This window comes from Pseudomonas sp. P5_B2 (assembly GCF_056400445.1).
Genome location: NZ_JBFULH010000001.1, coordinates 1 through 55,358, shown reverse-complemented (window position 1 = coordinate 55,358; position 55,358 = coordinate 1). Strand labels below are relative to the sequence as shown.

The 55,358-nt window shown below is 59.6% G+C and carries 55 protein-coding genes, 1 other RNA gene and 1 pseudogene (1 of these 57 running past the window's edge); 37 read left to right on the top strand and 20 right to left on the bottom strand.

Going from position 1 to position 55,358, the window contains the following annotated elements:
• Nucleotides 1-307: the 3' portion of a nucleoside diphosphate kinase regulator gene (gene rnk, locus AC1DRJ_RS00285; protein WP_477800269.1), read on the top strand. 104 nt of this gene lie to the left of the window's left edge; only the last 307 of its 411 coding nucleotides appear in the window; its start codon lies beyond the left edge, outside the window; its stop codon occupies nucleotides 305-307.
• Between the two features lie 6 nt (nucleotides 308-313).
• Here the strand turns inward: rnk and AC1DRJ_RS00280 are convergent, their stop codons facing one another.
• The 3 genes from AC1DRJ_RS00280 to AC1DRJ_RS00270 all read right to left on the bottom strand — a co-directional run bounded on the left by AC1DRJ_RS00280 (nucleotide 314) and on the right by AC1DRJ_RS00270 (nucleotide 4,261).
• Nucleotides 314-3,157: a class I adenylate cyclase gene (locus AC1DRJ_RS00280; RefSeq protein ID WP_477800268.1), complete on the bottom strand. Its 2,844-nt coding sequence runs from the start codon at nucleotides 3,155-3,157 to the stop codon at nucleotides 314-316.
• A 191-nt stretch (nucleotides 3,158-3,348) separates the two neighbouring features.
• Nucleotides 3,349-3,594: a TIGR02647 family protein gene (locus tag AC1DRJ_RS00275; protein ID WP_477800267.1), complete on the bottom strand. Its 246-nt coding sequence runs from the start codon at nucleotides 3,592-3,594 to the stop codon at nucleotides 3,349-3,351.
• A gap of 382 nt (nucleotides 3,595-3,976) precedes the next feature.
• Nucleotides 3,977-4,261 (bottom strand): hypothetical protein, encoded by a 285-nt coding sequence (locus AC1DRJ_RS00270; RefSeq protein WP_007894899.1) that lies wholly within the window; start codon nucleotides 4,259-4,261, stop codon nucleotides 3,977-3,979.
• Nucleotides 4,262-4,386: 125 nt separating this feature from the next.
• Here AC1DRJ_RS00270 and AC1DRJ_RS00265 point away from each other — a divergent pair, with 125 nt between their 5' ends.
• Nucleotides 4,387-5,046, top strand: coding sequence for a glutathione S-transferase family protein (locus tag AC1DRJ_RS00265; protein WP_477800266.1), 660 nt, complete (start codon nucleotides 4,387-4,389; stop codon nucleotides 5,044-5,046).
• A gap of 128 nt (nucleotides 5,047-5,174) precedes the next feature.
• Here the strand turns inward: AC1DRJ_RS00265 and argH are convergent, their stop codons facing one another.
• Complete coding sequence (argH, locus tag AC1DRJ_RS00260) at nucleotides 5,175-6,569, bottom strand: argininosuccinate lyase (protein WP_310262298.1); 1,395 nt, start codon at nucleotides 6,567-6,569, stop codon at nucleotides 5,175-5,177.
• Between the two features lie 348 nt (nucleotides 6,570-6,917).
• Between argH and AC1DRJ_RS00255 the strand changes: the two are divergent.
• From AC1DRJ_RS00255 to rsd, 8 genes and pseudogenes are all read left to right on the top strand, one after another.
• A pseudogene (locus AC1DRJ_RS00255) lies at nucleotides 6,918-7,031 on the top strand (sensor histidine kinase); the annotation flags it as partial.
• Nucleotides 7,028-7,774: a LytR/AlgR family response regulator transcription factor gene (locus tag AC1DRJ_RS00250; protein WP_477800265.1), complete on the top strand. Its 747-nt coding sequence runs from the start codon at nucleotides 7,028-7,030 to the stop codon at nucleotides 7,772-7,774. The pseudogene AC1DRJ_RS00255 and the gene AC1DRJ_RS00250, both read left to right, overlap by 4 nt.
• Nucleotides 7,775-7,911: 137 nt before the next feature.
• Entirely contained in the window at nucleotides 7,912-8,853 is a 942-nt protein-coding gene (hemC, locus tag AC1DRJ_RS00245) for a hydroxymethylbilane synthase (protein WP_477800264.1), read from the top strand.
• Entirely contained in the window at nucleotides 8,850-9,617 is a 768-nt protein-coding gene (locus tag AC1DRJ_RS00240) for a uroporphyrinogen-III synthase (RefSeq protein WP_477800263.1), read from the top strand. The genes hemC and AC1DRJ_RS00240 overlap by 4 nt, the downstream gene beginning before the upstream one ends.
• A 16-nt stretch (nucleotides 9,618-9,633) precedes the next feature.
• Nucleotides 9,634-10,788 carry a uroporphyrinogen-III C-methyltransferase gene (locus AC1DRJ_RS00235; protein ID WP_477800262.1) on the top strand — a complete coding sequence of 385 codons (1,155 nt, stop codon included), beginning with the start codon at nucleotides 9,634-9,636 and terminating at the stop codon, nucleotides 10,786-10,788.
• Nucleotides 10,785-12,023 (top strand): heme biosynthesis HemY N-terminal domain-containing protein, encoded by a 1,239-nt coding sequence (locus AC1DRJ_RS00230; protein ID WP_477800261.1) that lies wholly within the window; start codon nucleotides 10,785-10,787, stop codon nucleotides 12,021-12,023. Before AC1DRJ_RS00235 ends, AC1DRJ_RS00230 begins: the two co-directional genes overlap by 4 nt.
• 345 nt (nucleotides 12,024-12,368) lie before the next feature.
• The gene (locus AC1DRJ_RS00225) at nucleotides 12,369-12,920 is read left to right on the top strand and encodes a disulfide bond formation protein B (protein WP_477800260.1); all 552 of its coding nucleotides are present in this window, start codon (nucleotides 12,369-12,371) and stop codon (nucleotides 12,918-12,920) included.
• Nucleotides 12,921-13,097: 177 nt separating this feature from the next.
• Complete coding sequence (gene rsd / locus AC1DRJ_RS00220) at nucleotides 13,098-13,556, top strand: sigma D regulator (RefSeq protein ID WP_477800301.1); 459 nt, start codon at nucleotides 13,098-13,100, stop codon at nucleotides 13,554-13,556.
• A 58-nt stretch (nucleotides 13,557-13,614) separates the two neighbouring features.
• On the opposite strand, the gene AC1DRJ_RS00215 is transcribed toward rsd, so the two are convergent.
• Nucleotides 13,615-14,280 (bottom strand): FKBP-type peptidyl-prolyl cis-trans isomerase, encoded by a 666-nt coding sequence (locus tag AC1DRJ_RS00215; RefSeq protein WP_477800259.1) that lies wholly within the window; start codon nucleotides 14,278-14,280, stop codon nucleotides 13,615-13,617.
• Nucleotides 14,281-14,472: 192 nt separating this feature from the next.
• Here AC1DRJ_RS00215 and AC1DRJ_RS00210 point away from each other — a divergent pair, with 192 nt between their 5' ends.
• Entirely contained in the window at nucleotides 14,473-15,558 is a 1,086-nt protein-coding gene (locus AC1DRJ_RS00210) for an AlgP family protein (protein WP_477800258.1), read from the top strand.
• On the opposite strand, the gene AC1DRJ_RS00205 is transcribed toward AC1DRJ_RS00210, so the two are convergent.
• Nucleotides 15,555-16,019: a TIGR02444 family protein gene (locus tag AC1DRJ_RS00205; protein ID WP_477800257.1), complete on the bottom strand. Its 465-nt coding sequence runs from the start codon at nucleotides 16,017-16,019 to the stop codon at nucleotides 15,555-15,557. The two genes, AC1DRJ_RS00210 and AC1DRJ_RS00205, sit on opposite strands and share 4 nt — an antisense overlap.
• Nucleotides 16,020-16,069: 50 nt before the next feature.
• Here AC1DRJ_RS00205 and AC1DRJ_RS00200 point away from each other — a divergent pair, with 50 nt between their 5' ends.
• From AC1DRJ_RS00200 to AC1DRJ_RS00180, 5 genes are all read left to right on the top strand, one after another.
• Nucleotides 16,070-17,980 carry an ATP-binding cassette domain-containing protein gene (locus AC1DRJ_RS00200; RefSeq protein ID WP_477800256.1) on the top strand — a complete coding sequence of 637 codons (1,911 nt, stop codon included), beginning with the start codon at nucleotides 16,070-16,072 and terminating at the stop codon, nucleotides 17,978-17,980.
• Nucleotides 17,980-18,561: a mechanosensitive ion channel domain-containing protein gene (locus AC1DRJ_RS00195; protein WP_477800255.1), complete on the top strand. Its 582-nt coding sequence runs from the start codon at nucleotides 17,980-17,982 to the stop codon at nucleotides 18,559-18,561. Before AC1DRJ_RS00200 ends, AC1DRJ_RS00195 begins: the two co-directional genes overlap by 1 nt.
• Before the next feature lie 237 nt (nucleotides 18,562-18,798).
• The gene (locus tag AC1DRJ_RS00190; RefSeq protein ID WP_477800254.1) at nucleotides 18,799-19,431 is read left to right on the top strand and encodes a LysE family transporter; all 633 of its coding nucleotides are present in this window, start codon (nucleotides 18,799-18,801) and stop codon (nucleotides 19,429-19,431) included.
• Nucleotides 19,432-19,581: 150 nt separating this feature from the next.
• Nucleotides 19,582-21,480, top strand: coding sequence for an FTR1 family protein (locus AC1DRJ_RS00185; RefSeq protein WP_477800253.1), 1,899 nt, complete (start codon nucleotides 19,582-19,584; stop codon nucleotides 21,478-21,480).
• Nucleotides 21,481-21,587: 107 nt separating this feature from the next.
• Entirely contained in the window at nucleotides 21,588-22,043 is a 456-nt protein-coding gene (locus tag AC1DRJ_RS00180; RefSeq protein WP_477800300.1) for a YaiI/YqxD family protein, read from the top strand.
• A gap of 116 nt (nucleotides 22,044-22,159) precedes the next feature.
• On the opposite strand, the gene elbB is transcribed toward AC1DRJ_RS00180, so the two are convergent.
• Nucleotides 22,160-22,828, bottom strand: a complete 669-nt coding sequence (elbB, locus tag AC1DRJ_RS00175) for an isoprenoid biosynthesis glyoxalase ElbB (protein ID WP_477800252.1) — start codon at nucleotides 22,826-22,828, stop codon at nucleotides 22,160-22,162.
• Between the two features lie 114 nt (nucleotides 22,829-22,942).
• Between elbB and AC1DRJ_RS00170 the strand changes: the two genes are divergently transcribed.
• Nucleotides 22,943-24,178, top strand: coding sequence for a sterol desaturase family protein (locus tag AC1DRJ_RS00170; RefSeq protein ID WP_477800251.1), 1,236 nt, complete (start codon nucleotides 22,943-22,945; stop codon nucleotides 24,176-24,178).
• Here AC1DRJ_RS00170 and AC1DRJ_RS00165 read toward each other — a convergent pair.
• A complete protein-coding gene (locus tag AC1DRJ_RS00165) occupies nucleotides 24,159-24,791 on the bottom strand; it encodes a DedA family protein (RefSeq protein WP_477800250.1) in 633 nt (210 codons plus the stop codon). The genes AC1DRJ_RS00170 and AC1DRJ_RS00165 overlap by 20 nt on opposite strands.
• A gap of 207 nt (nucleotides 24,792-24,998) precedes the next feature.
• On the opposite strand from AC1DRJ_RS00165, the gene hemB reads away from it, so the two are divergent.
• Nucleotides 24,999-26,012, top strand: coding sequence for a porphobilinogen synthase (gene hemB, locus AC1DRJ_RS00160; RefSeq protein WP_477800249.1), 1,014 nt, complete (start codon nucleotides 24,999-25,001; stop codon nucleotides 26,010-26,012).
• 18 nt (nucleotides 26,013-26,030) lie between these two features.
• Complete coding sequence (ppk1, locus tag AC1DRJ_RS00155; protein ID WP_477800248.1) at nucleotides 26,031-28,256, top strand: polyphosphate kinase 1; 2,226 nt, start codon at nucleotides 26,031-26,033, stop codon at nucleotides 28,254-28,256.
• Nucleotides 28,257-28,331: 75 nt separating this feature from the next.
• Here the strand turns inward: ppk1 and ppx are convergent, their stop codons facing one another.
• The 5 genes from ppx to AC1DRJ_RS00130 form a co-directional block, all read right to left on the bottom strand.
• Nucleotides 28,332-29,834, bottom strand: a complete 1,503-nt coding sequence (gene ppx, locus AC1DRJ_RS00150; RefSeq protein WP_477800247.1) for an exopolyphosphatase — start codon at nucleotides 29,832-29,834, stop codon at nucleotides 28,332-28,334.
• Nucleotides 29,835-30,016: 182 nt separating this feature from the next.
• The gene (locus tag AC1DRJ_RS00145; RefSeq protein WP_477800246.1) at nucleotides 30,017-30,748 is read right to left on the bottom strand and encodes an amino acid ABC transporter ATP-binding protein; all 732 of its coding nucleotides are present in this window, start codon (nucleotides 30,746-30,748) and stop codon (nucleotides 30,017-30,019) included.
• Nucleotides 30,735-31,385: an amino acid ABC transporter permease gene (locus AC1DRJ_RS00140; protein WP_477800245.1), complete on the bottom strand. Its 651-nt coding sequence runs from the start codon at nucleotides 31,383-31,385 to the stop codon at nucleotides 30,735-30,737. Before AC1DRJ_RS00140 ends, AC1DRJ_RS00145 begins: the two co-directional genes overlap by 14 nt.
• Nucleotides 31,382-32,050: an amino acid ABC transporter permease gene (locus AC1DRJ_RS00135; protein ID WP_477800244.1), complete on the bottom strand. Its 669-nt coding sequence runs from the start codon at nucleotides 32,048-32,050 to the stop codon at nucleotides 31,382-31,384. Before AC1DRJ_RS00135 ends, AC1DRJ_RS00140 begins: the two co-directional genes overlap by 4 nt.
• Nucleotides 32,051-32,071: 21 nt before the next feature.
• The gene (locus AC1DRJ_RS00130) at nucleotides 32,072-32,857 is read right to left on the bottom strand and encodes a transporter substrate-binding domain-containing protein (protein WP_477800243.1); all 786 of its coding nucleotides are present in this window, start codon (nucleotides 32,855-32,857) and stop codon (nucleotides 32,072-32,074) included.
• 257 nt (nucleotides 32,858-33,114) lie between these two features.
• Here AC1DRJ_RS00130 and AC1DRJ_RS00125 point away from each other — a divergent pair, with 257 nt between their 5' ends.
• The 7 genes from AC1DRJ_RS00125 (at nucleotide 33,115) to AC1DRJ_RS00095 (ending at nucleotide 41,324) form a co-directional block, all read left to right on the top strand.
• Complete coding sequence (locus AC1DRJ_RS00125; protein ID WP_477800242.1) at nucleotides 33,115-33,822, top strand: FadR/GntR family transcriptional regulator; 708 nt, start codon at nucleotides 33,115-33,117, stop codon at nucleotides 33,820-33,822.
• A gap of 120 nt (nucleotides 33,823-33,942) precedes the next feature.
• Nucleotides 33,943-34,272, top strand: a complete 330-nt coding sequence (gene trxA, locus AC1DRJ_RS00120; protein WP_008150340.1) for a thioredoxin TrxA — start codon at nucleotides 33,943-33,945, stop codon at nucleotides 34,270-34,272.
• Nucleotides 34,273-34,519: 247 nt separating this feature from the next.
• Nucleotides 34,520-35,779: a transcription termination factor Rho gene (gene rho / locus AC1DRJ_RS00115; protein ID WP_007942421.1), complete on the top strand. Its 1,260-nt coding sequence runs from the start codon at nucleotides 34,520-34,522 to the stop codon at nucleotides 35,777-35,779.
• Nucleotides 35,780-35,923: 144 nt separating this feature from the next.
• On the top strand, nucleotides 35,924-37,927 hold the full coding sequence (locus tag AC1DRJ_RS00110; protein WP_477800241.1) for an acyltransferase family protein: 2,004 nt from the start codon (nucleotides 35,924-35,926) through the stop codon (nucleotides 37,925-37,927).
• 69 nt (nucleotides 37,928-37,996) lie between these two features.
• Nucleotides 37,997-39,463 carry a 4-hydroxy-3-polyprenylbenzoate decarboxylase gene (ubiD, locus tag AC1DRJ_RS00105; protein ID WP_007942423.1) on the top strand — a complete coding sequence of 489 codons (1,467 nt, stop codon included), beginning with the start codon at nucleotides 37,997-37,999 and terminating at the stop codon, nucleotides 39,461-39,463.
• Nucleotides 39,463-40,431 carry a CDP-6-deoxy-delta-3,4-glucoseen reductase gene (locus tag AC1DRJ_RS00100; protein ID WP_477800240.1) on the top strand — a complete coding sequence of 323 codons (969 nt, stop codon included), beginning with the start codon at nucleotides 39,463-39,465 and terminating at the stop codon, nucleotides 40,429-40,431. Before ubiD ends, AC1DRJ_RS00100 begins: the two co-directional genes overlap by 1 nt.
• Before the next feature lie 221 nt (nucleotides 40,432-40,652).
• Nucleotides 40,653-41,324: a gamma-glutamylcyclotransferase gene (locus tag AC1DRJ_RS00095; RefSeq protein ID WP_477800239.1), complete on the top strand. Its 672-nt coding sequence runs from the start codon at nucleotides 40,653-40,655 to the stop codon at nucleotides 41,322-41,324.
• A gap of 96 nt (nucleotides 41,325-41,420) precedes the next feature.
• Here the strand turns inward: AC1DRJ_RS00095 and AC1DRJ_RS00090 are convergent, their stop codons facing one another.
• Entirely contained in the window at nucleotides 41,421-42,398 is a 978-nt protein-coding gene (locus AC1DRJ_RS00090; protein ID WP_477800238.1) for an NADPH:quinone oxidoreductase family protein, read from the bottom strand.
• 150 nt (nucleotides 42,399-42,548) lie between these two features.
• Between AC1DRJ_RS00090 and AC1DRJ_RS00085 the strand changes: the two genes are divergently transcribed.
• Nucleotides 42,549-42,956 (top strand): flagellar basal body-associated protein FliL, encoded by a 408-nt coding sequence (locus tag AC1DRJ_RS00085; protein WP_477800237.1) that lies wholly within the window; start codon nucleotides 42,549-42,551, stop codon nucleotides 42,954-42,956.
• A 114-nt stretch (nucleotides 42,957-43,070) separates the two neighbouring features.
• Here the strand turns inward: AC1DRJ_RS00085 and AC1DRJ_RS00080 are convergent, their stop codons facing one another.
• Nucleotides 43,071-43,523 (bottom strand): EVE domain-containing protein, encoded by a 453-nt coding sequence (locus AC1DRJ_RS00080; protein WP_477800236.1) that lies wholly within the window; start codon nucleotides 43,521-43,523, stop codon nucleotides 43,071-43,073.
• Nucleotides 43,524-43,721: 198 nt separating this feature from the next.
• On the opposite strand from AC1DRJ_RS00080, the gene AC1DRJ_RS00075 reads away from it, so the two are divergent.
• Nucleotides 43,722-43,874: a hypothetical protein gene (locus AC1DRJ_RS00075; RefSeq protein ID WP_477800235.1), complete on the top strand. Its 153-nt coding sequence runs from the start codon at nucleotides 43,722-43,724 to the stop codon at nucleotides 43,872-43,874.
• 35 nt (nucleotides 43,875-43,909) lie between these two features.
• On the opposite strand, the gene AC1DRJ_RS00070 is transcribed toward AC1DRJ_RS00075, so the two are convergent.
• The 4 genes from AC1DRJ_RS00070 to AC1DRJ_RS00055 form a co-directional block, all read right to left on the bottom strand.
• Nucleotides 43,910-44,515 carry a 5-formyltetrahydrofolate cyclo-ligase gene (locus AC1DRJ_RS00070; RefSeq protein ID WP_477800234.1) on the bottom strand — a complete coding sequence of 202 codons (606 nt, stop codon included), beginning with the start codon at nucleotides 44,513-44,515 and terminating at the stop codon, nucleotides 43,910-43,912.
• A gap of 86 nt (nucleotides 44,516-44,601) precedes the next feature.
• Nucleotides 44,602-44,780, bottom strand: a non-coding RNA gene (ssrS, locus tag AC1DRJ_RS00065) — 6S RNA.
• 30 nt (nucleotides 44,781-44,810) lie between these two features.
• Nucleotides 44,811-45,128 carry a cell division protein ZapA gene (locus AC1DRJ_RS00060; RefSeq protein WP_201190290.1) on the bottom strand — a complete coding sequence of 106 codons (318 nt, stop codon included), beginning with the start codon at nucleotides 45,126-45,128 and terminating at the stop codon, nucleotides 44,811-44,813.
• A complete protein-coding gene (locus AC1DRJ_RS00055) occupies nucleotides 45,125-45,334 on the bottom strand; it encodes a TIGR02449 family protein (protein WP_223517825.1) in 210 nt (69 codons plus the stop codon). The genes AC1DRJ_RS00060 and AC1DRJ_RS00055 overlap by 4 nt, the downstream gene beginning before the upstream one ends.
• 126 nt (nucleotides 45,335-45,460) lie before the next feature.
• On the opposite strand from AC1DRJ_RS00055, the gene AC1DRJ_RS00050 reads away from it, so the two are divergent.
• From AC1DRJ_RS00050 to gcvH, 9 genes are all read left to right on the top strand, one after another.
• Nucleotides 45,461-46,021 carry a YecA/YgfB family protein gene (locus AC1DRJ_RS00050; protein WP_477800233.1) on the top strand — a complete coding sequence of 187 codons (561 nt, stop codon included), beginning with the start codon at nucleotides 45,461-45,463 and terminating at the stop codon, nucleotides 46,019-46,021.
• A 27-nt stretch (nucleotides 46,022-46,048) separates the two neighbouring features.
• A complete protein-coding gene (gene pepP, locus AC1DRJ_RS00045; RefSeq protein WP_477800232.1) occupies nucleotides 46,049-47,383 on the top strand; it encodes a Xaa-Pro aminopeptidase in 1,335 nt (444 codons plus the stop codon).
• Entirely contained in the window at nucleotides 47,380-48,567 is a 1,188-nt protein-coding gene (gene ubiH / locus AC1DRJ_RS00040) for a 2-octaprenyl-6-methoxyphenyl hydroxylase (protein ID WP_477800231.1), read from the top strand. Before pepP ends, ubiH begins: the two co-directional genes overlap by 4 nt.
• Nucleotides 48,560-49,045 (top strand): DUF4442 domain-containing protein, encoded by a 486-nt coding sequence (locus tag AC1DRJ_RS00035; RefSeq protein ID WP_477800230.1) that lies wholly within the window; start codon nucleotides 48,560-48,562, stop codon nucleotides 49,043-49,045. The genes ubiH and AC1DRJ_RS00035 overlap by 8 nt, the downstream gene beginning before the upstream one ends.
• Nucleotides 49,046-49,054: 9 nt before the next feature.
• Entirely contained in the window at nucleotides 49,055-50,272 is a 1,218-nt protein-coding gene (locus AC1DRJ_RS00030; RefSeq protein WP_477800299.1) for a 2-octaprenyl-3-methyl-6-methoxy-1,4-benzoquinol hydroxylase, read from the top strand.
• 267 nt (nucleotides 50,273-50,539) lie between these two features.
• On the top strand, nucleotides 50,540-51,541 hold the full coding sequence (locus tag AC1DRJ_RS00025) for an extracellular solute-binding protein (protein ID WP_477800229.1): 1,002 nt from the start codon (nucleotides 50,540-50,542) through the stop codon (nucleotides 51,539-51,541).
• A 119-nt stretch (nucleotides 51,542-51,660) separates the two neighbouring features.
• Nucleotides 51,661-53,277, top strand: coding sequence for an ABC transporter permease (locus AC1DRJ_RS00020; RefSeq protein ID WP_477800228.1), 1,617 nt, complete (start codon nucleotides 51,661-51,663; stop codon nucleotides 53,275-53,277).
• A 156-nt stretch (nucleotides 53,278-53,433) separates the two neighbouring features.
• A complete protein-coding gene (gcvT, locus tag AC1DRJ_RS00015) occupies nucleotides 53,434-54,516 on the top strand; it encodes a glycine cleavage system aminomethyltransferase GcvT (protein ID WP_477800227.1) in 1,083 nt (360 codons plus the stop codon).
• Between the two features lie 50 nt (nucleotides 54,517-54,566).
• Nucleotides 54,567-54,950, top strand: a complete 384-nt coding sequence (gene gcvH, locus AC1DRJ_RS00010) for a glycine cleavage system protein GcvH (RefSeq protein ID WP_310333424.1) — start codon at nucleotides 54,567-54,569, stop codon at nucleotides 54,948-54,950.
• An 86-nt stretch (nucleotides 54,951-55,036) separates the two neighbouring features.
• Here gcvH and AC1DRJ_RS00005 read toward each other — a convergent pair.
• On the bottom strand, nucleotides 55,037-55,358 hold a 322-nt coding region (locus AC1DRJ_RS00005; RefSeq protein WP_477800226.1), incomplete at its 5' end, for a DegT/DnrJ/EryC1/StrS family aminotransferase.

The following is a 55,358-nucleotide window of genomic DNA, read 5'->3' as shown; positions in this document are numbered from 1 at the left end:
CGAACTGGATCGCGCCGATGCCGTGGTCGGTCACGACGAAGTGCCTGCCGATGTCGTGACCATGAACTCCCGCGTGCATTGCCGTGAAGAAAGCAGTGGCAAGGACTACCACCTGACCCTGGTTTATCCCAAGGATGCCAACGCCGACGAAGGCAAGATTTCCATTCTGGCGCCGGTCGGCAGTGCGCTGCTGGGTCTCAAGGTCGGTCAGCACATCGACTGGCCGGCACCGGGCGGCAAGACCCTCAAGCTGACGTTGCTGGAAGTCGAATCACAGCCCGCCAATGGCGGTCACTTCCCGGAATAACGCCCCTCAGACCTGTTCGAGCGCCTCGTTCAACGAGCGCTCCAGGTCAGCCTTGTAGCGCAGGTATAAATTACTGGAATTCTGACCGTCACCGAGCAGGCCCGAGAGGTCAAGGTCGGTGATGTAGCAGCGATAGCGTTCGGTTTCGCGACGCTGCTCGACGATTTCCTGCGCGACCACGCTGAACAGTTGGTCGCCATGTTCCAACTCTGAAAACTCTCGCTGATTGCAATACAACGTTACCTGCGCCGTGCCCGGCGCGGCTTTGCCAATGATCGCCTGCACGTCGTAGAACGGTTTGTTGACCGGCGTGTGCGGCGCTGGCCGCGCTTCGACTCGGCGCGCTCGCCCTGGGCCGGATGGCAGCAGTTGGTAGTACAACGTGTCCAGGCTCAAGGGCTGCGCGGTGTACATCGGCATCAAGGCATCGCGCCGGTACTGGATCGACTGCAGGAAGCGTTGCAGTGGCACCAACAGACTGTGTTCATCGTGATAGGGCACGCGTTGTTGCCACAGCGCATTGAACTCGTCCAGAACGTACAAATCGGCCTGATCCTCGTTAATTCTGTAGTACACCTGAATGCACTCGGGCTGGCCCATCGGCAGGATCAGCGCGAGGTCGTGATCTTCCAGCGCCATCGGGTCCAGGTGCAGCGGGCTGTACTCTGCCAGTTCCTCTCCCAGGTAATCGATCAGTGCCGGCAAGGTGGCGATGGCGACGTGATGCACCTGTCCCGGCACCAATTCCAGGACGTGATAGTGCTGTTGAACCTGTATCAGGTAGCGGTGATTGAGATTGCTCAGTAGCAGGTTCTGTGCGGTGTCGATCACCTCTTCTACCCGTCGGGCAATAAACTGCGCTCGGTTATGGCAGAAGCAGCGAACCCGCAATTTGGGTTGCAGTAGCCCGCTTGGCAGATTGTTGAGGTAAGCGCGCAGGCAGTCGAGCAAGGCGTGAGGGCCGTCGAAACGACTGACCAGCACTTCGTTCCAACTGTTGAGCGTGACCTGATCCAGCGTCATCACCAGATTCTCGCGGACCCCGGCATAACTCAGGGAATCGGTGCGTTCGGTGGTCATCAGGATGTTCAAGTCGCGATGATGCTTGAGCGGATCGACGCCAACGTTTACCAGAATCAACACCTCGCTCGGTACGCTGGGGCTCAGCAGAGGGGCCTCTGCGACGGTGGAGAGGGGCAGGGCGATAGTCTGTTGCAGGCTGCCGAGCAGGTTGAACAGCTCGAACTCGCTCAGGTCGCTCGTGCCGGGGTGCAGGGCGAGTCGGGTACTGCTGTCGATCACGCCATTACGGTGGCACCAGGTCAGGAGTTCCAGTAGTTGGCGGCTGCGCTTGATCGGCGCGAAATGCTCCCACTCCTGAGCGGTCAGGCTGCCGTTGTACAAACCCCACTGACTTTGCCCAGGCTCTTTCTTGTTGGGTGCCTGCACCAGCGTCAGCGTGTCTTCGGCCAGGTCCGGGGCGATACCCGGGTTGATGAACTCCACCTTGTCGGCCTTGCGTTCAAAAGCTGCGTACAACCGTCGACCCAACACGTTGAGGTCGCGCTTGTTGATCAGGCTGACGGTGTGTTCGGTGCGGGCGAACTGGGTCAGGAAGCGATAGCTGTAGTTCAACTCGTTGACCAGGGCGCGGCGTTCAGCGCTGACCTGACGCACTTTCCACTGGCTACGGCTATCAAGCAGCGCCAGTTGTCGTTGATCCCAGCCCCATTCCTGAGCCAGTCGCTCAAGCAATGAACGTTGCCAGCTCTGTGTGCGGCTGTTGCCGGTGAGTTTGCGATTGACCTTCAGGTACAGCGCGCGACGCACCAATTCCAGCCGTTCCGGTTCGCCCTGAGCCAGGAGGTATTCCTCGATACGGCGGTAGACCGCGACGTACGGATCCAATTCGTCGAGGTCCAGTTGATTGGCGAACACGGCTTGTTTGAAACGCAGGCTCAGGCAATGAACCTTCGGATGTTCGCTGGCGTAGACCTCGGTCAGCAGCAGCTTGAGCACCGACTTGTAGGGCGACTCGATGCCCTTGAACAGCTGCCAGAGCCCGGCGCCGATGAATTCGCCAGGAGGAATGTAGGCCAGATGCCCCAGGTCCAGGCTTTCGTCGGCACGAATGAAGCGTTTTGACAGGAGCGTGTGGGTGTACCGGTCGTAGGCTGATTCTTCGTAGATCGGCACCAGCCACCAGATCGGTGTGCGGCCCGCCAGCCAGATGGCGGTGCGATAGAACTCGTCCAGCAGCAAGTAATGCTGGGTGGTGCCGCAGTCTTCGGAACTCAACAGGGTATCGCGCTCGCCAAGCACAAAGCGTGTCGGGTCGATCAGGAAAAAATGCGCTTCGGCCCCTTGGCTGGCAGCCCAGATTTCCAGCAACTGGCACTTTTTACGCAGCTCCGCGAGTTCGCTTTCGCTGAGGTCCGGCGCATGACAGACCCAGACGTCCATGTCGCTTTGATCGGCTTGAGCCAGCGTGCCGAGGCTGCCCATCAGGAACAGCCCGTGGATCGGTCGCGGCGGATTGCTGCCGTGGCGCGGCTTGTAGGAGAACGAGCGGGTCAGGCGTTGCGCTTCAGCGAGGACATTGGCATCCGGTTCGAAGTTCGACAGCCCGGCCGGCGTGCTGCCGGAAACATACCCCGGAAGTAACGGATGATTAACGTGGAAAAACAGCGGTAGCAGCGTCAGCACCGTTTGCTGGCGGGGCGACAATCCTTCCATGGCCCGGGCCATGCGACCTTCATTGAGCTTTAGAAAGCGTGCACGCAGTTGGCTGAGAACCTTGCGGTCGATTCCCTCGTCCAGATCGGGGCGGATTTCATGGGTGCGGGTCATGTCAGCTCAAACCGGCTCGCGAGGCTCGGAAGTGGGATTGGCGCATGAGGGGCAGTTTAGCGCTTCGGGCCTGCCACTCTTAAGCTGAATTTGTTTTTTGACGTCAGATATTTATCGCGGGTACGGGAGGTCACGGAGTGTGCCCGCGGAAAACCCGGCTGCAGGGATTTCCGTGGGCGATGTGGTGGTCTTCAGGCTGTTTCTTCGACGCTCAGAATGGTCAGCAGCGTCTGCACATTTTGTGCGGCGTCACGCCCAAGGCTGGTCAGGTAACCGCCATCGGGCTGGTCGATAAGTTCTTTTTCAAACAGGCGTCGGGCGGCGGCAATGGCTTTCGGGGCAGCGGTCTGATGAATTTTCAAACCTTCCTGGGAACTGTCCAGGTTAAAGAGTGCGAGGATTTCCAGTTCGGCAACCAACTCAGGGGTAAGCGACATAAGGACTCCAGACTTTCTAGGAATTAGACGATAGCGCCCCTAAGGTGAGCTCACTTTTGCGGCATGTCCAGTGCCTGCATCAGGGTTTTTTTCGCCTCGGGAAGCATTCCCCGGCAGTGGTGCGGCAGCGGGGTGCGTACCAGTGTAGTCAGGGTCTGGGGGAAGGCAGGAATGATGGGTGACAATTTGTGTGGGAGCGGTTTGTTGTGGGGGATGGCAGGGCTTATTTGTGGCGAGGGGGGGCTTGTCGGAACGCCGCATCGCCCCGTTGGGTCGCGAAGCGGCTCTAAAGATCTCACGACTGCTGCGCAGCCGAACGGGGGCAAGTCCCTTGCCACAGACAAGCCCCCTCGCCACAAAGCCCCGCCGACAACGCTGGGGTTTACTTCTTTTCCGGTGGCAGTTCCGGCAGCGCACGCAGTGCGGTTTCGTACCATTCGGTATTGAACGCGCGGTCTTCTTCGAGGATCGCGTCGATTTCTACCGCTAAAACGTGTGCCATCAGATTGAGGATTTCTTCACGCTCGTAACCGACCAGCGTCAGCTTGTTGAAGGTCGCCTTGGCTGCAGGCGGGTTGTCGCTTTCGATCTGGTTTTCGATGGCTTCGATCAAAGTATTCTCGGCGAACTCTTCTTCGTCGATTTCGATATCAGTTGGCTCGCTCATGGCAGGCTCCTCAAGTTAAGGCGGCCAGTTTACCTGCATTCAGCGCTGTGATGCTGCTGGCAAGAAACGCTTGGGCGTTCTATAAAACAGGACTGCCAACCCCCGCACGGCCTGGAGGCTTTGTGATGCTCAAGCTTTATGGATTTTGCGTCAGCAACTACTACAACATGGTGAAACTGGCGCTGCTGGAGAAGGGACTGCCGTTCGAAGAAGTGCTGTTTTACCCTGGCCCGAGCCCGGAAGCGCTGGCCATCAGCCCTCGCGGCAAGGTGCCGGTGCTGGGCGTCGAACAGGGTTTCGTTAATGAAACCGCCATCATTCTTGAGTACATCGAACAAAGCCAGAAAGGCATGCCACTGCTGCCGAGTGATCCTTTCGAGCGCGCCCAAGTGCTGGCGCTGGCCAAGGAAATCGAGCTGTACATCGAGTTGCCGGGGCGCATGTGCTACGGCGAGGCGTTTTTTGGCATGCAGGTGCCAGAGGCGATCAAGGAGAGGACCAAGTCCGAGTTGATGCTGGGGTTCGCCTCGCTGGCGCGGCACGGCAAATTCTCTCCTTATGTCGCGGGCGACAGTCTGAGCATTGCGGATTTGTATTTCCTGTACAGCGTTCCGTTGGCCTGCGCGGTGGGGCAGAAGCTTTATGGCCTGGATTTGTTGGCTGATATGCCGGCGGCCAAGGCACTGCTTGAGCGTCTGGAAAAAAATCCGAACGTGCAGCGGATTGCGGCGGACAAGGAAGCGGCGATGCCAGCGTTTATGGCGATGATCGCGTCCAAGAAGTAGGTTTTGTGGCGTTTTTGATATCGCTTTCGCGAGCAAGCCCGCTCCCACATTTGACTTGGTGAACACATAATTTGTGAACGCTGAAGATCAAGTGTGGGAGCGGGCTTGCTCGCGAAGCTTTTAGCGATTTAGCGGCTAGCGAGCAGCGCCTGGCCGCGAACCACTGCCTGCTTGACCTGCGCCGGCGCAGTGCCGCCGATATGGTCACGGGCATTCACCGAACCTTCCAGGGTCAGCACGGCAAACACGTCTTGATCAATCTGGTCGCTGAATTTGCGCAGTTCTTCCAGGCTCATTTCCGCCAGATCCTTGCCGCTTTCCACGCCGTACTTCACCGCATGACCAACGATTTCGTGGCAGTCACGGAACGGCAGACCGCGGCGTACCAGGTAGTCGGCCAGGTCGGTAGCGGTGGAGAAGCCGCGCAGCGCTGCTTCGCGCATCATGGCGTGCTTGGGTTTGATCGCCGGGATCATGTCGGCAAAGGCCCGCAACGAGTCGCGCAGGGTATCGGCGGCGTCGAACAGCGGCTCTTTGTCTTCCTGGTTGTCCTTGTTGTAGGCCAAAGGCTGGCCCTTCATCAAAGTCAGCAAGCCCATCAAGGCGCCGAAGACGCGACCGGACTTGCCGCGAACCAGTTCCGGCACGTCGGGGTTTTTCTTTTGCGGCATGATCGAGCTGCCGGTGCAGAAACGATCCGGCAGATCGATGAACTGGAACTGTGCGCTGGTCCACAGCACCAGCTCTTCGGAGAAGCGCGACAAGTGCATCATCGCGATGCTTGCCGCAGAGCAGAACTCGATGGCGAAGTCACGATCGGACACGTTATCCAGCGAGTTGCCGCCGACGGCGTCGAAGCCCAGAAGCTGCGCGGTGTACTCGCGGTCGATCGGGTACGTGGTGCCGGCCAGCGCCGCGCTGCCCAGTGGCATGCGGTTGGTGCGCTTGCGGCAGTCGACCAGACGCTCATAGTCGCGGCTCAGCATTTCGAACCAGGCGAGCATGTGGTGCCCGAAGGTCACGGGCTGCGCGGTTTGCAGGTGGGTGAAGCCGGGCATGATGCTGCCGGCTTCGCGCTCGGCCTGCTCAAGCAAACCTTTTTGCAGGCGGGTGATTTCACCCAGGATCAGGTCGATCTCGTCGCGCAGCCACAGGCGGATATCGGTGGCAACCTGGTCGTTACGACTGCGGCCGGTGTGAAGCTTCTTGCCGGTGACGCCGATGCGGTCGGTCAGGCGCGCCTCGATGTTCATGTGCACGTCTTCGAGGTCGATGCGCCAGTCGAACTGGCCGGCCTCGATTTCACCCTGGATGGTGTTCAGGCCATCGATGATGCTGTCGCGCTCGGCATCGGTCAGCACGCCGACCTTGGCCAGCATGGTGGCGTGGGCGATGGAGCCCATGATGTCGTGGCGATACAGGCGCTGGTCGAAAGTGACGGAGGCGGTGAAGCGGGCGACGAAGGCGTCGACGGGTTCACTGAAGCGGCCGCCCCAGGACTGATTGGTCTTGTCAGTGCTCATGAATTCGCTCGTTTCGGCTGGAGAAAAGTGACGTGGAAAGCTGTCGCGGATAATAACAGGGTTGCCATTCGTGTCGCTGACACTGGTCGACAGGTTTTTTTCTTATATCGCGGTCCATACTCAAGGTGAACCTTTGCGAAATTGCGCAACGATATTTTCCAATTGCGCAATATCGTCCCGGCAACCGTCTACAGTTGGACAGTAGTATCCGCGCGTTCTTGGCGCGACAACCGACTATAAGAAGAGAGGGTGTTCATATTGTCTATCGGCAAACCCTACGGGAATCCCTCGCCAACGCGGGCTAGAGCCTCTAATTACGCGGCAGTTGAAAAATTAGCCGACAATTTCGCGGCACTTTTTGGCCCTCGCGCTAGTCTTAGCGTGGATCGCGGTGACGGACGTCACTTCACCTGTCTACGCTATCCTTGTGCGAGACTCACGCAGGAATCCAGCGCAATATGAATGTCCTGATCGTTGATGACGAACCCTTGACCCGCGAGCGCCTGAGCCGAATGGTCGGTGAACTTGAGGGATACAGTGTCCTGGAGCCCAGCGCCACGAACGGCGAAGAGGCGTTGGCGCTGATCGACAGCCACAAACCGGATATCGTGCTGCTCGATATTCGCATGCCAGGCCTTGACGGCCTGCAAGTGGCTGCGCGGTTGTGCGAACGCGAAACTCCGCCCGCTGTGGTGTTTTGTACAGGACCCGATGAATTTGCCGTGGAAGCCTTACAGGCCAGCGCCGTAGGCTATGTGGTGAAACCTGTGCGTACTGAACAACTTCACGAAGCATTAAAGAAAGCCGAGCGACCCAACCGTCTCCAGCTCGCTGCCCTGACACGTCCCGCCGCCGAAAGTGGCAGCGGCCCTCGTAGCCATATCAGCGCGCGAACACGCAAGGGTATCGAGCTGATCCCGTTGGATCAGGTGGTCTACTTCATTGCCGATCATAAATACGTGACCTTGCGCCACGAAGGCGGCGAAGTGTTGCTCGATGAGCCACTCAAGGCCCTTGAAGATGAGTTTGGCGACCGATTCGTGCGAATCCACCGCAACGCCTTGGTTGCCCGAGAACRTATCGAGCGCTTGCAGCGCACGCCTCTGGGGCATTTCCAGTTGTTCCTGAAAGGCTTGAATGGTGACGCTTTGATCGTTAGTCGGCGGCATGTGGCCGGCGTGCGCAAGATGATGCAGCAGCTTTAAGCCGCCATTCACCGGCGAATTTTACACCCGCTTGCAGGAATTCAAGGCCAGGGAGGCCTCGCAGTCTCTGATACAAGTCAAAGTGGATTTGGCTGAGCTGTTATTATCCGCCGTATCTATTCAGTACGGATTGATCCATGTCCACTCGCGAAATCCGCATCGCCACCCGCAAAAGTGCCCTGGCTCTATGGCAGGCCGAATACGTCAAAGCCCGTCTGGAGGAGGACCATCCCGGTCTGCTCGTGACCTTGGTGCCCATGGTCAGTCGCGGCGACAAGCTGTTGGACTCGCCACTGTCGAAAATCGGCGGCAAAGGCCTGTTCGTCAAAGAACTGGAAACCGCGCTGCTGGAGAACGAAGCCGACATCGCTGTGCACTCCATGAAAGACGTGCCGATGGACTTCCCTGAAGGCCTCGGTCTGTTTTGCATCTGCGAGCGCGAAGACCCGCGCGATGCTTTCGTTTCCAACACCTACGCCAGCCTGGATGAGTTGCCACAAGGCAGCATCGTCGGCACCTCCAGCCTGCGCCGTCAGGCCCAACTGCTGACCCGCCGTCCGGACCTGAATATCCGCTTCCTGCGCGGCAACGTAAACACTCGCCTGGCCAAGCTTGATGCCGGTGAATACGACGCTATCATCCTTGCCTCCGCCGGCCTGATTCGCCTGGGCTTCGAAGAGCGTATTACCTCGGCGATCAGCGTTGACGACAGCTTGCCGGCCGGTGGGCAGGGCGCAGTGGGTATCGAGTGCCGCACGGCAGACAGCGAAATTCATGCCTTGTTGGCGCCGCTGCATCATCAGGACACCGCCACTCGCGTGACCGCCGAACGTGCACTTAACAAACATCTGAATGGTGGTTGTCAGGTGCCGATCGCCTGCTACGCAGTGCTGGAAGGCGAGCAGATCTGGTTGCGTGGCCTGGTCGGAGATCCAAGTGGCGGTCTGTTGCTCAGTGCAGAGGCCCGCGCGCCACGCGCCGACGCCGAAACCTTGGGCGTACAAGTGGCCGAGGACCTTTTGAGCCAGGGCGCTGACGATATTCTGAAAGCGGTCTATGGCGAGGCAGGTCACGAGTGACGGGGTGGCGTTTGCTGCTGACGCGCCCTGCGGATGAGTCCGCGGCGCTGAGTGATGTTCTGGCGCAAGCGGGGATTTTCAGCAGCCGCTTGCCGCTTTTGGAAATCGAGCCGATTCCAGTCTCTGACACAATGTGCGCCGCAATTCAGACGTTGGATCGGTTTTGCGCAGTGATCGTGGTCAGTAAGCCCGCGGCCAGAATCGGCGTCGAGCTGGTCAGCCGTTATTGGCCGCAACCCCCTGCGCTGAAGTGGTTCAGTGTGGGCGCCGCCACCGCGCAAATCCTTGAAGACAGCGGGCTGGACGCGTCTTTTCCGGCCGAAGGCGATGACAGTGAAGCCTTGCTTGAGCTTCCCGGTTTGCGCGCGGTGATCACCCAACCGCATGCGCGGGTGCTAATCATGCGTGGGGAGGGCGGGCGCGAGCTCCTGGCTGAGCGTTTGCGCGAGCTTGGTGCTAGTGTCGAGTATCTGGAGTTGTACCGCCGCGGCGTGCCTCACTACCCACCGACGGCCCTGCTTGACCGGATCGAAGCGGAACGCTTGAACGGGCTGGTGGTCAGCAGTGGGCAAGGTTTTGAGCATCTGCATCAACTGGCCGGCGCTGCCTGGCCACAATTGGCGCGGTTGCCGTTGTTTGTTCCAAGCCCCAGGGTCGCCGAGTTGGCACGGGCTGCCGGGGCCCAAACAGTTGTGGATTGTCGCGGCGCCAGTGCCGCGGCTTTGCTGACGGCGTTACGGGAGCTTCCCGAACCCGTTCTCTAATGCAAAGGATGGATACGTGAGCGAAACTGCCTTGCCTAAAGATGACGTCCAGCCAGTGCTCGATGCACAGGTTGAAATTCCGGATGAAACTGCGCCGCCTGCCGCCGTGCAGCGCCGAGGCAATGGGCTGGCAATCGTTGCGCTGTTGCTCGGCGCTGCCGGTGTTGCAGTGGGTGGTTGGGGCGTCTGGCAGGTGCGTCACCTGCAGGCCAATACCCAGCAGCAACTGGCTCAGGTGCAGGCGCTGAACGATCAAGCGCAAAACCTCAAGCTCAATGAGCAGCGCATTAGCGCACGCCTGGAGCAGTTGCCTGCCGTTGATGAGCTGGAAGCGCGCAGCCGCCTGGTGACGCAGTTGCAGGGCGATCAACAACGCCTGAGCCAGCGCCTGGAAACCGTTCTCGGTGCCAGTCGCAAGGACTGGCGTCTGGCCGAGGCCGAGCACTTGCTGCGTCTGGCCAGCCTGCGTCTCTCTGCATTGCAGGACATCAGCAGCGCCGAGGCGCTGGTGCAGGGTGCCGACGACATTCTTCGTGAGCAGAATGATCCCGGCTCCTTCGCCGCACGTGAGCAAGTGGCAAAAACGCTGGTGGCGCTGCGCAGCACCGAGCAGCCGGATCGTACCGGGTTGTTCCTGCGACTGGGCGCTCTGCGTGATCAGGTGATCGACCTGACCGAGTTGGCGCCTGAGTACAAGGACCGGGGTGATTCGCTGTTGGGCCTGACCGCCGATGGCGACGGTGCCAGTCGTTGGGCGCAATGGTGGGATCAGATCTCCCACTACATCCGCATCGACTTCAATGCTGACAAGAATGTTCGGCCACTGTTGGCCGGGCAGAGCCTGAGCCAGGTGCGTCTGGCCTTGAGCCTGGCGCTGGAGCAGGCGCAATGGGCTGCGCTCAATGGCCAGGCCGCGGTTTACACCCAGGCGCTGGCGGAGGCGCGGGACGTTCTGACCGGCAATTTCAACCCTGACAACCCTCAGAGCAAAGTGATGCTCGAGCAGGTGGGTGAATTGAGCAAGCAACGGGTTACGGTTGTGACGCCGGATCTGACCGCCACGCTGAGCGCCGTCCAGGGTTATCTGGAACGACGTAACGTCAACGCCGAAGACTCGATCAAACCGATGGCTAAACCCGCCGCTGGTACCGTGCAGGAGGCAACGCCATGAAACGCCTCTATGTGATCATGTTCCTGGTGATCGCCGCTGCTGCCGCGCTGGGATTGGCGATCGCCGAGCATGCCGGTTACGTGCTGATTTCCTACAAGAGCTTTCGTTACGAATCGAGCCTGTGGGCGACCCTGGCATTGGTCGCGGTGCTATGGCTACTGTTTTGGGGCATCAAGGTGCTGGTTGAGCTGGTGATGACCTCCAGCGGGGTGGTCAATCCCTGGTCCCGCCGTAATCGTAGTCGGCGGGTGCAAGTGGCGATCGAGCACGGTCAGCTGGATCTGGCAGAAGGTCGCTGGGCGAGTGCGCAGCGTCATTTACAGCGTGCTGCTGAAGCTGAGCGTCAGCCATTGCTTTATTACCTGGGCGCTGCTCGTGCTGCAAACGAACAAGGTCATTACGAAGAAAGCGACAACTTGCTGGAGCGTGCCCTCGAGCGCCAGCCGCAGGCCGAATTGGCGATTGCCTTGAATCACGCACAATTGCAGACCGATCGCGGCGACACCGACAGCGCCTTGGCAACGCTTCAGGTCATGCACGAACGTCATCCCCATAACGCCCAGATGTTGCGCCAGTTACAGCGCCTGCTTCAGCAGCGGGGTGACTGGTCGGCGGTGATTCGACTGTTGCCCGAGCTGCGCAAGGATAAAGTCCTGCCGCCCGCCGAACTGGCCGAACTGGAGCGACGTGCGTGGGGTGAAAACCTGTCGCTGGCGGCGCACCAGGAAGAAGACGGCAAGGTCGGTTTGCAATCGCTCAGTCGCGCCTGGCAGCAGCTCACCTCTGCCCAGCGTCAGGAACCTCAACTGGTGCTGGCCTATGCCGAGCAGCTGCGGCAACTGGGCGCGCAGATCGAAGCGGAAGAGGTGCTGCGAACGGCCCTCAAGCGCAATTACGACAGCCATCTGGCGCGACTTTATGGGCTGGTTCGCGGCAGTGATCCAGCTCGGCAGCTACAGACTGCCGAGGGCTGGCTCAAAGGTCATCCGGGCGACCCAAGCCTGTTGTTGACACTGGGTCGCTTGTGTCTGCAAAACAGCTTGTGGGGCAAGGCTCGAGATTATCTGGAAAGCAGCCTGCGGGTTCAGCGCAATCCGGAAGCCTGTGCCGAATTGGCACGCTTGCTGGCGCAACTGGGGGACACCGAGCGCAGTAATCAGCTGTTTCAAGAGGGCCTCGGCATGCTCGATGAACGCCTGTTGGCCGCACCGCTTCCAGCGCTGGCTCACGCCTGAAGCCGGTGTGTAGCAGCCTGCGTCCAGCTGCACAGCAGTCGTAAAATCAGGCACTTCGGTTTGCCAGGTCGACCGCGTTGACTTTATGGCGGCCGCTGCGCGGCCGGACGCAGGCTGCGCCAGCTGCTACAAGGGTGGGGAGGCGTTTTCTGGCGCTCGAAACGCGTCATGTGTTTAGCTTTGTAGTCCCTGGTCGGCTCTGTCCTACAGAGGACTACATCAAATCCTCTCGATGCTGTCGGGAATTCCCTACACTTCTGGTGAAGTGTCCGTGCCTCGCTGCCTTGAAAGGCTGGCGCGCTTTCCTCTACCGTAACCACCTGTCTCTACTGGTACGGAAAAGCCATGTCTTTGGCCTGCTCACGCTCCTTGTTTTTCATGATTTTCATTACAGGTTCCCTGGCCTTGGGTATCTCCTTTTACCTGGAATATGCGGTCGGACTCAGACCTTGCGGCTTGTGCCTTTTGCAGCGGTTTTGCCTGGCGTTGCTAACGGGTATCTGCCTGACAGCCTCCGTGCAGGGGCCTGGACGCTTTGGATCATTCCTGTATTGGTTGCTCGGATTTTTCTGCAGCCTCGCGGGCACGATCACCGCGTGGCGACAGGTTTTGTTGCAGAGTGATCCTTTGCATCAGCTATTGACGTGCCCGCCCAACCTGGAAGCGGCCTACGAGAACATGCCCTGGTTATGCCAAGTCACGCAGATGTTCCAAGGGGATGCCGATTGTGCCGAGATTTCCTGGACGTTATTCGACCTGAGCGTTCCGGAGTGGAGTCTGCTGCTCTTTGTTGCGATGACCATTCTGGGGATTTATCAATTACTGCACATCGTCTGGCTTGCGTGTGAGCGACCGCTCAGCGGCAAGTCGTCGCACCGGGTGCAGTTGAGCGATTAAACACTTGTATGAACTTTATCTGCTGCGTACCTTGAAGCCACAGCCGCGCGGGCATAATCTGGCCCGCACGTGTCATTGGAATTATGTTGCTCGATGGCGCTCTGCCTGACCGGTACTAGACCTTCAAGTGTGCGACAGGTGTAGGGCAGCATGACCCACAAGGGAAGAGAGATCACCATGCTCGAAAGTTGTCAGAATGCTCAGGAACGTTGGGGTGGAGTGCATCTGCTGATCGATCGTTGGTTGCAGGAACGTCACGAGCTGGTTCGAGCCTACGATGCTCTCGGCGCCAAGCCAGAGGCTCTCGGCGAAAACCGCAAGCCGTTGCAGGAATTCTGCGGCGTGCTGGTCGATTACGTGTCTGCCGGACACTTCGAGATCTACGAGCAGTTGACGGGGGAGGCCAAGGCCTTCRACGACAAGCGTGGTCTGGAACTGGCCGAGACCATCTACCCGCGCATCGATGTCATCACCGAGAAGCTGCTGGCGTTCAACGACCTGTGTGATGCAGGCAAGTGCGTCGCGGAGAAATTCAAGGAATTGGGTGGCCTGTTGCACGAACGCTTCGAGCTGGAAGATTGCCTGATCGAAGTGTTGCACACGGCTCACAAGGAAGAAGATTCGGTTCAGGCCTGAATCTCTTCCTGAAAGCAAAAAACGGTGCGCTATGCGCGCCGTTTTTTGTGCCTGTGATTCAGCTGGTGGCGCCGCGCAATTCGACTTCAAATACCAGCGGTGTGAACGGTGCGATCAGGTCGCCGGCACCCTCCGCACCATAGGCCTGAGACGATGGAATCACCAGGCGCCATTTCGCACCCACGGGCATGTTTTGCAGCGCGCTGCGCCAGCCGCTGATCACGCTATCGAGACTGAACCACTGCGGCTGACTGTTCTGATCGAACACCGTGCCATCCGGCAAGCGCCCGACATACAAAACCTGGACTTTGCCATCAGGGCCGGCCTTGGTCCCCGTGCCGGGTATCAACTCGGTCAGCAAAACCCCGTCTGCCAATTCGCGAACACCCGGTTTGGCTTTTTCCTCGGTGAGAAAGCGATGCTCATTTTCGAGTGCGGCTTCGCTTTGCGGTAGCGCCGGTTGCTCGGCGATCCGGGTTTCATGCTCCGCCAGGATCTGGTCGATCTGCTCGTCTTTCAAGGCCAGGGGCTTGCCTTGATACGCTTGTTGCAAACCTTCCAGCAGTGCCTGAAGTTGCAAGTCGGGAACCTCTTGGCGCAGGCGTTCGCCGAGACTCGCCCCCAGACTGTAGGCAAGATCGTGAGCGTTATTTGCAGAGGTTTTTTCGTCGGCTTGAGCCACCGAAAAAAACACGCACAGCGATAAAAAAAGGTAGCGCGACATGGGCACACTCCGGCCTGAGATGCGGTGAATTATGCCAGTGTGAATGCGCATAAAGGTGATCTGGTTTTGCGCAAGTACAGAAGATTTTCGATCCGTTGCAACGCAGCGCTTTCGATACTGTCAACATGCCCTAGCGGCGGTAGCAGCAGAGGTCTAGTATGAGCCGCACCCACGTCAGCCAGGAGGTAAACCATGTCGGCCACCAAGAAGCCTGTAAATACCCCGTTGCACTTACTCCAACAACTCTCGGGCAGCTTGCTCGAACATTTGGAAAACGCCTGCTCACAAGCTTTGGCTGATGCTGAAAAGCTGCTCGCCAAACTGGAAAAACAGCGCGGAAAAGCGCAGGAAAAATTGCACAAGTCCCGTACCAAATTGCAGGACGCCGCGGCGGCCGGCAAGGCCAAGGCACAAGCCAAAGCCAAGGGCGCGGTGAATGAACTTGAGGAATTGCTCGATGCCCTCAAGGATCGTCAATCGGAAACCCGCACCTACATTCTGCAACTCAAGCGCGATGCTCAAGAAAGCCTGAAACTGGCCCAGGGCGTCGGTCGTGTACAAGAGGCTGTCAGCAAGGCGTTGTCCCTGCGTGCGGCCAAGCCTGCTACGACACCTGCCAAGAAAACCGCTGCCAAACCTGCAGCTGCAAAAGCACCGGCTAAACCTGCTGCTAAAACAGCTGCTGCGAAACCTGCCGCCAAGCCAGCCGCTGCGAGAACCGCTGCCGCCAAGCCGGCTGCAAAATCGCCTGCTGCCAAGCCCGCTGCAGTAAGAACCGCAGCAGCCAAACCCGCTGCGAAGCCAGCCGCTAAAACAGCTGCTGCGAAACCTGCCGCCAAGCCAGCCGCTGCGAGAACCGCCGCTGCCAAGCCTGCTGCTAAACCAGCTGTAAAAACTGCAGCCAAACCGGCGGCTAAACCCGCTGTGAAAACTGCAGCCAAACCTGCTGCTAAACCGGCTGCCAGAACTGCTGCCGCGAAACCCGCTGCTGCCGCCAAGCCAGCCGCAGTTAAGCCAGCAGCCAAACCTGCCGCTGCAAAACCAGCGACCAAGCCTGCAGCCAAACCTGCCGCTGCAAAACCAGCGACCAAGCCTGCAGCCAAACCTGCTGCTGCAAAACCTGCCGTTGCCAAGCCGGCCGCCGCGCCAGTTGCCAAGACAGCCAACCCGGCTCCGGTAGCGACGTCTGCTTTAGCAGCAGCCACTTCGACAGCCACGCCAGCGCCAACGCCGGCCGCCGCATCGATCGCAGCAACCACCCCAACCAGCGCTTCCTAAGTGCCGGTTACCGCGACGCGCAGCTGATGCAGCGTGTCGCGGTCCAGGTTGGCGGCGCCTGCCGCCACACCTTCCAGCCAGGCCGTTAGATCGGTCGCCTCACCCTGCGGCCAACTCTGCGCCGATCGCTCCAGTCGCACTAACAGATGCCGTTCGGCTTCCAGCTCCAGTGCCTTTACTTGTTCGCGCAACTTTTTCAGCTCTGCATCCTCAGTTGCGCAAGCTTTCCATTGCATCCGCAACGCGCGCAGCGGTTGCACGACATCCGCATCCCAAGGTTGTGCCACGGCGCGCAGCCGCTTTAATCGCTGTTCATTGCAGGCCACGCCACGTTGCCCCAGCCACGATCCACAGAGCAGCAAACACACATTGACGCCTGCCGACTGCAATTGCAGGCAAGCGCGTTCAACGCCGGGACGGGCGTAAGTCGTCAGGGAAAAGCTCCACAGGTCAGAGGACATAGTGCTACTCGCGCTAGTTGCGAGCGAAGCTGGTAGACTCCGCCGCCATTATGATTCGACTTCAGAACCTGACTTTACAGCGTGGCCCGCAACGTCTGCTAGAAGACGCCGAGCTGACCCTGCACGCCGGCCACAAAGCCGGCCTCATCGGTGCCAACGGCGCCGGCAAATCGAGCCTGTTCGCTTTGATCCGGGGCGAACTGCACCCGGACTCGGGTGACTGCTTCCTGCCGGCTGACTGGCGCATCGCCCACATGCGTCAGGAAATCGAGACCCTCGAACGTCTGGCGGTCGACTACGTGCTCGATGGCGACCTGCCACTGCGTGAGGTGCAACGCGACCTCGCCGCAGCCGAAGCGGCGCATGACGGTGCCGCTCAGGCCCGCCTGCACTCGGAACTCGACAGCGCCGACGGTTACACCGCCGACGCTCGGGCCCGCAAACTGCTGGCCGGCCTGGGGTTCACTAACGAGCAGATGGATCGCCCGGTAGGGGATTTCTCTGGTGGCTGGCGGATGCGTCTGAACCTGGCGCAGGCTTTGATGTGCCCCTCGGACCTGTTGCTGCTCGATGAACCGACCAACCACTTGGACCTCGATGCCATCATCTGGCTCGAAGAATGGCTCAAAAGTTATCCCGGCACTTTGTTGCTGATTTCCCACGACCGGGATTTCCTCGATGCCGTGGTCGATCACGTGGCTCACGTCGATCAACGCAAGATCACGCTGTATCGCGGTGGTTATAGCGCTTTCGAACGCGCCCGCGCCGAACGTCTGGCCCAGCAACAGCAGGCGTACGAGAAGCAGCAAGTTCAACGTGCGCACATGGAAAGCTACATCGCCCGCTTCAAGGCCCAGGCCACCAAGGCCCGTCAGGCCCAGAGCCGGATCAAGGCGCTGGAGCGGATGGAAGAATTGTCCGCCGCCCACGTCGATTCGCCGTTCGATTTCGTTTTCCGTGAATCGCAGAAGATCTCCAGCCCGCTGATCGATCTGTCCGATGCCCGTTTGGGTTACGGCGACAAAACCGTGCTGGAGAAGGTCAAGCTGCAACTGACCCCCGGCGCGCGCATCGGTTTGCTCGGCCCGAACGGCGCCGGTAAATCGACCTTGATCAAAAACCTCGCCGGTGAGCTCGAACCACTGGCGGGTCGTCTGACCCGTGGCGAGAACACCGTCGTGGGTTACTTCGCCCAGCATCAACTGGACTCTCTCGACGCCAAGGCCAGCCCGTTGCTGCACCTGCAACGTCTCGCCCCAACCGAGCGTGAACAGACCCTGCGCGACTTCCTCGGCGGTTTCGACTTCCGTGGTGCGCGCATCGATGAGCCGGTGCTGAATTTCTCCGGTGGCGAAAAGGCCCGTCTGGCCCTGGCGTTGATTGCTTGGGATCGGCCTAACCTGCTGTTGCTCGACGAACCGACCAACCACCTGGACCTGGAAATGCGTCTGGCGCTGACCATGGCGCTACAGGAATTCAGTGGTGCGGTGCTGGTGGTCTCCCACGATCGTCATTTGCTCAAAAGCACCACGGACAATTTCTATCTGGTCGCGGACGGCAAGGTCGAAGAGTTCGACGGCGACCTGGAAGACTACGCCCGTTGGCTGGTCGACTATCGCCAGCGCAATGCACCGGTCAGCAACACGCCGGTCAATCCGGACAAGACCGACAAGAAAGCCCAGCGCCAGGCCGCTGCTGCGTTGCGTCAGCAACTGGCGCCGCACAAGCGTGAAGCTGACAAGCTGGAAGCCGAACTGGGCAAGCTGCACGAGAAGCTTGCGAAGATCGATGCCAGCCTTGGCGACAGCGATATCTACGAACCGGCGCGCAAGAATGATCTGCGCGATCTGCTGGCCGAGCAGGCCAAGCTGAAGGTGCGTGAAGCCGAACTGGAAGAATCCTGGATGGAAGCGCTGGAGTTGCTGGAAAGCATGCAGGCGGAGCTGGAGGCGCTGTCTTGATGGAGGCGTTCAAGCTGCCGTTGCCGGCGGTGTGGATCGAACCCCTCTGGCTCGTCGTGCAAATCCTGCTGATTCTGCTGGCCGGTTATTTCGCCCAGCGTTTCGTTGCCAAGGGTCTGACCCGGCTGGGCGAGCGTTATCCGTTTCCGCCGCAGTTGCTGATGCCGCTGCGAGGCGGGCTGCGCTGGCTGATCATGGGCAGCGCGCTGATTTTCGTGCTTGAACGCCTCGGGGTGTCGGCCACGGTGCTCTGGACCGCACTGTCCGGCTTCGTCGCGGTGGCGGCGGTGGCGTTCTTCGCCATGTGGAGCGTGCTCTCCAACTTGCTGTGCGCGATCCTGATCTTCACCGTCGGCCCGTTTCGCCTCGGCGACGTGGTCGAGTTGGTGGACACCACTGATAAGCCCGGCGTCAAAGGTCGGGTGGTGGCGATCAATCTGCTCTACACCACGTTGATCGAAGCGGAAGAACTCGGGACCGGCAGTGCGATGGTTCAGGTGCCTAACAGCCTGTTCTTCCAGCGCTCGGTTCGGCGCTGGCGGGGGAGTGATGTATTCCCTTCGAGCGGGTTTGAAAAGTAGGTTCTCTGTCGGCTGACAAGCCGCTTTCGCGAGCAAGCCCGCTCCCACATTGAATTTTCGGTGGACACAACATGTGGAACAACACTGATCAAGTGTGGGAGCGGGCTTGCTCGCGAAGGGGGCCTAAAGCTGTAAACGCTGGTCGGCCCTATCCCCCCATCTAAGAAAAACCAGTAGTCATCCGCCCAAACCCGCATTAGCTTAGACGTCTGTCACGAGTCTGAGTCGAGGTGTGCAATGGAGCTTCAAACATGGCTGGCGTTTTTTGCCGCCTGCTGGGTGATCAGTCTGTCTCCCGGTGCCGGCGCCATTGCGTCTATGTCCAGCGGTCTGCAGTACGGTTTCTGGCGCGGTTACTGGAATGCCCTGGGCCTGCAATTGGGCCTGGCGGTGCAGATCGCGATTGTCGGCGCCGGTGTGGGCGCGATTCTCACGGCTTCAGCATCGGCCTTCTATGCGATCAAATGGTTCGGCGTGGCGTACCTGGTCTACTTGGCCATCAAGCAATGGCGTGCGCTGCCCAGCGACATGAGCGATGAGGCGGCAGTGCGTCAGATTGGCAAGCCGATGGCGCTGGTGTTCCGTGGTTTCCTGGTCAACATCAGCAACCCCAAGGCGCTGGTGTTCATGCTCGCGGTATTGCCACAGTTCATTAACCCACATGCGCCATTGCTGGCCCAGTACTTGATCATTGGCGTAACCATGATCTGCGTCGACTTGATCGTCATGGCGGGTTACACCGGGCTGGCTTCCAAGGTGCTGCGACTGTTGCGCACACCCGCGCAGCAAAAACGCATGAACCGCACCTTTGCCGGGTTGTTTATCGGCGCGGCGGCGTTCATGGCGACGTTGCGTAAAGCTGCGGTTTAAACGCGCTCAGGTGCAAAAAAGGCGACCCAGGAGGTCGCCTTTTTCATGTCTGAAACAGCTCAGAGCCAGCGGCGCTTGCGAACAAAGCTTGAGTGAAAGTCATTGGGAGGGAACAATGTGTTACTTCGTATTACCAATTGAGATTCATTCATGACTGCCCCGTCCCGTTTTCTGGCCTGGCTGGTGCTACCGCTGTTTGCCTTATGCAGTTCCAATCTGCTGGCCGACACCGTGGAAGGTGCGCCGCAAGCGCTGCATTTGCTCGATTACATCAGCGCGGATTACCCGCAAACCGTGCAAGCGGGCAAGGTGATCGATGAAACCGAATACCTCGAACAGCGGGAATCCATCAAAGCCTTGCAAGGCTTGATCGGTGCGATGCCGGCCAAGCAGGAAAAGGCCGGGCTGGAGCAGGGCGTCAGTTCGCTGGCCAGCGCCATTGCAGGCCGTCAAGACGGTGCGGACGTGGCCCGTCAGGCGCGCCAACTTGGCGCGAAACTGGCCGTGACTTATGAAGTCAGCCAAGCACCCATCATTACCCCGGATCCGACCCGTGGTGGGCCGTTGTATGCCCAGCATTGTTCGGTGTGCCACGGCGATACGGGGGCTGGCGATGGTCCGGCGGGTGTCGGCCTGACGCCGCCACCGTCCAATCTGCGTGATACGACACGCCTGGATCATCTGAGCCTCTACGCGCTCTACAGCACCTTGGGCCAGGGTATCGAAGGCACCGACATGCCGGCTTTCGCCGATCAGCTTGATGATCGTCAGCGCTGGGACCTGGCCACATACATCGCCAGCTTCAGCGCCGATCCGGCCGCTGCAAAATCCGACACGACCTACAACATTGYCGACCTCGGGCGTCAGACTCCGGCCGAAGTGCAGGCCGCGGACGGTCTACAAGCCGCCGCCACGTTCCGTGCGCAGCGGGCGCAACCGCCGCAGGTCAAGCGTGGCCCGGCGCAGTTGCTTGATTACACCGCCGCTACCCTGGACAAGAGCATCGCCGCCTACCGTGCCGGTGATCACGATCAGGCCTATGACCTTTCAGTCGCGGCGTATCTGGAAGGCTTCGAGCTGGTCGAAAGCTCCCTGGACAACGTCGATGCCAACGTGCGCAAAGACACTGAAAAATCGCTGATGGCTTACCGTCAGTCGTTGCAGGACGGTTTGCCGGTGGCCCAAGCCCAGCAGCGTCTGGACACGGCCAAGGCAAAGTTGAAGGAATCCGCTGACCTGCTGGGCAGTGATGGCCTGAGTTGGACCCTGAGCTATATCTCCGGTTTGCTGATTTTGCTGCGTGAAGGCCTGGAAGCCATTCTGGTACTGGCGGCGATCCTGGCGTTTCTGCGCAACACCGGCCAGCAATCGGCGGTGCGCAGCGTCAACGTCGGCTGGGGGCTGGCACTGGTGGCCGGTCTGGCGACCTGGGCCCTGGCGGCGTACGTGATCGATGTCAGTGGTTCGCAGCGCGAACTGCTGGAAGGCGCGACGGCACTGTTTGCCTCGGTCATGGTGCTTTGGCTCGGCGTGTGGATGCACGACCGTCGCCATGCGGCGGCGTGGCAGGATTACATCAAAAGCAGCCTGGTGGGCGGCGGCGGACGTTTCGGCTTTGCGATCCTGGCGTTCTTCTCGGTGTATCGCGAATTGTTTGAAGTGATTCTGTTCTACGAAACCTTGTGGCTGCAGGCCGGGCCTGCGGGGCACAACGCCGTGCTGGCCGGCGGTGCCACGGCGCTGCTGTTGTTAGTGGGACTGGCGTGGGTGATCCTGCGCGGTTCGGCGAAATTGCCGCTGTCGTTGTTTTTCAGCATTAACGCCGGTCTGCTGTGTGCGCTGTCGGTGGTGTTCGCCGGGCATGGCGTGAAAGCGTTGCAAGAAGCCGGGATCTTCGGCATCCGGCCGGTGCCGTTTTTCGAATTTGACTGGCTGGGCATTCATGCGGATGCGTATTCGCTGAGCGCTCAGGCGGTGGCGATCATTGCGATTGTTGTGCTGTATGGTCGTAGTTGGATGGCGGAGAAGCAGCGGGTGCAGGTTTCTTAAACAGCATTCGCTGCGCTCATAATCGCGAGTAGGCTCGCTCCCACAAGGATGATGTGTATTCTGTGGGAGCGAGCCTGCTCGCGATTTTTTTGGAAGAGGAAAACATGATGCGTGTCTGGATCGACGCCGACGCCTGCCCTCGGGCAGCCAAGGATCTGGTGGTTAAGTTCGCCCTCAAGCGCCAGTACGAAGTGGTGCTGGTAGCGGGGCAGCCCCAGATCAAGCCGGGGCTGGCGCTGGTGAAGTTGATCGTAGTGCCGAGTGGCCCGGACGCCGCAGATGATTACCTGGTGGAGCATGCGGTGCCGGGTGAGCTGGTGATTTGCAGCGACGTGCCGCTGGCGGACCGTCTGGTGAAGAAGGGCGTGGCCGCACTGGACCCGCGAGGCAAGGAGTTCGATGCGCAGAACATGGGCGACCGGCTCGCGGTGCGCAATCTGTTCACCGACCTGCGTGAGCAGGGGCAGATGGGCGGTGGACCGGCACCGTTTGGCGAACGAGAGAAACAAGCGTTTGCCAATTCGCTGGACCGGATACTTACCCGGCTGACCCGCAAACCCTGAGCCTTGCGCTGATCCCTGTGGGAGCGAGCCTGCTCGCGATAGCGGTCTTTCAGTCACATTGATGCTGGATGTGCTGGCGCTATCGCGAGCAGGCTCGCTCCCACATTTGAACTGTGTCAGGCGTCGTTTTCGTGTGTTAGCTCAAGGACGCGGTCGACCATTTTGTTGATACCGGAAGCGGCCTCACTAATCGATTGCGCCAGCATGTACGCCGGCGTACTCACCAGTTTTCGGGCCCGGTCTTCGACGATTTCGGTCACGGCGCAATCGGTGTGGGTCGCTCCCATTTTGTTCATGGTCGCGGCGGTCTCGGCGTCGTTGCCGATGGTGCAGTTCACCCCCGGGCCATAGATCTTCGCCGCCAGCGCCGGTGAGATACACATCAAGCCGACAGGCTTCCCGGCTTCGGCGAAGGCTTCGGTCAGCGCCAGGACATCCGGCTGCACGGTGCAACCCGCGCCTTCAACCGCAAAGTTCGACAGATTCTTGGCCGAGCCAAATCCACCGGGAACGATCAGCGCGTCGAAGTCGTCGACATCGGCCTCGCGAATATCCTTGATGTTGCCCCGGGCGATCCGCGCCGATTCCACCAGTACATTGCGCGATTCAGGCATTTGTTCGCCGGTCAGGTGGTTGATCACATGCAATTGCGCGATGTTCGGGGCAAAGCACTGCACCTGAGCGCCACGCTGGTCCAGTCTCAGCAGGGTAATCACGCTTTCGTGGATCTCGGCGCCGTCGTACACGCCACAGCCGGAAAGGATCACTGCAATTTTTTTGCTCATGTGTTGTTCTCCAGATTCATGGCGTTAAATGTCCACTAATTTGACGCTCGTTGCCATAGGGTAAATTCGCGGTTACACCTAGCATCAGTTCTCAAGATCCGATCAGGGCGCGTCATGGACTTCATTCTGTATGCGGTGCCGTTTTTCTTTGTGCTGATTGCCGTGGAGCTGCTGGCCGATCGTTGGCGCGGAGTCAGCAATTACCGTGTAGCCGATGCGATCAACAGCTTGAGCACCGGCGTGCTCTCGACCACCACGGGCCTGTTGACCAAGGGTGTCGGGCTGGTGACTTATGCGTTTGCCCTTGAACATATGGCGCTTTTCGAGCTTTCTGCCGACAGCGTTTGGGTCTGGGTGTTTGCCTTTGTCCTCTACGATTTCTGCTACTACTGGCTGCACCGCATGGGCCATGAGCGCAATATTCTCTGGGCCGCACACTCGGTGCATCACCAGAGCGAGGAGTACAACCTGTCCACGGCGTTGCGCCAGACCAGCACCGGCTTCCTGCTGAGCTGGATTTTTTACCTGCCGATGGCTGTGTTCGGCGTACCGCTGCTGGTGTTCGTCAGCGTGGCGGCGCTGAATCTGCTGTATCAGTTCTGGGTGCACACCCAGCACATTCCCAAACTCGGCTGGTTCGAATGGTTCTTCGTGACGCCATCCAATCATCGGGCTCACCATGCGCAGAACGCTCTCTACATGGATCGCAACTACGGTGGGGTGTTCATTATTTGGGACCGTCTATTTGGCTCGTTTCAGGAAGAAGACGACAATGAACCGGTGATTTTCGGGGTGACCACGCCGTTGGCGAGCTGGAATCCGCTGTGGGCCAACGTGCAGTTCTATGCGCAGTTGTGGGATGACGCGCGGCGGGCCGAGAGCAAATGGGACAAGCTGCGGATCTGGTTCATGCGCACCGGTTGGCGTCCGGCGGATGTGGCGGCCAGGTTTCCGACAAGCAAGCCTGACTTGAGCCTGTTCCGTAAATTCGAGGTGCCGCTCGACAGCCGCCAGCAACTGTATGTGGTGTTGCAGTTTTGCGCCTACATCGCGCTGGGCAGCTACTTGATGAACCTGGAACGCAGCCTGCCAACTGCCGCGTTGGTGCTCGGCTGGGGTGCGGTAGTGCTGGGGCTGTTTACGTTGGGCGTGGCCCTGGAGAATTGCCCGTGGGCGTTGAAGCTGGAGTGGCTGCGGCTGGCATCGAACGTGCCGCTGGTATGGCTGGCGCCGGTGGTCGGGCTGTGGCCGGCCGACGCGTTGGGCTGGGTCGGCCTGCTCAGTTACAGCTTGTTCAGTGTCATCGGTCTCTACTGTTGCAGAAACCGTTTCACTCGCTTGGCGTCTTAGGCGCTTCGACATTGACCCTTGCGGCTTTCAGGGCTTGTTCGTCGGCGTAGACTTTCTTCGCCAGGCGGGCATTCTTGAAACGTCGACGCAGCCACAGACCCAGGCCCACGACCAGCAAGGCGCCGAGCACCCACAGTTCATACTTCTTGACGCTGCCGAGCATGCCTTCCAGCACCGCGCCAAAGTGATAGGCCGCTGCTGCCAGTGCGGACGCCCAGATCGCCGCACCAATCCCGTTCAGCAGTAGATAACGTCCCGGCGGATAGCCCGACAGGCCGATGGCTACCGGCATCACGGTGCGCAAACCGTAGACAAAACGGAAGCTGAGTACCCAGATGTCCGGGTGCCTGCGAATGTGCTCCAGCGCCCGATCACCCATCATCTGCCAGCGCGGCTTGCGGGCCAGCAATTTGCGCCCATGCTTGCGCCCCATGAAGTACCACAGCTGATCACCGGCATAACTGCCGAAGAACGCCACGACCACCACCAGGTTGATGTCCATGTAACCGCGGAACGCAAGGAAGCCGGCGAGCACAAGGATGGTTTCGCCTTCGAAGAACGTGCCGAGAAACAGGGCAAAGTAGCCAAAGTCGTGCAGAAATTGTTGGAGCATTGTCTGGATGCTGGCGAAATGAACGCGCAGCCTAACCTGCCGTGAACATTCATGAAAGTGTCCAAATGTGTCTCGACGTGAACATTTCCTACAAGGACAATGGAATATGACTACCTGTCACAGGGTGCACATAACTGTAATGCGTTAGTCATAATGATCGCTTATAACTGTCACGCTCGCCCGTCAGCGCGAGCTCAGGAGTCTGCCGTGAGCTTTACCCCCGCCAATCGTCTGTTTCCAGCCACCCGCCTGCGCCGCAACCGTCGTGATGAGTTTTCACGTCGACTGGTCCGTGAAAATGTTTTGAGCGTCGATGACCTGATCCTGCCGGTGTTCGTACTGGACGGTGAATACCGTCGCGAGGCGGTGGCCTCGATGCCGGGCGTCGAACGCCTGACCATCGATTTGTTGCTGGAAGAAGCCGCGAAGTGGGTCGAACTGGGGATTCCGGCGTTGGCACTGTTCCCGGTCACGCCACCTGAGCTCAAGACCCTGGACGCCGCCGAAGCCTGGAACCCCAACGGTATTGCCCAGCGCGCTACCCGCGCTCTACGGGCGCAGTTCCCTGAGCTGGGGGTCATTACCGACGTTGCCCTGGACCCGTTTACCACCCACGGTCAGGACGGCATCATCGACGAAGAAGGCTACGTGCAGAACGACATTACCGTCGATGCGCTGGTCAGGCAGGCCCTGTCCCACGCCGAAGCCGGCGCGCAGGTGGTGGCCCCTTCCGACATGATGGACGGTCGCATCCAGGCCATCCGCGAAGCCCTGGAGCTGGCCGATCACGTCAACGTGCGCATCATGGCCTATTCGGCAAAATACGCCAGCGCCTACTATGGTCCGTTCCGCGACGCGGTCGGTTCGGCGTTGAATCTGGGCAAGGCCAACAAGGCCAGTTATCAGATGGACCCGGCCAACAGCAACGAAGCCCTGCACGAAGTGGCGGCAGACTTGTCAGAAGGCGCGGACATGGTCATGGTCAAGCCAGGCATGCCGTATCTGGACATCCTTTACAGGGTCAAAGAAGAATTCAAAGTGCCGACGTTTGTTTATCAAGTCAGCGGCGAATACGCCATGCACATGGCGGCGATCCAGAATGGCTGGTTGAGCGAAGGGGTTATCCTCGAATCCTTGACCGCTTTTAAACGAGCAGGCGCCGATGGCATCCTGACTTACTTTGCCGTCCGTGCCGCTCAATTGTTACGAGAGCAAAAATAGCCCTCACAGGAACATTCCATGAATACCGAAGGACTCACTGAAGTTGCTGTAAAAGAGGCTCAACCTGTGGTCGAGCAAATCGCAGAAACTCCGCCGGAGCTGGAGCCCGCTCCACCCGCGGTGGTGGTGGCCGAAACCGTGGCGCCGGCGCCGGCGATTGCCATTCCCGGACTGGATGACAGCAGCCTGTACATCCATCGCGAGCTCTCGCAACTGCAGTTCAACATCCGCGTGCTGGAACAGGCGCTCGATGAATCCTACCCCTTGTTGGAGCGGCTGAAGTTTCTGCTGATCTTCTCCAGCAACCTGGACGAGTTCTTCGAAATTCGTGTGGCCGGCTTGAAGAAGCAGATCACGTTCGCTCGTGAACAAGCCGGCGCCGATGGTCTGCAGCCGCATCAAGCCCTGGCCCGCATCAGCGAACTGGTGCACGGTCATGTTGACCGCCAGTACGCGATCCTCAACGACATTCTGTTGCCGGAGCTGGAAAAACATCACGTCCGCTTCATCCGTCGCCGTCACTGGACCACCAAGCTCAAGACCTGGGTTCGCCGTTATTTCCGTGACGAGATCGCGCCGATCATCACCCCGATCGGTCTCGACCCGACGCACCCGTTCCCGTTGCTGGTGAACAAGAGTCTCAACTTCATCGTCGAGCTCGAAGGCATCGACGCTTTTGGTCGCGACTCCGGTCTGGCGATTATTCCGGCGCCGCGTTTACTGCCGCGAGTCATCAAGGTGCCGGAAGAAGTCGGCGGCGCCGGCGACAACTATGTGTTCCTGTCGTCGATGATTCACGCCCACGCCGATGACCTGTTCCAGGGCATGAAGGTCAAGGGCTGCTACCAGTTCCGCCTGACCCGTAACGCCGACCTGGCGCTGGATTCCGAGGATGTTGAAGACCTGGCCCGCGCGCTGCGTGGCGAACTGTTCTCGCGTCGTTACGGTGACGCGGTGCGTCTGGAAGTGGCTGACACCTGCCCGAAACACCTGTCCGACTACCTGCTCAAGCAATTCAACTTGAGCGAGTCCGAGCTGTATCAGGTCAACGGTCCGGTGAACCTGACACGTCTGTTCAGCATTACCGGCCTGGATAGCCAGCGCGAGTTGCAATACCTGCCGTTCACACCGCAGATCCCGAAACTGCTGCAAAACAGCGAGAATATTTTCAGTGTGATCAGCAAGCAGGACATTCTGCTGCTGCACCCGTTCGAATCGTTTACCCCGGTGGTCGACCTGCTGCGTCAGGCTGCCAAGGACCCGCACGTGTTGGCGGTACGTCAGACCCTGTACCGGTCGGGTGCCAACTCGGAAATCGTCGATGCGCTGGTGGATGCGGCACGTAACGGCAAAGAGGTCACGGCAGTGATCGAATTGCGGGCACGGTTCGACGAAGAATCCAACCTGCAACTGGCCAGCCGCCTGCAAGCGGCCGGTGCGGTGGTGATTTACGGCGTGGTCGGTTTCAAGACCCACGCCAAGATGATGCTGATTCTGCGTCGCGAGGCGGGCGAAATCGTTCGTTATGCGCACTTGGGCACGGGCAACTATCACGCCGGCAACGCGCGCCTCTATACCGACTACAGCCTGCTGACCTCCGACGATGCCTTGTGCGAAGACGTCGGCAAACTGTTCAGCCAGTTGATCGGCATGGGTAAAACCCTGCGCATGAAGAAGCTGCTGCATGCGCCGTTTACGCTGAAGAAGGGCATGCTCGACATGATTGCCCGGGAGACTCAGTTCGCCCTCGACGGCAAACCGGCGCACATCATTGCCAAGTTCAACTCGCTGACCGATCCGAAGATCATCCGTGCGCTGTACAAGGCCAGTCAGTCCGGGGTGCGTATCGACCTGGTAGTGCGCGGCATGTGCTGCCTGCGTCCGGGCATCGCCGGCGTTTCGCACAACATCCATGTGCGCTCGATCATCGGTCGCTTCCTGGAGCACACCCGGGTCTTTTACTTCCTCAATGGCGGCGACGAACAGATGTTCCTCTCCAGTGCTGACTGGATGGAGCGCAACCTCGACAAGCGCGTCGAGACCTGCTTCCCGGTGGAAGGCCGCAAGCTGATTGTGCGGGTCAAAAAAGAGCTGGAGTTGTACCTCAGCGATAACACGCACAGCTGGAGCTTGCAGTCGGACGGTCGTTACGTGCGTAACACGCCGACTGGCAACCAGAACCCGCGCAGTGCGCAGGCCACGTTGCTGGAGCGTTTGGGCAGCCCGATCCTGACGGTGCGATAAGACGCAAAACCTGTGGGCGTTGTTTGCTGAATCGCGAGCATAAAAAAGGCCTTCCGAAGAAGGCCTTTTTCAGTTTCAGCGAGCGTTCAGGACAATGTCGACGCGGGTGAGCCATTCGGCTTCGATGGCGAAGTCGGCCTGGGTCAATTGGTTGTCGTCCAGCCATTTATCCGGGAAAAGCACTTCCAGGCTGTTGCCATTGGCACGCAGTTCGACCTGAGGCATTTGCTGGGTACCGCGGATGTGATGGAACAGGATCGCAAAGCGCAGCAATACGCACAGGCGAATCAGCTTGGTGCCGTCATCGCCGAAATCGGCGAATTTGTCCTTGGGAATGTTGCGTCGGTGTCCACGTACCAGCAAGGCCAGCATTAGCTGGTCCTCGCGGGAGAACCCGGCCAGGTCCGAATGCTCGATCAGGTAGGCGCCATGCTTGTGGTACTGATAGTGCGCGATGTCCAGGCCCACTTCGTGGACCTTGGCGGCCCAGCCGAGCAGTTCACGCCAGACGCCGTCATCCAGATCCCAGTCCTTGGCGACTTGATCGAAGGCATGCAGTGCCTTGCGTTCAACTCGCACCGCTTGTTCCTGATCGACGTGATAACGCTCCATCAACGAGCTGAGCGTGCGCTCACGGACGTCYTCGTGATGATGRCGRCCCAGCAGGTCGTAGAGCACGCCTTCACGCAAGGCGCCATCGCAGTGATCCATGCGCTTGAGTTCRAGGGCGTCGAARATCGCYTCKAGRATCGCCAGRCCYGCCGGRAAAATSGCCCGGCGGTCGGGYTTRATRCCGTCGAAGTCGATTTTCTCGACGTCGCCGAGCTTGATCAGYTTGCGTTTGAGCCAGGCCAGGCCYTCGGCATTCACCTCGCCMGTGCCGTGMCCGCCRGCYTTCAGYGCCARGCCRATGGCRCGGATGGTGCCYGAGGAGCCGATGGCTTCATCCCAGGTCAGGCGGTGCAGGGCRTGYTCRATGCTCATGATCTCCAGCCGYGCCGCGGTGTACGCCTGGGCGTAGCGGGCCGGGGTGATCTTGCCRTCCTTGAAATAACGCTGGGTGTAGCTGACGCAGCCCATTTGCAGGCTTTCGCGCAGCAGCGGCTCRAAGCGCTGACCAATGATGAATTCGGTACTGCCGCCGCCAATGTCGGCCACCAGGCGTTTGCCCGGGGTGTCGGCGAGGGTGTGGGACACGCCGAGRTAGATCAGGCGCGCTTCTTCACGRCCGGAGATGACTTCTACCGGGTGGCCGAGGATKTCTTCGGCGCGRCGGATGAATTCGGCGCGGTTWCGRGCCTCACGCAGGGCGTTGGTGCCGACGATRCGYACGGCGCCTGTRGGCATACCGTTGATCAGTTGGGCAAAACGCTTGAGGCAGTCGAGCCCGCGTTGCATGGATTCTTCGCTGAGATGGCGCTSTTCGTCGATGCCGGCGGCCAGCTGAACCTTCTCCCCGAGACGCTCGAGAATGCGGATCTCGCCGTTCTGGGCCTTGGCCACGACCATGTGRAAGCTGTTGGAGCCYAGGTCKATTGCGGCGATCAGGGACAGATTCTTGGCTTGGGATWGCGGCATGGTCAGGGGGTCTCGGTCGATAACYTCRACATCSTGCCACGATCAMAGGCTGSCGCCAACGCGCAGTGTTCAAAGCTGATCGTTCCCACGCTTTGCGTGGGAATGCAGCCCGGGACGCTCTGCGTCCCAAAAGCGGACGCGGAGCGTCCGTTGAGGCATTCCCACGCGGAGCATGGGAACGATCATGCCTCGACGGAGCCAATGAAATTCGCCAGCTCGGCGGTCTGCGGATTGGCGAACAGCACTTTTGGATCTCCCACCTCATGCACCTTGCCCTGATGCATGAACACCAACTTATCCCCAACCTCCCGGGCAAAGCGCATTTCATGGGTGACCATGATCAGCGTCATCCCGTCCCTGGCCAGTTGCCGAACCACACTCAGCACTTCATTGACCAGCTCAGGGTCCAGCGCCGAGGTGATCTCATCGCACAGCAACACCTTGGGCGACATCGCCAGCGCCCGGGCAATGGCCACGCGCTGTTGTTGACCGCCGGACAGCCGGTCGGGGAAGGCGTCAAACTTTTCCCCCAGCCCGACGCGTTCCAGCATCTCCCGCGCCAGTTCGGCCGCTTTGGCTTTCGGTACTTTCTGCACCACTTGCGGCGCGAGCATGACGTTCTCGCCAACGGTCAGGTGCGGGAACAGGTTGAACTGCTGGAACACCATGCCGACTTTCTGCCGCAGGCTGCGCAAGTCCGCGCGGGCGGCGTCAAGGTATTCGCCGTCGACTTCGATCACGCCGTCGTTGATCGACTCCAGGCCGTTCAGCGTGCGCAATAACGTGGATTTTCCCGAGCCGCTACGGCCGATGATCGCCACCACCTGGCCTTCCTCGACGCTAAGGTCGATGCCTTTGAGTACATGGTGATCGCCGTAATATTTATGCAGGGCGGAAATTCTAAGCAGAGGCATGCAGTCTCCTTTCCAGGTAGCGCGCGCTGAGGGACAAGGGGTAGCAGAGCAGGAAGTAACCGAGGGCAACCAAGCCATACACCATGAAGGGTTCGAAGGTGGCGTTGGCAAGCATGCCGCCGGTTTTGGTCAGTTCGGTGAAACCGATGATGGAGGTCACGGCGGTGCCTTTTACCACTTGCACCGAGAAGCCCACGGTCGGCGCCACGGCAATTCGCAGTGCTTGCGGCAGGATCACGTAACGCAGTTGCTCCAGTGGATTGAGCGCCAGGCTTGATGAGGCTTCCCACTGGCCATTGGGAATCGATTCGACGCAGCCGCGCCAGATCTCCGCCAGATACGCACTGGTGAACAGCGTCAAGGCCACCGCAGCGGCCATCCACGACGAAATGTCCACGCCGGCCAGCGCCACGCCGAAGAACACCAAAAATAGCTGCATCAACAGCGGCGTGCCCTGGAACAGTTCGATGTAAGTGCGAGCAAAGCTGCGCGGCAGGGACTTTTTCGAAATGCGCATGACCAGAATCAGCAAGCCGATCAACCCGCCGCCGATAAACGCCACCAGCGACAGCGCCAGGGTCCATTGCAGGCCGGTGAGCAAGTTGCGCACGACGTCCCAAAAGGTGAAATCGCTCATTGACTACTCCTGGCGATATAGCGGCGACCGATCCAATTCAGCAATTGGCGGATCAACAGCGCCATGCACAGGTAGAGCAGGGTGGTCAGGGCATAGGTTTCAAAGGCGCGGAAGTTGCGCGATTGAATGAAGTTGGCGGCGAAACTCAGTTCTTCGGTCGCGATCTGCGAGCAGACGGCCGAACCGAGCATGACGATGATGATCTGGCTGCTCAGCGCCGGCCACACCTTGCCTAGGGCCGGCAGCAGGACCACGTGGCGGAACGCTTCGAAGCGATTCATCGCCAAGGCGGCTGCGGCTTCAAGCTGCCCCCGGGGAATCGCCTGGATGCCGGCACGGATGATCTCGGTGGAATAAGCGCCGAGGTTGATCACCATCGCCAGCACGGCGGCCTGCCATTCTGAAATCTGTACGCCCAGGGATGGCAATCCGAAGAAGATGAAAAACAACTGCACCAGAAACGGTGTGTTGCGGATCAGCTCGACGTAAACCCCGAAAATCGCCGAGAACGGGCGAATGTTCCACGCCCGCACCAGCGCCCCGACGATTCCAAGCCCCACGCCAAGCACGGCACCGACGGCCGTCAGCTCAAGGGTGAATAGCGCACCGCGCAGCAACAGGTCGGTGTTTTGTACCACCGGCAGAAAGTCGAACTGATAAGCCATGCTCAGTCTCCTTGGCGAAAATCAGAGATCGGCCGGCAGCGGTTCTTTGAGCCAGGTTTGGGAGTTTTTCTCCAGCGCGCCATCCGTCTTCGCGGTGGCGAGGATCTGGTTGACCTTGCCCAACAGCGCCGGCTCGTTCTTGTTCACGCCAACGTAGACCGGCGAATCCTTGAGCTTCACTTTCAGCGCGGGGACGCGTTTCGGGTTTTTCTCGCTGATCGCCACCATCACCACGTTGCCGCTGGCGATCAGGTCAACCTGGCCCGCGAGGTAGGCGGCAATGGTCGAGTTGTTGTCTTCGAAGCGCTTGATGGTCACGCCTTCGGGAGCCACTTTGGTCAGTTCGATGTCTTCGATGGCGCCACGGGTGACGCTGATGGTCTTGCCCTTGAGGTCGTCCAGGCTTTTGATGTCGGCGTCTGGCGGGCCAAACACCGCGAGGTAGAACGGTGCGTAGGCGCTGGAGAAGTCGATGACTTTCTCGCGCTCGGGGTTCTTGCCGAGGCTGGAGATCACCAGATCCACCTTGCCGGTGGTCAGGAAGGGAATGCGGTTGGTGCTGTTGACCGGGGTCAGTTCGAGGTTGACCTTGAGCTGCTCGGCCAGCAGCTTCGCGGTATCGATGTCCAGGCCACGCGGTTTCATGTCGGGGCCGACCGAGCCGAACGGCGGGAAGTCCTGCGGCACGGCGACTTTGAGAACGCCGCGTTTAACCACATCCTCCAGACCGTCGGCGTGGGCGGGCGCCTGGCTCAGCATCAGGCTGGCAAACAGGGCGGCAAGGAGGGCTCTGTAACGCTGGGTCATGGCAAAATCTCCGGATCGGCGAGAAGTAAATTCTGCGGATCGACAGAGCATGGGTCATGCCAAGAGTCGGTTTTGGGGGGCGCAGACCACGGGTTTACTGGCGTTGTTCGGTCTTACTGGTCTGAACAGTCAGGTCGTGTTTCGCACCCCGATAGCGCATCGCCGGAAACGACCGAACCCCCATGGGGCACGACTTGCCGGGCGTTGCGATTAGCTTTACAACTGATCGCTTATTGGCCTGGTTCGTATGAAAAACCATGAATTCGATCTCCCGCGCCGTTCCTGAAGTGGCCCTGCAAGCCATTCTTAAACTGATCACCGAGCAAGGATTCGGGTCGGGCGATGCCTTGCCCTCGCAACGGGACCTGGCGGTGCAGCTGGGGGTTAGTCGGGCGTCATTGCGTGAGGCGTTGTCGTCGCTGAGTGCGCTGGGTGTAATCAGTATCCAGCCTGGCAAAGGCGTATTCGTGCAGACGCCGGTGGACCTGCCGCGTGGCGAGCCCGCAGTGAGCTGGCCATTCGCGGCACACGCCTCGCCGCTGGATATCTTCCAGTTGCGTTATGCCCTGGAGGGTTTTGCCGCCGGTTTGGCGGCGGTGACCCTGAGCACTCAAGAGCTCGATGTGCTGGAAGACAACGTCGCAGCGATGCGCATCGAGTTGAAGGTCGGCGACTTCGAGGCGGCAGCGCGGCTGGATTTCGAGTTTCACCGACGCATCCTGCTGGCCAGTGGGAATCAGGCAATGCTGAGCATCCTGACCGCCAGCGCCGAGATCTTTCTGGAGAGCCAGAAGCTACCGTTCATCCGGTCTGAGCGGGCCATGGAAACCTGGCAGGAACACCGCAAAATCCTTCGTGCGCTGACCCGGCGGGCATCCGGCGCTGCGCAGAAAGCTATGCACGAACATGTACGAAACGCGGCAATGCGTACAGGAATTGCCTTCGTCGCTCCCGCCACCACCTGACTTGGGCTATACCCAAACTCATGGACCACCATAGCGAGACTCAATCATCTGCACCTTCCTGAACGAAGGAAGGGCGGCTATGATGGGCCACGTTTTTTTGCTTACAACCTGGAGACTTCCATGAGCAGCGATCTTATTAAACACGTCACCGACGCTAGCTTCGACGTCGACGTCCTCAAGGCCGAAGGCGCTGTACTGGTCGACTACTGGGCTGAATGGTGCGGCCCTTGCAAAATGATCGCTCCTGTTCTGGACGAAATTGCTGAAACCTACAAAGGCAAGCTGACCGTTGCCAAACTGAACATCGACGAAAACCAGGAAACCCCGGCCAAGCATGGCGTGCGTGGTATCCCGACGCTGATGCTGTTCAAGAACGGCAACGTTGAAGCGACCAAGGTCGGCGCACTGTCCAAGTCGCAGCTGGCTGCTTTCCTCGACGCCAACATCTAAGCGTTGATTCAAGCGTCATCAAAAAGGCCCCGCGCATTGCGGGGCCTTTTCGTTATTCAGGGCTAGACGCTCCGAAATTCAGGTGTTACATTCGGCCCCGCACTGGTTTCTCCATTGCCCCCTGCTAGCCGTCGCCGACGCACTCCTTTTCGAATAAGTACGCGATCCTGTCGCCTTCTCTGCGGCGCGGCCTCATTAAGCCAAAAGCTTAATTTCCCCCCTCCATAAATGATTACGTCATTCCTATATGAATCTGACTGAACTCAAGCAAAAGCCGATTACCGAACTGCTCGAATTGGCCGAACAGATGGGCATAGAAAATATGGCCCGTTCGCGCAAGCAGGACGTGATTTTCTCCCTGCTCAAAAAGCACGCTAAAAGCGGCGAGGAAATCTCCGGTGATGGCGTGCTGGAGATTCTCCAGGACGGCTTCGGCTTCCTGCGCTCCGCTGACGCTTCCTATCTGGCCGGCCCGGACGATATCTATGTCTCGCCAAGCCAGATCCGTCGCTTTAACTTGCGCACCGGTGACACCATCGTTGGCAAGATCCGCCCTCCAAAGGAAGGCGAGCGTTATTTCGCGCTGCTCAAGGTTGATACGATCAACTACGATCGTCCCGAGAACGCGAAAAACAAGATTCTCTTCGAGAACCTGACCCCGCTGTTCCCGACTGTGCGCATGAAGATGGAAGCCGGTAACGGTTCCACCGAAGACTTGACCGGTCGCGTCATCGACCTGTGCGCCCCGATCGGCAAAGGCCAGCGCGGTCTGATCGTTGCACCGCCGAAAGCCGGTAAGACCATCATGCTGCAGAACATTGCAGCGAACATCGCCCGTAACAATCCTGAAGTTCATCTGATCGTGCTGCTGATCGATGAACGTCCGGAAGAAGTAACCGAAATGCAGCGCACCGTGCGCGGCGAAGTGGTTGCCTCGACGTTCGACGAGCCGCCAACCCGCCACGTGCAGGTTGCCGAAATGGTGATCGAGAAGGCCAAGCGCCTGGTAGAACACAAGAAAGACGTGGTGATCCTGCTCGACTCCATCACCCGTCTTGCCCGTGCCTACAACACCGTGATCCCGAGCTCCGGCAAGGTACTGACCGGTGGTGTCGATGCGCACGCCCTGGAGAAACCGAAACGTTTCTTCGGCGCAGCGCGGAACATCGAAGAAGGCGGTTCGCTGACCATTATCGCCACCGCGCTGGTTGAAACCGGCTCGAAGATGGACGAAGTGATCTACGAAGAATTCAAAGGCACCGGCAACATGGAACTGCCTCTGGACCGTCGTATCGCTGAAAAACGCGTCTTCCCGGCCATCAACATCAACCGTTCCGGCACCCGCCGCGAAGAGTTGCTGACAGCCGACGACGAGTTGCAGCGCATGTGGATCCTGCGCAAGCTGCTGCACCCGATGGACGAGATCGCTGCCATCGAGTTCCTGGTCGACAAGCTGAAAACGACCAAGACCAACGACGAGTTCTTCTTGTCGATGAAGCGTAAGTAAGACGGTTTTAACCGCTAGAAAATGGCGTCCTTCGGGGCGCCATTTTTTTTGCAAAAAAAGGGAGGTTTTCGACTACGGTTTGTCAGTACAGAAGCGAATTGGGCATGCGACCCAAACAACTTCAACTGACTGGCATTCCTGTTTATGAGCACGCTTGCTTATCGAAGGGACATCGACGGCTTACGCGCAATCGCGGTGATTGCGGTGGTGTTGTTCCATTTTGGTGTTCCTGGCTTCACCGGCGGCTTCGTCGGCGTGGACATTTTTTTCGTGATTTCCGGCTTCCTGATCACCTCGATCATCTGGAATCAACGGCAGGCCGGGCATTTCAGCTTTGTCGATTTCTGGGCCCGCCGTGCCCGGCGGATTCTGCCAGCGCTGTTTGTGATGATTGTCGCTGTGTTGGTGGTGGGCTGGTTCCTGCTGGCGCCCGCAGATTACGAAGAGCTGGGCCGCTCGGTGCGCTATCAGGTGATGTTCGTTTCCAACATCCTGTTTATGCGTCAGGACGGCTATTTTGACGTCGCCTCCGATCTCAAGCCTTTGCTGCATACGTGGTCGCTGGCGGTTGAAGAACAGTTTTATATTGTCTTTCCGCTGCTGCTGACAGTGCCGTCGAGTCGCCTGAAACATTGGCGCYTGGCACTGTTTGGTGTGTTGCTGGTGTCATTCGGGCTCAGCGTCTGGGCCGTTGCTCACCACCCTGAAAAAGCCTTTTTTCTGTTACCGATGCGGGCCTGGGAGCTGTTGGCCGGCGCCATGCTGGCGATCGCGCCGCGAACTGGCTGGCGTCTGACACCCATTGCGGCGCAGCTGGTGAGCCTGACCGGAGCCGGACTGATTCTGACGGCCATGTTCTGCTATGACAAAAGCACGCCGTTCCCTGGTGTAGCCGCATTGCTGCCGACCCTGGGTGTGGTCGCGCTGATCCTGGCCAACGGCCATCGGCCAACCCTGGTCGGTCGCTTGCTGGCCAGCCGTGTGCTGGTCGGGCTCGGGTTGATTTCTTATTCTTGGTATCTGTGGCACTGGCCGGTCTTTGTATTCGCCAGTTATGCCAKCGTCGATGAGCTCGGCCCGTTCGATATCTCAGGATTGATACTGCTCAGCCTGGTGCTGGGTTACCTGTCTTGGCGATTCGTCGAGACGCCGTTGCGCGAGCGCCGGCTGTTGGCGGGGCGTAGGCAGATTCTGCTCGCGGCGGGGGTGGGTGTGTTGGTGTTGGGGCTGGCCGGCCAAGCGTTGCGCTGGACAGATGGTTTACCCTCGCGCCTGTCCGATCAAGCCTTGCAGTATGCCAAAGGGAAAGAGTGGCGCCCGGAACTGATGCGTTGCGTGGCCAATGATCAAACTCCGGACGACAAGCTCTTTTGTCATTACGGAATGCCAGTGCCGAACGTTTCAAAGGCGCTGGTCTGGGGCGATAGTCATGCCACGGCGTTGATTCCGGTATTCGACGACGGTGCGCAAAAGTACGGTGTCAGCGTGATACTGGCCAGTTCTACGGGCTGCATTCCGGTTGAAGGGCTGGAACACGATCCGCAGTGTGCGCGGTTCAATCGCCGGGTCGAGCAGGCCATGAAGACGCAGTCGGTGGGCGATGTGGTGTTGGTCGCGCACTGGAGCCTGTATCTCTATGGCGATGCGAACGGTGACCTTGGGCATGTGTTGCGCGATTCCCTTGGTCGTTATGACCGGGCGAACGCCGAGCAACAGCTGACCGAGGGATTACAGGCAACCGTCCGGCAACTGCGCGCCGGCGGCCATCGCGTCTGGCTGGTCAAGGAAGTGCCGCTGCAACCGTTCAGCCCACCTTACCGGCTCAGCCGCTTGGCGATGATGAATCGTCCAACCGATAACGTGGGACTGGCGGTGGCCGAACACTTCAAGCGCCAGGTCTTCATCACCCAGTTGTTCGCAGAAATTGCGACAGCCGATTCCGGGGTGACTGTTGTCGATCCGTCTCCGCTGCTGTGCGATGACGAAGGGCTTTGCCGCACCGAACTCGATGGTCATTCGATGTACGTCGACGACAATCACTTGTCCGAAGTCGGTGCTCGGTTCATCGCGCCGGTGCTTGAGCCATTGTTCGAGCGCTTGCACGCACGGGCAACTCTGGGCAATGGCGACCCAAATGCAGCCAGGTAAGCAGCGATAAGCTGCCAGCAGCCGGCAGAGCAGGTAGGATGTACGCCTATTTTAGGGGTGCCACCGTCAATGAAATTCAAGGATCTTCGGGATTTCGTGCAGCAGCTTGAGCAGCGCGGAGAGTTGAAACGCATCCAGATCCCCGTCTCTCCAGTTCTGGAGATGACCGAAGTCTGTGATCGCACTCTGCGGGCGAAAGGCCCGGCGCTGCTGTTCGAAAACCCTACCGGCTACGATATTCCGGTACTTGGCAACCTGTTCGGCACTCCCGAGCGGGTCGCTATGGGCATGGGCGCCGAGGCGGTCAGTGAACTGCGCGAAATCGGCAAGCTGCTGGCCTTTCTCAAAGAGCCCGAGCCTCCGAAGGGCTTGAAAGACGCTTGGTCGAAGTTACCGATTTTCCGCAAGATCATCGCCATGGCGCCGAAAGTCGTCAAAGACGCGGTGTGCCAGGAAGTAGTCATCGAAGGCGATGACGTCGATCTGGCGATGCTCCCCGTACAAACCTGCTGGCCGGGCGATGTCGGTCCGCTGATCACTTGGGGCCTGACCGTCACCAAGGGTCCGAACAAGGATCGCCAGAATCTCGGTATCTACCGCCAGCAAGTGATTGGCCGCAACAAGGTCATCATGCGCTGGTTGAGCCACCGTGGCGGCGCGCTGGATTATCGCGAGTGGTGCGAGAAGCACCCTGGCCAGCCATTCCCGGTGTCCGTGGCGTTGGGTGCTGACCCGGCGACCATTCTCGGTGCCGTAACGCCGGTACCGGACAGCCTCTCCGAATATGCGTTCGCCGGTCTGCTGCGCGGCAATCGCACCGAGTTGGTGAAATGCCGTGGCAATGACTTGCAAGTCCCTGCCACTGCCGAGATCATCCTTGAAGGCGTGATCCATCCGGGTGAAATGGCCGACGAAGGTCCGTATGGCGACCACACCGGTTACTACAACGAAGTCGATAGCTTCCCGGTGTTCACCGTCGAACGCATCACCCACCGGATCAAGCCGATCTACCATAGTACGTACACCGGTCGTCCGCCGGATGAGCCGGCGATTCTTGGCGTGGCGCTGAACGAAGTGTTTGTGCCGATCCTGCAGAAGCAGTTTCCGGAAATCACCGACTTCTACCTGCCGCCGGAAGGCTGTTCGTACCGCATGGCCATCGTGACCATGAAGAAGTCGTATCCGGGCCACGCCAAGCGGGTAATGCTCGGTGTCTGGTCGTTTTTGCGACAGTTCATGTACACCAAGTTCGTTATTGTCACTGATGACGACATCAACGCGCGGGACTGGAACGACGTGATCTGGGCCATCACCACGCGCATGGACCCCAAGCGCGACACGGTGATGATCGACAACACGCCGATCGACTACCTCGACTTCGCCTCGCCGGTGTCCGGCCTGGGGTCGAAAATGGGGCTCGATGCCACGCATAAATGGCCGGGCGAAACCACTCGCGAGTGGGGCCGGGTGATCGTCAAGGACGACGCCGTGACCCAACGGATCGATGCCATCTGGAATCAGTTAGGAATAGATTGATGCGTGTAACCTTGCAGCCCTCCGGAGCAGTGCTTGATATTCTGCCCGGCGAGCGGATTCTTGATGGTGCGCGGCGCCTGGGCTATGAATGCCCGCAAAGCTGCCGCAACGGCAATTGCCATGTGTGCGCGGCGTTGCTGGTGGAAGGGCGGGTCGAACAAGCCGGCAATGTGCGCGACCACGGCGAGTTCTACACTTGCATAGCAGAGCCGCTGGAAGACTGCATCGTGCTGTGGGATGGCGTGCTCGCGCTGGGAGAACTGCCGGTGCGCAGCGTGTCGTGTCAGGTCATTGAATGCAGGGACGTCGGCGGCGACACCTGGCGCGTGCGTCTGCGCGCGCCGGCCGGTAAAGCACCGCGTTATCACGCGGGCCAGTACCTGATGATCGAGCGTGAAAGCGGCGAAAAATCCGCATTCTCCCTGGCGTCGGCACCCCATGGCGGGCGTGATCTTGAAATTCATGTTTTGGCGCGCGAAAGCAGTGCGTTAAACCTGGTCAGCCAGCTTCAGCGCAATCCGATGGTGCGAGTCGAGCTGCCATTTGGCGATACGCATCTGGCGGAATTGCCAGACGGCCCGTTAGTGTTGATCGCCGCAGGCACCGGCATGGGCCAGATCCATAGCCTGATCGAGCACTGCCGCGCCACTGGCTTCAAATATCCGGTTCATTTGTACTGGGGCGTGCGTCGTCCTGAAGACTTTTACCAGATAGAGCATTGGGATGAATGGCTGAAACTGCCCAATCTGTTCCTGCACAAGGTCGTCAGTGATCAGTGCGGTTGGGGAGGGCGGTGCGGGATGTTGCACGAGGCGGTGTGTGAGGATTTCCCGGATCTGAAACCCTTGCATGTCTACGCCAGCGGCTCACCGGCCATGGTCTACGGCACGCTGGATGCGCTGGTGGAAGCGGGGATGGATGCGCATCAAATGCGCGCCGACGTGTTTGCGTACGCGCCTCGATCTTGATCCTCGATCTTGATCCGCAGTCTTATTCGATATAACTCATCATATAGCCGATCGGTATTTATAAAATTATATAAATGCCGGTAGGTTATATCTGGTTAAGGCAATCATTTAATAACCGTGCCATGGCATCTAAATTGCCTTAAAACTTATGTGCCTTATTGTTACAGCGGTGCGTTCTATTAAGTAATTCATTACCCGCGGGGAGCTGAACGCTAATCGCCATGAGCGCCATTGAATCGGCTTTTCTGAATCCGGCTTACCCTCCACGGCTCGACTTGGGCCCGCAGCTTACGCACGAGCAGTTGCTCGGCTCGATGCAGTCGACCATGGCGCGCCACAAGGGCGGGCCTGTCTGGTTGTTCGCTTACGGTTCATTGATCTGGCGTCCAGAGTGCACCGCGGTGGAGCGCGTTCGCGGGCGGGTGCATGGTTACCATCGGGGTTTGTACCTGTGGTCTCACGAACATCGCGGCACACCGGAAATGCCTGGCCTGGTGTTTGGCCTGGATCGTGGTGGCTCTTGCAGCGGCTTCGCTTATCGTTTGCCCGAAGAACAACTCGAAGCCTCGCTTTACGCACTGTGGCAGCGCGAAATGCCAGTCCCCTCCTATCGCCCACACTGGCTCAACTGCCGTCTCGAAGACGGAAATCAGGTTCAGGCATTGGGATTTGTTTTGGAGCGGCACCTGCCCAGCTATGCCGGCAACTTGCCGGATCATGTGCTGAGCCAAGTGTTCGAAAGCGCTTGCGGGCGGTATGGCACCACTCGCGATTATGTCGAGCAGACGGCGCATGCCCTGCGTACCCACGCCATGCCGGACCGAAATCTGGAGGCGCGCCTCAAACGCTGCAAATCAACGTCCGATCAGGCAATCGCTGCTTCGCGGGTCTGACGGGCGGTTTGTGTGAGGCTCCAAAACGCCATAGCCCGCAAACAAGCGGCTACCAGTAAAAATGCGGTCTGGATAATTCAGACCGCATTTTCAGGCTCAGCGAACCTGAACCACCACTTTTCCGACCGCCTTGCGCTGGCCAAGATCATTGATCGCCTGTGCCGCATTGCTCAACGGATACACCTGCGACACTAACGGCTTCAATTTGCCCTCGGCAAACCAGCCAAACAACTGCTGGAAATTCGCCGCGTTGTCCTGAGGCTGGCGTTGGGCAAAAGAACCCCAGAACACGCCGACCACGGCGGCACCTTTGAGCAGCGCCAGGTTCACGGGAAATTCCGGAATGCGTCCGCTGGCGAAGCCGACCACCAGCAGGCGGCCGTTCCAGGCGATGGCGCGCACGGCCTGGTCAAACAGGTCGCCGCCGACCGGGTCGTAGATCACGTCGGCGCCCTGGCCGTCGGTGAGGCGTTTGATCTCCTCCTTGAGGCTGGCTTCGCTGTAGTTGATCAGTTCATCGGCACCGGCAGCCTTGGCCACCGCAAGTTTTTCGGCGCTGCTGGCGGCGGCGATCACGCGGGCACCCATGGCTTTGCCGATTTCCACAGCGGCCAGCCCCACACCGCCGGAAGCCCCAAGCACCAGCAGGGTTTCGCCGGGTTGCAGATTGGCGCGTTGCTTGAGGGCATGCATCGAGGTGCCGTAGGTCATGCTGAAAGCGGCGGCGGTGTTGAAGTCCATCGACGGTGGGATCGGCAGCACGTTGTAACCCGGCACAGCGACCTGTTCGGCGAAGCTGCCCCAGCCGGTCAGCGCCATGACTCGATCACCGACCTTGAGGTGGCTGACTTTTTCACCCACTGCACTGACCACGCCGGCCGCTTCACCGCCCGGTGAAAACGGGAAGGGCGGTTTGAACTGGTACTTGCCCTCGATGATCAGCGTGTCCGGGAAATTGACCCCGGCGGCGTGCACGTCCAGCAGGATTTCATTCTTCTTGGCGACAGGGCTGGCGACGTCTTCCAGCACCAGCGATTCGGCAGGGCCGAAGGCTTTGCACAGCACGGCTTTCATCAGGGCTATTCCTTTGGGAGTGATGGCCGATAAGTGTAAGTGTGTGAGTCAATGGGTCAACGAGCATGCCCGACCCTGATAGTCAGCCATAAGCTTGTGCTTGAGCGGCGGGTCGTTATGCTAGCCCGCAAACCGGATAAGGAGCGAATTGTGAAAGCGTGGATCATGTTGTTGGCCGCCCTGTCTCTGCCTGTGGCAGCGATGGCCGAAGAAGCCAAAGAAGGTGAAGCTCCGAAGGTCAATTACATCACCCTCAGCCCACCATTCGTGGGCAACTACGGGCTTGACGGTACGCCCAAGCTCAAGGTGTACAAGGCTGATGTGGCCTTGCGCGTGACCGGTGAGGATGCCGCCAAAGCGGTGAAAGCCAACGAGCCGCTGATTCGTAATCAGCTGGTGGCGTTGTTTGCTCAGCAGACGACCGAGACGATGAGCAACGTTGAAGCCAAGGAAAAGCTGCGGCAGGAAGCCCTGAAACAGACTCAGCAGGTGATGAACGACGAAACCGGCAAGCCGGTGGTTGAGGATTTGTTGTTCAACAACCTCATCATTCAATAAGATTTTTGTTGGCCGCAATGGCCCCTTCGCGAGCAAGCCCGCTCCCACATTAGACCGCGATCAAATGTGGGAGCGGGCTTGCTCGCGAAGGCGGTCTTTCAAGCACCGCTTGGCTCAAGGCTTAAGTGCGATAACCACCGCCCACTGCTCCGCCGTAACCGGCATCACCGACAATCTCGAACCCTTTTGCACCAACGGCATCTCCGCCAACGCGGTCTGCTGCTTCAAATAATCCAGCTTCAACACTTTGGCAAACGTCTCGACATGCGCCACATCGATCGCGCTCCAGGCGTTTTTCTCGGCGGTGGCCTTCGGATCGTAGTAATGACTCTCCGGCTCCAGCGCCGTCGGGTCCGGGTACGCCGCTTCAACAATTTTTCCAATCCCGGCAATTCCCGGCTCCGGGCAGCTGGAGTGATAGAAGAAAAACTCGTCACCCACCGCCATGGACCGCAAAAAGTTACGCGCCTGATAGTTGCGAACCCCGTCCCAGCGCGCTCGGCCAAGCTTCTCCAGACCTTTGATCGAGAGTTCGTCGGGCTCGGATTTCATCAGCCAATAGGCCATGGTTTTTGCTCCTTGCGAATTGGGCGGAGAGATTGTGAGGCCATTTTATGACAAACCGACAGTCGGTTGACGCCAGCGTTTGCGTGTCAGTTCTCGTTGTCGCAAAATGCCGGCCTTCTTAGCTTGACGCTGCTGCACGGCCTACACCTACAACGGAACCGCTGCTGTCATCGTGTTGATGTGCCTTGGGGGCAATCGATGAAACGCAAACCGGATTTACTCTGGATATTGGTTATTTTGTTCGGCCTCGGTGTCGTAACCACTGGTTATGCCCAAAGTCTGTGGAACAACAAGACTGACGCTCCGATCGAAATCGCCCAGCAACAACAGCCGTCGCCCTTCATGCGCTAAACCTGTCTTTTGGACGCCGCTGATTGCAGTGGCGTCTAGTCTGCGAAATACCACGCCTTGTCTGTCACCGTTCCTTGCAGCGGCACATCCCAGCTCGCCTGAGCCAATCGTTCGACTTTCTGACATTCATGGGCCAGCCCCAGCAGCGTCGGCTTGCGCCATGTTTTGCGGCGCGCCAGATAGGCCAGGCTTCGGTCGTAGAAGCCGCCGCCCATTCCAAGCCGCCCGCCGACATCGTCAAATCCAACCAATGGCAAGAGCACGAGATCCAGCGTCCAAACCTTGCGCTGTCGAGCAAGGTTGGCTCGGGGTTCGAGAATACGGAAACGGTTGGGTTGGAGTTTTTCGCCTGGGCGAATTCGCTGGAATACCATTTTGGTTCGCGGCCAGGCACTGAGCACCGGCAGATATGTCGCCTTGCCCCGACGTTGAGCGGCTCGCAGCAATACGCGCGGGTCGATTTCACCGTCGGTCGGCAAGTACAGGGATATGTGTTTGGCACGGCGAAACAGCGGCTGTTGGGCCAGTTGCCTGTACAACCCGCGAGAAGCCTGGCGCTGCTGACTGGAGGTCAGTGCGCGGCGGGCCTTGCGCAGCATGCGTCGAAGTTGCGGGCGGGGAAGCAGCGCAGGTTCGGTCATGGATTCAGGCTTCGACAGGACAAGTACGCAAAGCGTACCCGTAAAAAAGCCGATGCCGGTAATTAAACCGGCATCGGATTGGAATCAGGCTCCCCGGATGAACCGCTGCTGACTTAGCCCTTGAACCCGAAAGTTCAAGGTGGAAGATGCAGTAGGCTTTAAGGCTTTCCGTCTAGCGGACATGCACACCAGCCCAACGTGCAGCCTCCAGGGTAGTGCGAATCGGCTCAGGGACGTGGTCAACTGGCAAGCACCCCAGGGAGTGATGCGAGTATAACCCAAGCGGTTCCACGAATCAGCCCTTGGTGACATCCGGATCGGTGGCGAGCACTAGATCGACGCGGTCCAGCAGGTCGCGAACCTGTTCGCGGGTCGAGCCGTTGGCCTGTACGTCCGGCCTTTCTTCCTTGTGCAGCAGGTCGTGCGTGATGTTCAGCGCCGCCATTACGGCAATGCGGTCGGCGCCGATGACTTTGCCGCTACTGCGGATTTCACGCATTTTGCCGTCCAGATAACGGGCGGCGCTCACCAGATTGCTGCGCTCTTCCTGCGGGCAAATGATCGAATATTCTTTGTCGAGGATCTGCACGGTAACGCTATTGCTTGAACTCATGAGTCTTGCTCCAGGGCTTTGAGGCGCGAAATCATCGATTCAACCTTACGCCGGGCGATTTCGTTTTTTTCAATGAGGTGCGCGCGTTCCTCGCGCCAGGTCTTTTCCTGAGCTAGTAAGAGTCCATTTTGACTCTTTAGTTGCTCGACTCGGCTAATTAGCAGTTCGAGTCTAGCCATCAGCGCTTGCAGGTCGGTGTCGTCCATAGTGTCCACATAGAGAGTCTGATGGGTGGTAACTGGCGGACAGCCTTTAATAGTCTTGGCGAGTCTGTCGATGTAGGATACAAGGCCTTCATTCTAGACATAGCGCCGTCTGGCGCCTAGCTGCCCATGACCATTCAGAATTCCCCGTACCAAGCCTTCGCCACCCTGCTGACTTCCAGCGGTCATAATGTCTCGCCTGCCGAACTGCATGGCCTGTTGCTCGGCCGCAGTTGCGCCGGTGCCGGCTTCGATGCCGAAGAGTGGTTGATCGATGCCGCCGAACTGCTGGAAAGCGAACCGCAGGACAACGTCCGCAACGCCTTGATCGGCTTGCAGGCGATGGTCAAGGGCGAGCTCACCGGCGACGACGTGACCGTCGTTCTGCTGCTGCCGACCGACGACGCACCGCTGGCTGACCGTGCTATCGCGCTGGGCCAATGGTGYCAGGGTTTCCTCAGCGGCTTCGGCTTGAACTGCCGGGATAGCAGCATGCTCAGCGCCGAGGCCACCGAAGTGTTGCAGGACCTGGCCGCCATTTCTCAGGTGCAAGATGCCCTGGAAGAGTCCGAAGACGGCGAAAGCGATTACATGGAAGTCATGGAGTACCTGCGTGTGGCTCCACTGCTGCTGTTCTCCGAAACCAAAAAAGCGGACATGCCGCCAGCCGCCAAACCGTCGTTGCACTAATCGCGAGCCAGGAAAAGCCATCTGCCCATGATTCATATCCCGAAATCGGAATACAGCCGTCGCCGCAAGGCCTTGATGGCGCAGATGGAACCCAACAGCATCGCGATCCTGCCCGCCGCCGCAGTGGCCATTCGCAACCGCGACGTCGAGCACGTTTATCGTCAGGACAGCGATTTCCAATACCTCAGCGGTTTCCCCGAGCCTCAGGCAGTTCTCGTGTTGATGCCGGGGCGCGCGCATGGCGAATACATCCTGTTCTGCCGTGAGCGCAACGCCGAGCGAGAGTTGTGGGACGGTCTGCGCGCTGGCCAGGAAGGCGCGATTCGCGACTTTGGTGCCGACGACGCTTTCCCCATCACCGACATCGACGACATCCTGCCGGGCCTGATCGAAGGGCGCGACCGGGTCTATTCGGCCATGGGCAGCAACCCCGAATTCGACCGGCACCTGATGGACTGGATCAACGTGATCCGCTCTAAAGCGCACCTCGGCGCCCAGCCGCCGAACGAATATGTTGCCCTGGATCATCTGCTTCACGACATGCGCCTGTATAAGTCGGCGGCAGAAGTGAAGGTGATGCGTGAAGCCGCACGGATTTCCGCCCGGGCGCACATCCGCGCGATGCAGGCCAGCCGCGCCGGACTGCACGAGTTCAGCCTTGAAGCCGAGCTCGATTACGAGTTCCGCAAGGGCGGGGCGAAGATGCCGGCCTACGGGTCAATCGTTGCCGCGGGACGCAACAGCTGCATCCTGCATTACCAGCAGAATGACGCGGTGCTCAAGGATGGTGACCTGGTGCTGATCGACGCCGGTTGCGAGATTGACTGCTATGCCAGCGACATCACCCGTACCTGGCCAGTCAACGGCAAATATTCACCGGAACAGAAAGCGATCTACGAGTTGGTGCTGGCCTCGCAAGAAGCCGCCTTCGCCGAAATCGCCCCGAACAAACACTGGAATCAGGCCCACGAAGCCACGGTTAAAGTCATAACTGCCGGGCTGGTGAAGCTGGGCCTGTTGCTGGGCGACGTCGACGAATTGATCGCCAGCGAAGCCTATAAAGCTTTTTACATGCACCGCGCCGGTCACTGGCTCGGGATGGATGTGCATGATGTCGGTGAGTACAAGGTCGGTGGCGAATGGCGTGTGCTGGAAGTTGGCATGGCGCTGACGGTGGAGCCGGGGATCTATATTTCCCTGGACAACCAAAACGTGGCGAAGAAATGGCGCGGCATTGGCGTGCGCATTGAGGACGACGTGGTGGTGACCAAAACCGGTTGTGAAATTTTGACCAACGACGTGCCGAAAACGGTCGCCGACATCGAAGCCTTGATGGCGCAAGCACGGACGCAAGCCGCATGAGCCGGGTCAATCTGGCAATCATTGGTGGCGGCCTGGTCGGCGCCAGTCTTGCGTTGGCGTTGCAGGCCGGGGCCAAGGTGCGCGGCTGGAAAATCGTCCTGATCGAGCCATTCGCCCCGGGCGATACCTATCAGCCGAGCTACGACGCTCGCTCCTCGGCGCTGTCCTATGGCGCCAAACAGATTTATCAACGGTTGGGCGTGTGGCAGGAAATCTCCCGCCGCGCCGAGCCGATCAAGCAGATTCATGTGTCCGACCGAGGACGTTTTTCCACCGCTCGGTTATCGGCGATGGAAGAAGGCGTTCCGGCGCTGGGTTATGTGGTGGAAAACGCCTGGCTCGGCCAATGCCTCTGGCAAGGTCTGGACAAGGACGTGGTCACTTGGCGTTGCCCGGCGGAAGTCACGCGCATGGAACCGCTGACCGACGGCTATCGCCTGACCCTCAGTGATGAAACCACCCTGGAATGCGACCTTGCGGTGCTCGCCGATGGCGGCCGTTCGGGCCTGCGCGAGCAACTGGGGATCGGCATCAAGAAGCGTCCGTATAACCAGAGCGCGCTGATCGCCAACATCACCCCGAGCGAAGCGCACAACGGTATGGCCTTCGAGCGTTTCACCGACGACGGCCCGATGGCTTTGCTACCGCTGCCGGAAAACCGCTGCGCGTTGGTCTGGACCCGTCTGGGCATGGACGCACAACGGCTGGCGGCGCTCGATGAAAAAAGTTTTCTCAGCGAGTTGCAGGGGGCGTTCGGTTATCGCCTCGGTACCCTCAAGCAGGTCGGCGCACGGCATCTTTACCCGCTGACGCTGATCGAAGCCGAAGAGCAGGTGCGTCCGCATCTGGCAATTCTCGGCAATRCGGCCCACAGCTTGCACCCGATTGCCGGACAGGGTTTCAACCTGTCGCTGCGCGATGCTCAGGCCTTGGCCGATGCTTTGCTGTCTAGCGAGACCGGGCCGGGGGATTTTGCCACCTTGCAGGCTTATCGCGAGCGCCAGCGTCTGGATCAGAACCTGACCGTGGGCTTCTCCGATCAGGTCACCCGCTTGTTCGGCAGCACCCAGCCGCTGGTGTCGCTGGGGCGCAACCTCGGCTTGCTCGGTCTCGATCTGCTGCCGCCGGCCAAACGCTGGTTTGCCCGGCAGGCAATGGGGTTGGGTACGCGTCCCGATGCTTAAGTGGCTAACGAACACCTTCGGCAAGGCGCGGTTGATGCGTTGTTTCATGTCCTTTTACCCGCCGTACCTGGGCGCCGGGGTTCGGGTGCGGCACATCAGCGATGACTTTCGGGACATCACGGTGTCTATGGGCCTGAGCTGGTACAACCGTAATTACGTGGGCACCCAGTTTGGCGGCAGCCTGTATTCGATGGTCGATCCGTTCTACATGCTGATGCTGATGGAAAACCTCGGGCGCCAGTACATCGTCTGGGACAAAGCTGCCGACATCGATTTCATTTCGCCAGGCAAAGGCCCGGTTTTCGCCAACTTCCGGATCGACGAGACCTTGCTCGACGAGATCCGTCGGCAAACCGCCGATGGCGAAAAATACCTGCCGCAATTGCAGGTCGATATTCACGACGGCGCCGGCACCTTGGTGGCGCGGGTCGAAAAAACCCTTTACGTGCGGCTCAAGCCGCAAGCGAGACAGGCTTAAAGCATGGACATGCGCGCAGATCTGCTGATTGTCGGGGCCGGAATGGTCGGCAGCGCCTTGGCGCTGGCGTTGCAGGACAGCGGGCTGGAAGTCCTGTTGTTGGACGGCAGCCCCCTGAGCGTCAAACCCTTCGATGGCCAGGCGCCGTTCGAACCGCGGGTGAGCGCCTTGTCGGCTGCCAGCCAGCGGATTCTCGAACGCCTGGGTGTGTGGGACGGCATCGTCAAGCGACGCAGCAGTCCTTACACCGACATGCACGTCTGGGACGGCAGCGGCACCGGGCAGATCCATTTCTCGGCTGCCAGTGTGCATGCCGAGGTGCTGGGGCACATCGTCGAGAACCGTGTGGTTCAGGACGCCTTGCTCGACCGCCTTTACGACTGCGACCTCGGGATGCTGGCCAATGCGCGTTTGGAACAGATGCGCCGCTCGGGTGATGACTGGCTGCTGACCCTGGCCGACGGCCGTACGTTGCGCGCACCATTGGTAATTGCGGCGGACGGTGCCAACTCGGCCGTTCGGCGCCTGACCGGCATGGCGACGCGCGAGTGGGACTATATGCACCACGCGATTGTCACCAGTGTGCGCAGCTCCAAACCGCATCAAATGACCGCCTGGCAGCGCTTCACCGACAACGGTCCGCTGGCGTTTTTGCCACTGGAGCGTGATGGCCAGCAGGATTGGTGTTCGATCGTCTGGTCAACCACGCCGAGTGAAGCCGAACGCCTGATGGCGCTGGACGACGACGGCTTCTGCCGAGAGCTTGAGCGCGCCTTTGAAGGCCGACTTGGCACCGTGATCAGTGCTGACCCGCGTTTGTGTGTGCCGCTTCGTCAGCGTCACGCCAAGCGTTATGTGGCCGAAGGCCTGGCACTGATCGGCGACGCGGCGCACACCATTCACCCGCTGGCCGGGCAGGGTGTGAACCTTGGCTTCCTGGATGCCGCTGTGCTGGCCGAAGTGTTGCTGCAAGCGGCGGAACGTGGCGAGCGCTTGGCAGATGTCAAAGTGCTGAGCCGTTACGAGCGGCGGCGCATGCCCCACAACCTGGCGTTGATGGCGGCGATGGAAGGGTTTGAGCGGTTGTTTCAGGCAGATCCGCTGCCGGTGCGCTGGTTGCGCAATGCCGGGTTGAAGATGGTTGAACAGATGCCTGAGGCCAAGGCGTTGTTTGTGCGTGAGGCGCTTGGACTGACTGGAGATTTGCCGGCTCTAGCCAAGGCCTGAAGCGAACATGGCCCTGTGGTGAGGGGGCTTGTCGGAACGCCGCATCGCCCCGTTCGAGCGCGAAGCGGTCGCAATTCGGTTGACTCATTTTAGATTTAAGGATTGCTGGGGCTGCTTCGCAGCCCAACGGGGGCAAGCCCCCTCGCCACAATAGCCCGTACCAGCGGTGATGCAACATCTGGTAACTCCTCCACAAACTGATCGATTGAGATGCCAAATGTGATTCCTTATCATTTGTCCTCACTTTTTCATCGAGAGATCGCTCCCATGTTACCGAAGTGTCTACTGGCCGCACTCGCCCTGACCCTGATTGGCAGCACCGCCGCCCAGGCCGCTGACGAGGTGGTGGTTTACTCCTCGCGTATCGACGAGCTGATCAAACCGGTCTTCGATGCCTACACCGCCAAAACCGGGGTGAAGGTGAAGTTCATCACCGACAAGGAAGCGCCGCTGATGCAGCGGATCAAGGCCGAGGGCGAGAACGCCACCGCCGACCTGCTGCTGACAGTCGATGCCGGTAACCTGTGGCAGGCCGAGCAAATGGGTATCCTGCAGCCGTTCACTTCCCCAGTGGTCGATGCCAATATTCCGCAGCAATACCGCGCGTCCTCCCATGCCTGGACCGGCCTGAGCCTGCGGGCGCGGACCATCGCTTATTCCACGGATCGAGTGAAGCCGGGCGAACTGACCACTTACGAAGCACTGGCCGACAAGAACTGGGAAGGGCGCCTGTGCCTGCGCACAGCGAAGAAGGTCTACAACCAGTCCCTGACGGCCACCATGATCGAAGTCCACGGCGCCGAAAAAACCGAGAAGATCCTCAAGGGCTGGGTGAGCAACCTGTCCACCGACGTGTTCTCGGATGACGTCGCGGTACTGGAAGCGATCAATGCGGGTCAGTGCGATGTGGGCATCGTCAACACCTACTACTACGGTCGCCTGCACAAGCAAAAGCCTGACCTGGGCGTGAAGCTGTTCTGGCCAAACCAGGCTGATCGCGGTGTGCACGTCAACCTGTCAGGTATCGGCCTGACCAAACACGCTCCGCACCCGGAAGCAGCCAAGGCGCTGGTGGAATGGATGACCACCCCTGAAGCGCAGAAAATCTTCGCCGACGTGAATCAGGAGTTCCCGGCCAACCCGGCGGTAGCGCCTTCGGAAGAAGTCGCGGCCTGGGGCAAGTTCGTGGCTGACACGCTGCCAGTGGAAGTGGCCGGCAAGCGTCAGGCGGAAGCGATCCGCATGATGGATCGCGCTGGCTGGAACTGACCGCGCTGCTGATCGTTCCCACGCGCTGCGTGGGAATGCATCCCCCGACGCTCCGCGTCGAAGCGTGACGCAGAGCGTGGGCACAATCATGTCTAGATTCACACGTCTGAGAATTTTCCGTGGCCCACCCCGCCCAACGCCGCTGGTATCCCCTGGTCTTCGCCATCGCTGCGCTGGTCTTGTTGCCCCTCAGCGTTTTACTGCTGTCATGGCAAACCATCGATCAACAGATCTGGTCCCACCTCTGGGACACGCAGATGCCGCGCCTTTTGGGCAATACGCTGACCCTGATACTGGGCGTCGGTGTCGGCGTTACCTTGCTGGGCGTCAGCCTTGCCTGGCTCACCAGTCTCTGCGAGTTTCCCGGTCGGCGCTGGCTGGACTGGGCGCTGATGCTGCCGTTTGCGATTCCGGCCTACGTGCTGGCCTTTGTCTTCGTCGGCCTGCTCGATTTCGCTGGTCCCGTGCAAACACTGATGCGCGAATGGTTTGGCAGCGGCCTGAGGCTGCCGCGCGTACGCTCCACCGGCGGTGTCATTCTTGTGCTGGTGTTGGTTTTCTACCCCTACGTCTATCTCCTGGCCCGTACCGCGTTCCTCGCTCAGGGCAAAGGCCTGATGGAAGCGGCCCGGGTGCTCGGTCAATCCCCGTGGCAGGCGTTCTGGCGAGTGGCCTTGCCGATGGCTCGCCCGGCCATCGGCGCGGGCGTAGCGTTGGCGTTGATGGAAACCCTGGCCGATTTCGGTGCGGTGTCGGTGTTCAACTTCGACACGTTCACCACCGCCATCTACAAAACCTGGTACGGATTCTTCAGCCTTTCCACAGCAGCACAACTGGCCAGCCTGTTGCTGTTGGTGGTGATGGTGGTGCTGTACGGCGAGCGTCGCGCTCGCGGGGCCAACCGGGCGAGTAATGAACGGCCGCGGGTCAAGGCGCTTTATCACCTGCGCGGGGTCAAGGCGCTGGCGGCCATGAGTTGGTGCGGCTTGGTGTTTGCCTGTGCGTTCGTCATCCCGGTGCTGCAACTGGTGGTGTGGTTCTGGCAGCGCGGACGACTGGATCTGGACGAACGTTACACAGGGCTGATCCTTCATACCTTGTACCTGGGCGGCATGGCGGCATTGATCACGGTCAGCGTTGCTTTGGTGCTGGCCTTCGCCCGACGCCTGGCACCGACTCGCGTGATCCGCTCCGGCATCAGCCTGGCCAATCTCGGCTACGCTTTACCGGGCTCGGTGTTGGCGGTGTCGATCATGTTGGCGTTCAGTTACCTGGATCGCGAGCTGGTGATCCCGTTGTCCGGCTGGCTCGGTGGCGCCGGCAAACCCTTGCTGCTGGGCAGTCTGTCGGCGTTGTTGCTGGCCTATCTGGTGCGTTTTATCGCAGTGGCTTACGGGCCACTGGAAAGCAGCCTGGCGCGTATACGGCCATCTTTGCCCGAAGCAGCACGTAGTCTTGGCGTCAGTGGGCCGCGACTGTTTTTCAAGGTGTATCTGCCCTTGTTGTTGCCGGGTACGTTGAGCGCCGCGTTGCTGGTGTTTGTCGATGTGCTCAAGGAAATGCCCGCGACCCTGCTGATGCGCCCGTTTGGCTGGGACACGCTGGCCGTTCGGATCTTTGAAATGACCAGTGAAGGTGAGTGGGCGAGGGCATCTTTGCCTGCGCTGACTCTGGTGTTGGTCGGGCTGTTGCCGGTCATCGGATTGATTCGACGATCGGCGCATCGAAACAGCTAGGTGCCAGTCCTACACCTTGCGGCTACAATGCGCGGCATTCGGTGCGGTCCGTCTGAAAGACCCGGTAGCTGATATCGGCTGGGAGCCTTCTACTTCAAGGTTTTCACCCCGTGCAGCACCGGTCCGCACCCTCGCCACGCCCGGAAGGAGAAACCCATGGGACAGCGTACGCCTCTGTATGACCTTCATCTTGCCCTCGGCGCGAAGATGGTCGATTTTGGCGGTTGGGATATGCCTCTGCATTACGGCTCGCAGGTCGAGGAACACCATCAGGTGCGCCGCGATTGCGGGGTTTTCGATGTATCCCACATGACCGTGATCGATATCAGCGGCCCCCAGGCCAAGGCCTGGCTCCAGCACTTGCTGGCCAATGATGTCGAGCGCCTGCACAGCCCCGGCCGTGCCTTGTACAGCACCATGCTCAATGAGCGCGGCGGCATCGTCGACGATATGATCGTCTATCGCCTCGACGATGGTTATCGCCTGGTTTTCAACGCCTCCACCCGCAATCAGGATCTCGCCTGGATGCAGGCTCACCTCGATGGTTTCGATGTGCAGCTCAACGAGCGCTCAGAGCTGGCGATGCTGGCCATTCAGGGCCCTCAGGCCAGACAAAAAATCTGCGAGCTGGTGTCCCAGGCCCGCAGCAACCTGATCCAGTTACTCAAGCCGTTCGAAGGCCAGCCAGAAGGTGACTGGTACATCGCGCGTACGGGTTACACCGGCGAAGACGGTCTGGAAATCGTCATGCCGGCCGATCAGGCCCCGGGGTTTTTCAACGATCTGGTCGGCGCGGGTATTTCCCCCATCGGCCTGGGTGCGCGGGATACCTTGCGGGTCGAAGCCGGCATGAACCTGTACGGCCAGGACATTCATCAGGATGTATCGCCGCTGGCCTCCAATATGGCCTGGAGCATTGCCTGGGAACCGGCCACTCGCCAGTTCATCGGGCGTACGGCCCTGGAAGCCGAACGGGCCGGTGGCGTGCAGCACAAACTGGTGGGGTTGGTCCTTGAGGAGCGAGGAGTTTTGCGCGCTCATCAAGTGGTCCGCATCGCCAATGTTGGCGAAGGGGAGATCACCAGTGGTAGTTTCTCTCCTACGCTAAGCAAGTCGATAGCACTGGCGCGCGTGCCGATGGCAACTGCCGACCGCGCCGAAGTGGAAATCCGTGGCAAGTGGTACCCGGTCCGAGTGGTCAAGCCGACCTTCGTGCGCCACGGCAAAACCTTGATCTAACATTTTTTGGCGGACTGAAACCGCTGACATTTTTCTTGAGGACACAGAACATGAGCGATATTCCTGCCGACCTGCGTTTTGCCGAAAGTCACGAATGGGCCCGCCTGGAAGCCGACGGCACCGTCACCGTGGGCATCAGCGATCACGCGCAGGAAGCGCTGGGTGATGTGGTGTTCGTGGAGCTGACTGAAGTTGGCAATGTGTTTGCTGCCGAAGATCAAGCCGGTGTAGTTGAGTCGGTTAAAGCCGCCTCCGATATCTACTCCCCGATTGCCGGTGAAGTGATAGCGATCAACGAAGAATTGAGCGCCAACCCGGAACTGCTCAACACCGACCCGTACGGCGCGTGGATCTTCAAGCTCAAGCCAAGCAACACCGCTGACCTGGAAAAGCTGCTCGACGCGGCAGGCTACAAGGCTGCCATCGGCGAATAACGTTGCTCTTGTAGGAGCCTGGCTTGCCCGCGATGGCGTCTTCGAAAACACCATCGCGGGCAAGCCGTGCTCCTACAAGGAACGATTCAAGGCTTTAGAACAGCCTTGACTGCCGCCACCGCACGCTCGACATCCGCTTTGCTCATGGCCGTGAACATCGGCAACGAGACAATCAGGCGGCCGACCCGCTCGGCAACCGGGAACATGCCCTCCTTGAAACCGCGCTCGCGGTAAAGGCTCAGCAGGTGAATCGGCGGGTAGTGATAGCCGACACCGACGCCCAATGCCTGCATCTGCTCCATGAAGGCAGCCCGTGCCGGCTGGCCATCCCCGCGCTCCGGCAGCACCAGCTGGAACAAATGCCAGTTGCTGTTCTCGAAATCCGCCGGGGGCAGTTGAGCCCCGTAG

Coding starts and splice junctions, on each gene's coding strand:
- AC1DRJ_RS00145 (WP_477800246.1), bottom strand. CDS start 30,748: ATGCCTCTGCTTAGAATTTCCGCCCTGCATAAATATTACGGCGATCAC.
- AC1DRJ_RS00280 (WP_477800268.1), bottom strand. CDS start 3,157: ATGACCCGCACCCATGAAATCCGCCCCGATCTGGACGAGGGAATCGAC.
- AC1DRJ_RS00210 (WP_477800258.1), top strand. CDS start 14,473: ATGTCGGCCACCAAGAAGCCTGTAAATACCCCGTTGCACTTACTCCAA.
- rho (WP_007942421.1), top strand. CDS start 34,520: ATGAATCTGACTGAACTCAAGCAAAAGCCGATTACCGAACTGCTCGAA.
- AC1DRJ_RS00025 (WP_477800229.1), top strand. CDS start 50,540: ATGTTACCGAAGTGTCTACTGGCCGCACTCGCCCTGACCCTGATTGGC.
- ubiD (WP_007942423.1), top strand. CDS start 37,997: ATGAAATTCAAGGATCTTCGGGATTTCGTGCAGCAGCTTGAGCAGCGC.
- AC1DRJ_RS00080 (WP_477800236.1), bottom strand. CDS start 43,523: ATGGCCTATTGGCTGATGAAATCCGAGCCCGACGAACTCTCGATCAAA.
- AC1DRJ_RS00095 (WP_477800239.1), top strand. CDS start 40,653: ATGAGCGCCATTGAATCGGCTTTTCTGAATCCGGCTTACCCTCCACGG.
- AC1DRJ_RS00190 (WP_477800254.1), top strand. CDS start 18,799: ATGGAGCTTCAAACATGGCTGGCGTTTTTTGCCGCCTGCTGGGTGATC.
- AC1DRJ_RS00225 (WP_477800260.1), top strand. CDS start 12,369: ATGTCTTTGGCCTGCTCACGCTCCTTGTTTTTCATGATTTTCATTACA.
- AC1DRJ_RS00055 (WP_223517825.1), bottom strand. CDS start 45,334: ATGGACGACACCGACCTGCAAGCGCTGATGGCTAGACTCGAACTGCTA.
- AC1DRJ_RS00035 (WP_477800230.1), top strand. CDS start 48,560: ATGCTTAAGTGGCTAACGAACACCTTCGGCAAGGCGCGGTTGATGCGT.
- AC1DRJ_RS00275 (WP_477800267.1), bottom strand. CDS start 3,594: ATGTCGCTTACCCCTGAGTTGGTTGCCGAACTGGAAATCCTCGCACTC.
- gcvH (WP_310333424.1), top strand. CDS start 54,567: ATGAGCGATATTCCTGCCGACCTGCGTTTTGCCGAAAGTCACGAATGG.
- AC1DRJ_RS00100 (WP_477800240.1), top strand. CDS start 39,463: ATGCGTGTAACCTTGCAGCCCTCCGGAGCAGTGCTTGATATTCTGCCC.
- AC1DRJ_RS00030 (WP_477800299.1), top strand. CDS start 49,055: ATGCGCGCAGATCTGCTGATTGTCGGGGCCGGAATGGTCGGCAGCGCC.
- AC1DRJ_RS00090 (WP_477800238.1), bottom strand. CDS start 42,398: ATGAAAGCCGTGCTGTGCAAAGCCTTCGGCCCTGCCGAATCGCTGGTG.
- AC1DRJ_RS00205 (WP_477800257.1), bottom strand. CDS start 16,019: ATGTCCTCTGACCTGTGGAGCTTTTCCCTGACGACTTACGCCCGTCCC.
- elbB (WP_477800252.1), bottom strand. CDS start 22,828: ATGAGCAAAAAAATTGCAGTGATCCTTTCCGGCTGTGGCGTGTACGAC.
- AC1DRJ_RS00195 (WP_477800255.1), top strand. CDS start 17,980: ATGGAGGCGTTCAAGCTGCCGTTGCCGGCGGTGTGGATCGAACCCCTC.
- AC1DRJ_RS00060 (WP_201190290.1), bottom strand. CDS start 45,128: ATGAGTTCAAGCAATAGCGTTACCGTGCAGATCCTCGACAAAGAATAT.
- AC1DRJ_RS00170 (WP_477800251.1), top strand. CDS start 22,943: ATGGACTTCATTCTGTATGCGGTGCCGTTTTTCTTTGTGCTGATTGCC.
- AC1DRJ_RS00180 (WP_477800300.1), top strand. CDS start 21,588: ATGCGTGTCTGGATCGACGCCGACGCCTGCCCTCGGGCAGCCAAGGAT.
- argH (WP_310262298.1), bottom strand. CDS start 6,569: ATGAGCACTGACAAGACCAATCAGTCCTGGGGCGGCCGCTTCAGTGAA.
- AC1DRJ_RS00075 (WP_477800235.1), top strand. CDS start 43,722: ATGAAACGCAAACCGGATTTACTCTGGATATTGGTTATTTTGTTCGGC.
- AC1DRJ_RS00265 (WP_477800266.1), top strand. CDS start 4,387: ATGCTCAAGCTTTATGGATTTTGCGTCAGCAACTACTACAACATGGTG.
- ppk1 (WP_477800248.1), top strand. CDS start 26,031: ATGAATACCGAAGGACTCACTGAAGTTGCTGTAAAAGAGGCTCAACCT.
- AC1DRJ_RS00165 (WP_477800250.1), bottom strand. CDS start 24,791: ATGCTCCAACAATTTCTGCACGACTTTGGCTACTTTGCCCTGTTTCTC.
- AC1DRJ_RS00070 (WP_477800234.1), bottom strand. CDS start 44,515: ATGACCGAACCTGCGCTGCTTCCCCGCCCGCAACTTCGACGCATGCTG.
- hemC (WP_477800264.1), top strand. CDS start 7,912: ATGTCCACTCGCGAAATCCGCATCGCCACCCGCAAAAGTGCCCTGGCT.
- gcvT (WP_477800227.1), top strand. CDS start 53,434: ATGGGACAGCGTACGCCTCTGTATGACCTTCATCTTGCCCTCGGCGCG.
- pepP (WP_477800232.1), top strand. CDS start 46,049: ATGATTCATATCCCGAAATCGGAATACAGCCGTCGCCGCAAGGCCTTG.
- AC1DRJ_RS00135 (WP_477800244.1), bottom strand. CDS start 32,050: ATGGCTTATCAGTTCGACTTTCTGCCGGTGGTACAAAACACCGACCTG.
- AC1DRJ_RS00125 (WP_477800242.1), top strand. CDS start 33,115: ATGAATTCGATCTCCCGCGCCGTTCCTGAAGTGGCCCTGCAAGCCATT.
- AC1DRJ_RS00200 (WP_477800256.1), top strand. CDS start 16,070: ATGATTCGACTTCAGAACCTGACTTTACAGCGTGGCCCGCAACGTCTG.
- AC1DRJ_RS00130 (WP_477800243.1), bottom strand. CDS start 32,857: ATGACCCAGCGTTACAGAGCCCTCCTTGCCGCCCTGTTTGCCAGCCTG.
- AC1DRJ_RS00215 (WP_477800259.1), bottom strand. CDS start 14,280: ATGTCGCGCTACCTTTTTTTATCGCTGTGCGTGTTTTTTTCGGTGGCT.
- AC1DRJ_RS00270 (WP_007894899.1), bottom strand. CDS start 4,261: ATGAGCGAGCCAACTGATATCGAAATCGACGAAGAAGAGTTCGCCGAG.
- trxA (WP_008150340.1), top strand. CDS start 33,943: ATGAGCAGCGATCTTATTAAACACGTCACCGACGCTAGCTTCGACGTC.
- AC1DRJ_RS00140 (WP_477800245.1), bottom strand. CDS start 31,385: ATGAGCGATTTCACCTTTTGGGACGTCGTGCGCAACTTGCTCACCGGC.
- AC1DRJ_RS00230 (WP_477800261.1), top strand. CDS start 10,785: ATGAAACGCCTCTATGTGATCATGTTCCTGGTGATCGCCGCTGCTGCC.